We start from the raw sequence: 56,372 nt of genomic DNA on the forward strand, positions 1-56,372 counted from the left end.
AGTTCTACATCGTCCTCGTCATCGGGGGCGCAGCGTTCGTCCTCGCGCGCAACCTCGTGCGCGGCAAGTTCGGCCGGGCGCTCGCGATCGTGCGCGACAACGAGGCCGTGGCATCCTCGATGGGCATCTCCCCATACCGCTACAAGGTCATGGCGTTCACGATCGCATCGATGTTCGGGGGCGTCAGCGGGTTCCTCTACCTCGCCGCGGTGCAGTACACCTCCCCGGAGACGATGGCCTTCCACCACTCGATCGAGCTCCTCGCCGCCATGGTGATCGGTGGCGCCGGCAGCATCATCGGATCCCTCATCGGGGGTGCGTACTACGTCTTCGTGCCCCAGATCACCAACGCCATCGCCGCCGACCTCACCGCCGTCATCCAGGGCGCGATCCTGCTCATCGTGCTCTTCGTGCTCCCCGGCGGCCTGGTCAGCCTTCCCCGCACCATCCGGCGCCTGCTCCGCCGCAACAGCGGCTCGGGATCCTCGGGCGCCGATCACACCCCTCCCCCGCGCGAGCCCGCTCCGGCCGGCACGTCGGGACAACCCGGAAACACAGAGAGGCACGGCAACACATGAACATCTCCAGGAAGCACAGCCGAGCGGTCGGCATCGTGGCCGCCGCCAGCGCGCTCGCACTCGTCGTCGCGGGATGCAGCGCCCGCGACGACGGTGGCGACGGCGACGGCGACGGCGCCGCATCGAGCCCCGGCATCACCGACGACTCGATCACGCTCGGCATCACCACGCCGCTGAGCGGCGCGACGGCCGGCCCGGGCACCTGCACGGTCGCAGGCGTCACGGCGTACTTCGGCGCGGTGAACGCCGCCGGAGGCGTCGAGTTCGGCGACGGCGTCACCCGTACGGTCGAGATCGAGACCTACGACGACGCCTACGACCCGCAGCAGTCCCTCGCGAACTTCCAGCAGATGGTCGCCGACGACGTCTTCGCCGTCACGGCCGGGCTCGGAACCCCCACCAACCGGGCGTTCCGCGAGGCCGCGATCGACGAAGAGGTACCCCAGGTGCTCGTCATGACCGGCGACCCGCTCTTCAGCGACCGCGAGGAGAGCCCGTGGCAGCTCGGCTTCGTGCCGATCTATCAGAACGAGGGCGCCGCCTTCGGCGAGCTGCTGGCCACCTCGACCGAGGAGCACAAGGTCGCCATCCTCTCCCAGAACGACGACTACGGCGAGGGCTACGTCGAGGGCTTCAAGGAGGCCATCGAAGGTGCCGACAACATCGAGATCGTCGGGGAGCTCACCTATGAGGCCACCGACACCTCGGTGGACGCGCAGCTCACCGAGCTCGCCGGCACGGGTGCCGACGTCTTCTTCAACGCGATGTCGATCACCCCGCTCGTGATCTCGTCGCTGCAGAAGACGCAGGAGCTCGGCTGGCTGCCCAGCTGGTTCCTCCCCTCCAACACCTCGAGCCCCACCGCGATCCTGCAGCCGGGCAACGCCACGGCCTTCCCCGGCGTCTACTCGGTGTCGTTCTCCAAGGCGCCCGCCTCGCCGGCGTTCGCCGAGGACGAGGACGTGCAGACGTTCCTGTCCGACCTGGCCGAGTACGCCGACTACCCCGACATGCCCGCGTTCCCGCACTGCATGTGGAGCTACATGGTGGGGGCGACGCTCGAGCAGGCGTTCCAGAACATGACCGAGCCGACGCGGGAGAACTTCCTCGCGGCGCTCAACGACATCTCGGACTTCCAGGCGCCGCTGATGCTCGACGGCACGTACGTCGACACCACGGTCGACGGTCAGCCCGCCGTGTCCACGGTCATCGTGCAGAAGTACAACGGCACCGGCTACTCGAACGCCGAGACCTTCGAATGATCCGGTAGGCGACACACGTCGAATCCCCCGTCCGCAGCACGCGGGCGGGGGATTCGACGTATGCGCGCGACACGCGGCCGGCGGCGGCGCGCGAAGAGGACCCCCGCGTCGCGCGCGTCAGTCGAGCTGACGCAGCAGGGCGACGATCCCCTGCAGGTGCTGGCGGGTCGCGGCCTCGGCGCGATCCGGATCCCGCGCGACCACGGCGTCGATGATGGCGACGTGCTCGGGCGCCGACTGCACGGCGCGTCCGGGGTGGTAGGCGAGGCGGAACTGGTGGCGCGCGGACTGCGCGCGCAGCCGCTCGAGGAGCCGGGTGGCGGTGTCGTGTCCGCTGATCTCACGGATGCGCCGGTCCATATCCTGATTCAGGCGTGCGTACTCGACGAGATTCCCCGTCGCGACAGCCGACTCGATCTGACCACCGAGGAGCCGCAGCTCGGCGGCCTCGTCCTCGGTCACCCGCTCCGCGGCCTTCCGCGCGCACAACGACTCCAGACCCACGCGCACCTCGACGATCTCGATCGCCTCGGCCACGCTGATCGCGCGCACCCTCGCGCCCCGGTTCGGGAGCCGCTCGACGAGCCCCTCCCCCGCGAGATTGAGCAGGGCGGTGCGCACGCCCGCGCGGCTCGCCTCGAAGCGCTCGCTGATGTCGGCCTCGATAAGACGCTGATGCGGGGCGAACTCACCGCCCAGGATGGCGTCGCGGATCTGCTGCGTCAGGTCGGGGCGTGAATGAACCTCCGACTCCATGGTGGCGGGCCCGGAAACCACGTGCCGACCTCCTGATCACTCGAGGACGGCACCCTCGCCGCCCGGCCTTTTCCGACAGTACCGCACGCCTCGATTTTGGCGACGACATTTGCGCCAATCCGGGTTAGCATCGTGGTCACAACGTCGCAATGCCTCCTCCGTCGCACGGGCCGCCCCGGCTCGGCCGCGGCGGGCGTGAGCGGATGGACGAGCGCACCGCCGCATTCTCAACGGCGCACAAGCGCAAGCGAACACAGAGAAGTGGAGTCGATATGTCTGTAGTCGAGACGTCCGCGGGTGTGCGGACGGGGTTGTTCATCGGGGGCGTGGAGCGTCATACCGGTGAGGTGTTGAGTGTGGTGGATCCGGCGAGGCCGGGTGTGGTGGTCGGTGAGGCCGCGTCGGCGTCGGCGGGGGATGTCGCGGACGCGGTCGCGGCGGCGAACGCGGCGTTCCCGGCGTGGTCGGGGTTGTCGGCGGCGGAGCGGGCCGGGTTGATGGCCGACGCGATCGCGGGGATCGGGGATGATCGGGACGCGGACGCGGAGATCTTGTCGTTGGAGAACGGGAAGGTGCGGTTGGAGGCGTGGGTGGACGCGCTGGTGTTCGAGATCCGGTGGAACCTCGCGTTGATGCTCGCCGACGAGGTCGAGGCGTCCAAGACGCTGCCGGTGGTCCCCGGACACATCCCCGTCTCCACCGAGGTGTCCTACCAGCCGTTGGGTGCGGTGACGATCATCGTGCCGTTCAACTGGCCCATCGCGATCCTGGGAGCGGCGCTGCCCCACGCGCTGCTGGCGGGGAACACCGCGATCGTCAAGCCGCCGCCCTCGGCGCCGCTGGCGACCACCCGGCTGGTGCAGCGGGTGGCGGAGAAACTACCCGCCGGGGTGCTGAACATCGTCACCGGCAAGGACGAGAACATGTCCGGCCTGATCCAGAACACCGACATCGCGAAGGTCTGCTTCACCGGGTCCGTCGGCGGCGGCAAGCGCATCGCCGAGATGGCCGCCCGCTCCCTCACCCGCGTCACCCTGGAACTGGGCGGCAACGACGCGGCGGTGTTCCTGGAAGACGCGATCCTCGATGACACCCACCTGGACCGCCTCTACGCCGCGATCTACGACAGCACCGGACAGATCTGCATGAACGCCAAACGCGTCTTCGTGCACCGCTCCCGCCTGGACGAACTCGTCACCGGCCTGGAAAACCGCCTGAAAAACGTCGTCCTCGGACACGGCCTGGACCAGGCCACCACCATGGGACCCCTCCACCAGGGCGCGCAGAAAGCATTCGTGGAAGAGATCATCCAAGAAGCCAAAGACGCCGGCGCCGACGTCCGCGAATACGGCACCCTCCCCACCGGAGACCTCGCCGGCGGCAACTTCCTCCGCCCCGCGATCGTCATCGACCCCGACCCGGGCCTGCGCGTGGTCACCCAGGAACAATTCGGACCCGTCATCCCCATCATCCCCTTCGACACCGAAGACGAAGCCATCCGCCTCGCCAACGACACCTGGGGCGGACTGTGCGGATCGGTCTGGACCGCCGACCCCGACACCGCCCACCGCGTCGGCTCCCAACTGATCTGCGGATACGTCTGGATCAACGACCACGGCGCCACCCGCCTCGACCTCCGCGCCCCCTTCGGCGGCATGAAGCAATCCGGCTACGGCCGCGAACAAGGAATCGAAGGCATCCGCGCCTTCCAAGACACCCGCTCCATCGCCACCATCGACCCCCAAGCCCTCGCAAACATGGCCCACTAACACCACGACCGTGAGGCCCGCACCTGGCGCAGGTGCGGGCCTCACGCACGTCCGGGGCCGGGATCCGAGCGCTCCGCCAGCCGCCGGGTGTCCCCTCTCACGCCGGGGGGAAGTACGGTCGTGGTGGAGCGACAACCGCCCCAGGATCAGGAACCCCCGATGAGCACCCCCTCCCCCGCCCCTGCCGCGCGACGCGGCCGCCGGAATCGTCCCGACCCCGATGGCCCACGCGCCACGTTCCGGCAGCTGCTGCCCTTCCTGTTCGAGCACAAGAAGGTGCTCGTCGTCGTCGCGGTCCTCAGCGTGCTGGGTGCCGGCGCGACCCTCGTCCAGCCCCTCCTCGTGGGTCAGGTCATCTCGCGCGTGCAGGAGGGCCTGGACCTCGGCATCCTCATCTGGCTGCTCATCGGCTTCGTCGTCGTCTCCTCGGTGATCTCCGGCTACCAGCATTACCTGCTGCAGCGCACGGGCACCGCGGTGGTGTACTCCAGCCGCCGCAAGCTGATCGCCCGCATCCTCCACCTCCCGGTCAGCGAATTCGACGCGCGCCGCACCGGCGACCTCGTCTCCCGCGTGGGCACCGACACCACGCTGCTCTACGCGGTGCTCACACAGGGGCTCGCGGATGCCGTGGGCAACGCCCTGATCCTCGTCGGCGCCCTGCTCGCCATGTTGTTCATCGACCCGCTCCTGCTCGGTCTGATCCTGCTCGTGATCGGCGGCTCGGTCGTCGTGGTGGTGCTGCTGAGCGGGCGCATCCGCACGGCGTCGACGCAGCAGCAGATCAAGGTCGGCGAGCTCGCCAGCGGCGTCGAGCGCGCGGTCGGCTCCATCCGCACGGTGCGCGCGGCGGGCGCGACCGACCGCGAGGTCGCCTCCGTCACGAGGATGGCGAGCGAGGCCTACGACGTCGGCGTGCGCATCGCCAAGGTCTCCGCGCTCGTCGTCCCCGTCGCCGGCATCGCGATGCAGCTCTCGCTCCTCACCGTCCTCGGGGTCGGCGGCTTCCGCGTCGCGGCGGGCGCCATCTCGATCGCGCAGCTGGTGACCTTCGTGATGTTCCTCTTCCTGCTGATCGCTCCGCTGGCGACCACCTTCGGCGCCATCACGAGCGTCAACCAGGCCCTGGGGGCGCTCGGCCGCATCCAGGAGGTGCTCGACCTGCCGACCGAGGACGCCGGCGACGGCGTCCCCCGCGAACGGGTCGGGACGGATGCCGTGGCCGTCGCGGACACCGTGCCCGCGATCGCCTTCCGCGACGTGCGCTTCCGCTACCCCGATGCCGTCATCGCCGCGCGGGAGAAGGCCGCCGCGGAGGCGCGCTCGCTGCTCGAGGAGGCGCACGTCGAACCGCGGGTCTCGGACGGGGCGCCCGAGCCGGAGCCCGCGCGCGAGGTGCTGCGCGGGGTGAGCTTCGCCGTCCCGCGGGGCGCTCGCGTGGCACTCGTCGGCCCGAGCGGTGCGGGCAAGAGCACGATCCTCTCGCTCATCGAGCGCTTCTACGACCCCACGGACGGCTCCATCCTCGTCGACGGCGTCGATGTGCGCGACATCGCACGCACGGATCTGCGTGCCCGCTTCGGCTACGTGGAGCAGGATGCCCCCACCCTCGCCGGCACGATCGCGGACAACCTGCGGCTCGCGTCACCCGAGGCATCCGACGCCGACTGCGAGCGCGTGCTGCGGGAGGTCAACCTCGGCGACGTGCTCGAGCGCAACGAGCTGGGGATCGACGCCCCCGTCGGCGAGGACGGCGTCATGCTCTCCGGCGGCGAGCGGCAGCGGCTCGCGATCGCACGAGCGATCCTGGCGGCGCCTCCCGTGCTGCTGCTGGACGAGTCGACGTCGTCGTTGGACGGCGTCAACGAACAGCGCATGAGGGAGGCCATCGATGCGGTCGCCCGGGGCCGCACGCTGCTCGTGATCGCCCACCGACTGTCGACGGTCGTCGACAGCGACCTGATCGTCGTGCTCGAGCGGGGGCGAGTCGTCGGCACGGGAACGCACGCCGAGCTGGTGGAATCGACACCGCTGTACCGGGAGCTCGCCCGGCACCAGTTGCTCGTCTAGCGGCGGCGTCCACCCACCTCGCGTGCGGGGCGCCCCGCCCGCACGCGAGGGCGTACTAGCCGGCCTGCTTCAGGCGGTACCGCAGCGCGGCGAGCTCGGCGTACAGCGCAGGCGGCACCCTGCCGTCGAAGGTCGCGTAGAACTCCTCCGTCAGATCGGCCTCGATCTGCCACGTCTGCGGCGAGACCGAGAACAGCTCCTCGAGATCGGCCTCGGGCACGTCGATCCCCGAGAGGTTCAGGTCCTCGGTCCGGGGCAGCCGCCCGATCGGGCTGTCGACGGCGCCGACCTCGCCGTTCAGACGCCGCACGATCCACTCGATGACCCGTGCGTTGTCGCCGAATCCCGGCCACAGGAAGCGGCCGTCGTCCCCACGACGGAACCAGTTCACCTGGAAGACGCGCGGAGCCCGGTCGAAGCGGAGCTTCTGACCCACTGCCAGCCAGTGCCCGAAGTAGTCCGCCATGTTGTAGCCGCAGAAGGGCAGCATCGCGAACGGGTCCCGGCGCAGCTCACCCAGCGTCCCCTCGGCGGCGGCGGTGCGCTCTGAGGAGATGTTGGAGCCCATGAAGACGCCGTGCGTCCAGTCGGTGGCCTCGACCACGAGGGGCACGTTCGTCGCACGGCGACCCCCGAAGAGGATGGCGTCGAGGGGCACGCCCTCCGCGGCATCCCAGTCCTCGGCGATCTGCGGGCACTGCCCGGCGCTGACGGTGAAACGGGAGTTGGGGTGCGCCGCCGGCCGCCCGGAGTCCGGCATCCACGGGTTGCCCTCCCAGTCGGTCAGGTTCGCGGGCGCCTCGTCCGTGAGACCCTCCCACCAGACGTCTCCGTCCGGCCGCAGGGCGACGTTGGTGAAGATCGTGTTGCCCCACAGCGTCTCGACGGCCGTGACATTCGTCGACTCGCCGGTACCGGGAGCGACGCCGAAGAAGCCGGCCTCGGGGTTGATCGCCCAGAGGCGGCCGTCCTCCCCCGGCCGCAGCCACGCGATGTCGTCTCCCAGCGTCTCCACGCGCCATCCCGGGATGGTCGGGCGCAGCATCGCGAGGTTCGTCTTGCCGCACGCGGACGGGAACGCCGCGGCGACGTGGTACCTGCGGCCCTGCGGATCGATCACCCGGATGAGCAGCATGTGCTCGGCGAGCCATCCCTCGTCGCGTCCGATGACGGAGGCGATCCGCAGCGCGAAGCACTTCTTGGCGAGGATCGCGTTGCCGCCGTACCCCGATCCGTACGACCACACCTCGAGCGTGTCGGGGAAGTGGACGATGTACTTCTCCTCGTTGCAGGGCCAGGCATCGCTCTTCTCGCCAGGCGCCAGGGGGGCTCCCACCGAGTGCACCGTCTTGACCCACGGCTTTCCGGCGGCGATCTGGCGCGTGACCTCGGCGCCCACTCGCGTCATGATGCCGATGGAGACCACGGCGTAGGGGCTGTCGGTGAGCTGGACGCCGATGTGGGAGAGGGGGCCGCCCACGGCGCCCATCGAGAACGGCACGACGTACATCGTGCGCCCGCGCATGCTGCCGGCGAAGATCTCGGTCATCGTGCCGCGGATCTCCTCAGGGGCCACCCAGTTGTTCGTCGGCCCGGCATCCTCCTCGCGCTCCGACGCGATGTACGTGCGCCCCTCGGTTCGCGCGACGTCTCCCGGGTGCGAGCGCGCCAGGTAGGAGCCCGGGCGCCACTCCGGATTGAGTTTGATGAGCGTGCCGTCGTCGACCATCTGCCGCAGCAGTGCATCGTTCTCCGCGGCGGATCCGTCGATCCAGTGGATGCGGTCGGGCTGGGTCAGCGCGGCGATCTCGTCGACCCACGCGAGGAGCTCCTGGAGACCGGGCTCGCCGGCCGGGCGGCGGCCGAACGCGGCCATCGATCGCGCGGGGGTGGAAGGGGTGCGGCTGGTGAAGGTCTCGGCGAGGGCCATCTGTCGCTCCATTACAGGTCGGGTTTCCTCCATTTCACCGACGTTCCCGTGCGATTTGTCCGGAATTTGCGCGAAAGAATTGTGATTCCTTCGCTATCCTCAATTCATGGCGACCGGCATCGAACTCTCCACCCTGGGTCATCGGGTCCGTCACCACCGCCTGGGGGCGGGACTGACGCTCGACGAGCTCGGCGCGCGCGTCGGCGTCGCGGGCAGTCAGCTGAGCCTCATCGAGAACGGCAAGCGCGAGCCGAAGCTCTCCCTGCTGCAGGCGATCGCCGACGCCACCGAGACCGACGTGTCCGATCTCATCTCGGGCGAGCCGCCGAACCGACGCGCCGCGCTGGAGATCGAGCTCGAGCGCGCCCAGGCGAGCCCGGTGTTCCGCCGGCTGGGCATCGCACCCGTCCGGGTCACCAAGGGCATCTCTGACGAGACGATCGAGTCGCTGCTGGGCCTGCACCACGAGCTCCAGCGCAGGGAGAGGGAGGCGATCGCGACCCCCGAGGAGGCGCGCCGCGCCAACACGGAGCTACGGCTGCGGATGCGCGACCGCCACAACTACCTCGCCGATATCGAGCGGCTCGCCGAGAAGCAGCTGCGCGCCGCGGGACACACGTCGGGCGCGCTCACGCACCGCACGGTGAGCATCATGGCGGACAAGCTCGGCTTCGAGCTGATCTACGCGGGCGACCTGCCCTCCTCCACGCGCTCGATCACCGACCTCGAGAACGGGCGCATCTATCTGCCCCCGGCATCCATTCCCGGCGGCCACGGCCTGCGCTCCATGGCGCTGCAGGCGATGGCGCATCGTCTGCTCGGGCACACCAGGCCCACCGACTACGCCGACTTCCTGCAGCAGCGACTCGAGATCAACTACTTCGCCGCGTGCTGCCTCATGCCCGAGACGAACGCCGTCGCGTTCCTGCAGCAGGCGAAGAAGGATCGCAACCTCGCCGTCGAGGACTTCCGCGACGCGTTCGGCGTCACCCACGAGGCCGCAGGCATGCGGATGACCAACCTCGTCACGCAGCACCTCGGCATCGCCCTGCACTTCCTGCGGGTCGATCACAACGGCTCGCTGCAGCGCGTCTACGAGAACGACGGCCTCCCCCTGCCGATGGATGTCACGGGCTCCGTCGAGGGTCAGATCGTGTGCCGCAAGTTCTCGGCGCGCAGCGCCTTCTCGCAGCAGAATCGCACGACCGAGCACTACCAGTACACGGACACGCCCGCCGGCACCTACTGGTGCTCGACGCAGACGGGCACGACCCCCGACGGAGAGTTCTCGATCACGGTCGGAGTGCCCTTCGACGATGCGCGATGGTTCCGGGGGCGGGAGAGCTCGGCGCGCGCCGTATCGACGTGCCCGGACGAGGCGTGCTGCCGCCGACCCGCGGCGGACCTCGCGCACCGGTGGGACGGCAAGGCGTGGCCGTCCGCACGGGTGCACACGCAGATGTTCTCACCCCTGCCCCGCGGGGCGTTCCCCGGGGTGGACGACTCCGAGGTGTACGCGTTCCTCGAGCGTCACGCCGAGGGCTGAGGCCCCTCACCCGCGACGATCTCCGCCCCCGCATGAGCCAGCTCCGCGAGGGCGCGCTCGCTGGCCTCCGCGGAGACCCCCGCGACGAGGGCGGTGAGGATCCGCACCCGACGGCCGTGCTCGATCGCATCGAGGGCGGAGGCGCGAACGCAGTGATCGGTCGCGATCCCGACGACGTCGACGTCGAGGACGTGGTGCTCCTCCAGCAGCTCCGAGACACGGCGCCCGTCATCCGTCGTGCCCTCGTAGAGGGAGTAGGCGGGCACGCCCTGCCCCTTCTTGACGTGATGGGTCACGGCCGACGTGTCCAGGCCCGGGTCGTACTCGGCGCCCGCCGTTCCGGAGACGCAGTGGATCGGCCACGTGTCCACGAAGTCCGGTTCGGGGTGGAAGTGGCCGCCGTTGTCGCTCTCGGCATCGTGCCAGTCCCGGGACGCCACGATGAGCGCATACTCGTCCGCATGCTCCGCGAGGTGGGCGCTGATCCGCTCCGCGACCGCGTCTCCGCCCTCCACGGCGAGCGCGCCTCCCTCGGTGAAGTCGTTCTGAACGTCGACGATGAACAGGGCCTTGGTCATGATCCGAGGGTACGCGGCGCCGCGGCATCCGTCAGCGGCCGTCCGCACGAGCACAGGGGTTCGCCCGAGAACAGGAGCTCACAGCCGGGATCGGCCTGTCTCGAGCGAATCGCCTGTTCTCGGGCGAGCCGCCGCCTCGTCCACCTCGCGCCGCGCGAGCCTGCTCGGCCACCAGATCGCCCGGCCGATGTCGTGGGCGAGGGCCGGCACGAGCAGCGAGCGCACGATGAAGGTGTCCAGGAGCACGCCGAAGGCCACGATGAACGCGATCTGGGCGAGGAAGAGGATCGGGATCACCCCGAGAGCGGCGAACGTCGCGGCGAGGACCAGACCCGCCGACGTGATGACGCCGCCGGTCGCCACCAGGCCTCGCAGGATGCCGGGGCGGGTGCCGTGCCGCAGCGACTCCTCGCGCACCCTCGTCATGAGGAAGATGTTGTAGTCGATGCCGAGCGCCACGAGGAACACGAAGCCGTAGAGCGGCACCGCGGGGTCTGCCCCGGGGAACCCGAAGACGTGCTCGAACACGAGCGCGCTCACCCCGAGCGCCGCCCCGAACGAGACGATGACCGTCGCGACGAGCAGCACGGGAGCCAGCACAGATCGCAGCAGGAGCATGAGGATCACGAGGATCACCACCAGGACGACGGGGATGATCAGGGTGCGGTCGCGGATGGATGTCGCATTGGTGTCGAGCGCGACCGCGGTCACGCCGCCGACCTGCGCCACACCCTCCCCCAGCTCCGCGTCGAACGCGGTGCGCAGATCCTCCACCGCCGCCTCGGCGGCGAGGGAGTCGGCCGCATCCGAGAGAGTGACCTGCAGCAGCACGTCCCCGTCGGAGACAGTCGGCGCGGGCTCCGGAGTGCCGGGCGGCCCGACCGCCGTGAAGACGGCCTCGCCGTCCCGCACCGTGACCGCCGCCTGCCCGGTCGGCGAGTCCCCCGACGCGATAGCGACGTCGTCGGCGCCGTCGACTCCCTCCACGACGTCGACCGCCGCGGCGACGTCGCCCTCGGGAACGACGACGTAGGCGGGGCTGCCCGATCCGCCCGGGAAGTGCTCGGAGAGGACCTCCTGGCCGTCCCTGGCCTGGGAGTACCCCAGCACGAGGTCGCTGGAGGCGACCCCGTCGGCCTCCAGCTGCAGCACGCCGACCGTCGCGGCGAGCAGGCCCACCGTGCACACGATCCAGATGCTGCGGGCACGGCGCGCGACGAAGCGTGCCGTCGCGGGCCAGACGCCCCGGCCCGCGACCGGGTCGCCGGCGATCGTCCCGGGCTTGGGCACGAACGGCCAGAAGGCCGCCCGGCCGAACACCGCCAGCAGCGCGGGCAGGAAGGTCAGGGCGGAGAGCATCGCGAAGGCGATCCCGATGGAGGCGATCGGGCCGAGCGCCTTGTTGCTGGCGAGATCCGAGAGCAGGAGGCAGAGCAGGCCCGCGATGACGGTGCCGCCGGAGGCGAGGATCGGCTCGAATGCTCCTCGCCAGGCGGTCACCGCGGCATCCCACCGCGGCTGGCCGCCGGCGAGCGCCTCGCGGAACCGTGCCACGTAGAGCAGGGCGTAGTCGGTCGCCGCACCGATGACGAGGATGAACAGGATGCCCTGCACCTGGCCGTTGAGCACGAAGATCCCCGCGAAGGCGAGCCACCACACCGTCAGCAGGGCCACGCACAGCGCGAAGACCGAGGAGGCGAGCACGAGCAGGGGGAGCAGCGGCGAACGGTAGACGACGACGAGGATGACGAAGACGGCGCCGAGAGCGACCGCCAGCAGAAGCCCGTCGATGCCGAGGAATCCCTCGGTCAGATCGGCCGTGAAGCCCGCGGGTCCCGTCACCCATCCATCCAGCGGTGCGGGCAGGCCGGCAACGAGGTCGCGCAGCTCCGTCACGCTCTCGCGCAGTTCGGCGTCCGCATCGATCGGCACGAATATCTGCAGCGCCTGGCCGTCCTCCGACGGGACGGGCGGGGAGGCATCCCCCGTCACGCCGTCGACCCGGGCGAGGTCCTCGGCGAGCGCGGCGACATCGGCCGTCTGCTCGGAGGTCAGCTCGCCCTCCCCCGTCACGACGACGAGCGCGGGCACCGAATCCGCGCCGAGGAACCCCGGCAGCCGCTCCTGGACGGCCGTCGCATCGGCGCTCGCGGGCAGGAACGACGACTGGTCGTTGGTGGAGACCTCGTCGACCTTGCCGAAGTAGGGCCCGCCGATGGAGCCGCCGACGAGCCAGACGAGGATCAGCAGCACGGGTAGGCCGATGCGCAGAAGCCGGGGCGGCCGGGAGATGGATTTCACGATCGCTAGCTTAGCTAGCTAAATCTTCCCCGAGCGAGGGCTCACCATCTCTCGATGATCAGGGGGATCCAGCCGATGACGAACGCCGCAAGTCCCACGCCGAGCATGAGGAGCCCGAGGCGGACGAGGAATCGCACGGCGTGGGAGCTGGCCTCGATGCGCATCTTGTTCCGCCAGCCGCGCCGGTAGTGGATGTCGGCCATGTCGCGGGAGCCGATGTGCCGGACGTCCGCGGCGCCGAGCGGGGCCTCGTTGACGTTGCCGTCGTCGTCGAACCAGCGTACGACCGGTCCGTGATCGGTCTGCTCGACGACGGCACGCACCGCGACCCAGTCACCATCGGCGAGCCGCGCGATGAGGGCGACGAGGAGGAGGCCCACTCCGAGCCCCGCACCGATCCAGGTGAAGATCTCGGCAATGAGTCCCACCGTGTCGCCCACGATCTACAGATTAGCGGCGCGCATGCGCGGCGACGTCCCCGGCTAACCTGTTCGCGTGGCAGCAGGACACGGACACGCGGGAGGCGGTGGCCACGGGCACGGGCCCGGCGGCACAGCCGGGCACGACCACACCGCCGGAGCGTCGCGTACGCGCCTGCAGGTCGCCTTGGCACTCACCGCGGCGGTGCTCGTCGTCGAGGTCATCGGCGCGGTGATGACCCGTAGCCTCGCCCTCTTCGTCGATGCCGCGCACATGCTCACCGACGTCGCCGGCCTCGCGACGGCGGTCGTGGCCTCGCGTCTGGCCGATCTGCCGACCTCCGACCGTCTGACGTGGGGATGGGCTCGCGCGGAGGTGCTCGGTGCCCTCGCCCAAGCCGCCCTGCTGCTCGGAGTGGGCGTCTTCGCCCTCGTGGAAGGGGTCCGGCGGCTGTTCTCGCCCCCGGAGGTGCTCGCGGGGCCGCTCGTGGTCTTCGGAGCGATCGGCCTCGTCGCCAATGTCGTCGCCCTCCTGGTGCTCGCGGGTGGGCGACGATCGAACCTCAACATGAGGGCGGCGTTCCTCGAGGTCGTCAACGACGCGCTGGGGTCGGTGGGCGTGATCGTCTCCGCCCTGTGCATCGCACTGTTCGGCTGGCAGCGGGCGGACGCGATCGTCGGCATCCTCATCGCCGGGCTGATCATCCCCCGCACCCTCGTCCTGTTGCGCGCGGCAGGCAGCGTGCTGATGGAGCAGACTCCCCCGGGTCTCGATCTGGCGGCCGTCCGGTCCCACATCCTCGCGCTCCCGCACGTGCGGGAGGTCCACGACCTGCACGCCTCGCGCGTGGCATCGAACCTCCCCGTGCTGAGCGCGCATGTCGTCGTGGACGAGGAGTGCTTCACCGACGGCCACACGGCCGCGCTCCTGAACGACCTGCAGGAATGCGTCGCGGAGCACTTCGTCGTCTCGATCGAGCACTCCACCTTCCAGTTCGAGCCGCCCTCGCATCCAGACGAGGGCTCACGGCACGTGTGACACGGCCGGAGCATAGACTCGCATCTATGGATGCTGCGGCGCGACTGGCGGTGATGGCCGACCCCACCCGTGCGCGGATCGTCGCGCTCCTGCGCGGTGCGCCGGACGGGCGGGCACTCGTCGGCCACCTGGCGCGCGACCTGGGCCTTCGCCAGCCGACGATCAGCCACCACATGCGGGTCCTCCGCGAGGCGGGCGTCGTCGAGCGCGAGCCTGTGGGCCGCGAGGCGTGGTACTCCCTGACGCCCGGCGACGCCGAGCAGCTGGCCGACATCGTCGCGGCGCCGGCGGCGGCACCCCCGACGCCCCCGGTGGACCTCGACCGCATCGCCGACGACCTCGGCGCGCGCTATCGCGGCGTGCTCGGGCGCGACACGATCCGCCGCCACGTGCAGGAGAGCCACGATCTGCTCAGCGCCACGACGGGGGTGCGGATGCTCGCCTCCCGCACGAGCGCGTTCGCGGCATCCCGGCTCGAGGCCGCGCTCACCCACGACGCCGTCCCCGCCGCGTGCGAGGTGCTCTTCGTCTGTACGCAGAACGCCGGCAGGTCTCAGATGGCCGCCGCCCTGCTGCGCCACCTCACCGGGCCGGACGTCGTGATCAGGTCCGCGGGCTCCGAGCCCCGCGGCGAGATCCGGTCGACCATCGTGAGCGCGCTCGACGAGATCGGGGTCGGAATCGGCGGCGAGTTCCCCAAGCCGCTGACGGACGACGTCGTGCGCGCCGCCGACGTCGTGGTCACGATGGGATGCGGCGACGCCTGCCCCGTCTACCCGGGCATCCGCTACGTCGACTGGGATATCGCGGATCCCGCCGGGCTGCCGCTCGCGGACGTGCGACGGATCCGCGACGAGATCGAGCTCCGGGTGCGCGAGCTCGCCGCGGATCTGCGACCCGCGTGAGCGTTCACCCGGCGTTCACCATCGATACATAGACCGCGGTCTATCATTAGGTGACCGTGAGGAGCATCATGACCGACAAGCCCACCGTTCTCTTCGTCTGCGTCCACAACGCCGGACGCTCGCAGATGGCCGCCGGATACCTGCGCGCGCTCGCCGGCGACGACGTCGAGGTGCTCTCGGCCGGCTCGGCGCCGAAGGACCGGATCAACCCGATCGCCGTGGAGGCGATGGCGGAGGAAGGCATCGACATCGCGGGGCACGCCCCGAAGGTGCTGACGGTCGAGGCAGTCGAGGTATCGGATGTCGTGATCACGATGGGATGCGGCGACGCCTGCCCGATCTTCCCCGGCAAGCGCTACGAGGACTGGGAGCTGGACGACCCGGCGGGACAGGGCATCGAGTCCGTCCGCCCGATCCGCGACGAGATCCGCCGCCGCATCGAAGCGCTGATCGGCGAGCTGCTCCCCGAGACGCCCCGCGCATGAGCACGAGGAGACCGTCGAGCGTGTGGTGTTCGAGTCGTATGCCGCCCTGGGGCGCACCGCGACCGTGTCGACCCACCTGCCCGCGCTCGCCGAGATCGGGATCGACGTGGGGCAGGACTTCCCCAAGCCGCTGACCGACGACGTCGTGCGCGCCGCGGATGCCGTGGTCACGATGGGGTGCGGGGATGCCTGCCCCATCTACCCGGGCAAGCGCTACCTGGACTGGCCGCTCGCCGACCCGGCTGGTCTCGACCTCGACGGGGTGCGCGCCGTTCGCGACGACATCCGGGACCGGGTCGAGCACCTGCTCGCGGAGCTCACGAGCGCTCCCCCGCGCTGAGCGCGGGCGTCGGAGGGCGCACGTACCGTGTCGGTATGACGCGGCACTTCCCCTCCGACGCGCCGTGCGCGCTGTGCGGCGACGCGGGCCGTGAGCGACGCGGCGGTCGGATCCGGTGCGCGCGCTGCGGATGGCGCGTGGGAGACGCTCCGGATGCCGACCTCGAGCGCCCGCGCGTCGATGTCCTGTACTACCTGCGCTACGCCGACCGGATCAAGATCGGCACGTCGGGCGACCCGCGTCGGCGCCTCGCCGCGATCCGCCACGACGAACTGCTCGCGTTCGAGCGGGGCGGCCGCGAGCTCGAGCGTGCGCGCCATGCGCAGTTCGCGACTTCCCGGCTCGGCGGGGAGTGGTTCGCGGACGACGTCGCGCTCATGAGGCACGTCCGCGCGCTCGAGAGCGCCGACCCCTGGCGCTCCTACGATCGCTGGGTCGCGGCATCCCTCGTCGCTCTCTGCTGATGCGACGTCCTCCCACCCGGGGCGGCGTCGATCGGACGTCAGTCCCAGTCGAGGTAGTCCTCGATGGCCCATGAGGTGGCACCCACGTGGGTCGCCGGGAAGAGGTGGCCTCCGCCCTCGACGCGCACGACGCTGACCCGGTCCGGCGCCGCCACCTGCAGCGCGTCGCCGTTGGCGGCCGGCGCGACCGGGTCTTCCGTTCCCTGGATGACCAGCACCGGAATCGCGGGCGCGAGCGGGGGCAGCTGCGCCGCGCCGCGCGCGGAACGCTGCATCTGTGCGACCGCGTCGTCGCGCAGGTGCTCGGGAGCCTCCACCGCCCCCGGCGACGAGGCGGGCTCGTCGACGCCGAGCAGCAGTACTCCATTGACGCGGTCGGCATGCTCGAGGGCGACGATGCGCGCGACCGCGCCGCCGAACTCGTGACCGCCGATCCAGGCGTCCGCGATGCCGAGCTCGTCGAGGACGTCGACGACGTCCTGCGCCAGCTGGCTCATCGTCACGGATGCGGACGGGTCGGAGGGGACGCGGCGGGTGCCGAGCCGGATGACGCGGAAGTCCTCCTCCGAGACCGAATGGGCGAGCGCGCCCAGATAGTCGATTCCCAGGCCGAGACCGGCGATCAGCACCAGGGCGGGCCCGTCACCCTCGACGGCGAAGGGGATCGCCCGGCCGTCGGCGTCGAAGATCTGGGTGTCGGTCATTGCTCGGGTCCTCTCTGGGGACGGTCATCGTTCGTCGCCGGCGCCCTGCCGGCACGGCCTTCGGGGCTCAGACGTTGAAGCGGAACTCCACCACGTCGCCGTCCTGCATGACGTAGTCCTTGCCCTCCAGGCGTGCCTTGCCCTTGGCCCGGGCATCGAGAACCGACCCCGCCTCGATCAGGTCGTCGAACGAGATGACCTCGGCCTTGATGAAGCCCTTCTCGAAGTCGGTGTGGATGACTCCCGCCGCCTGCGGCGCCTTCCAGCCCTTGCCGATCGTCCAGGCGCGGGACTCCTTCGGACCGGCCGTGAGGTAGGTCTGCAGTCCGAGCGTGTCGAAGCCGATGCGCGCGAGCTGGTCGAGGCCGGACTCCTCCTGCCCCGTCGAGGCGAGCAGCTCCGCCGCGTCCTCGGGGTCGAGGTCGATGAGCTCCGATTCGATCTTGGCGTCGAGGAAGACGGCCTTGGCCGGGGCGACGAGCTCTTCCAGGCTCGCCTTCGCCGCGGCATCCGTCAGGATCGCCTCGTCGACGTTGAAGACGTAGATGTACGGCTTCGCGGTCAGCAGCCCGAGCTCCCTGATCGGCGAGAGGTCCAGGTCGGAGTGCGAGAGCAGCACGCCCCGCTCCAGCGCGTCCCGCGCTGCCGTCGCGGCCTCGAGCACGCTCGGATCGCTCTTCTTCCCCCTGACCTCCTTCTCGATGCGCGGGATCGCGCGCTCGAGGGTCTGCAGGTCGGCCAGCTGCAGCTCGGCGTTGATCGTCTCGAGGTCGTTCTTGGGGTTCACCCCGCCCTCGACGTGCACGACGTCGTCGTCAGTGAAGCCGCGGACGACCTGCGCGATCGCGTCGGCCTCGCGGATGTTGGCGAGGAACTGGTTGCCCAGGCCCTCGCCCTCGCTCGCGCCGCGCACGATGCCCGCGATGTCGACGAACGACACCGTCGCGGGCAGGATGCGCTCGCTGCCGAAGATCTCGGCCAGCTGCGTGAGGCGCGGGTCGGGCAGGCTCACGACCCCGACGTTCGGCTCGATCGTCGCGAACGGATAGTTCGCGGCGAGCACGTCGTTCTTCGTCAGTGCGTTGAAGAGGGTGGACTTGCCGACGTTGGGCAGGCCGACGATGCCGATAGTGAGAGCCACGGGCATCGAGTCTACGGCGGTGCGCCGGTGGATTCCTCCGGGGGCCGGCCTCAGCCGCCGACGACGGCCCGGAACGCGTGCGTCACGTAGGGCATCTCGATCGAGCCGTCGCCGGCGCGCAACGGGTGCGCGGCCACGTGGGCGACGACCTCTCGTTCGATGCGGGCGCGCTCGTCGGGCGCCGCCGTGATGACGTAGCTGCGCGAGCGCACCATCTCGAGGACGGTCGCGGGCGACATCCGCCGCGACCACGTCCACTCGCGTCGCTCCAGCGTGGCGAACGGGTCGGCGACCCGCGGACCGCCCTCCGCGATCAGCCGCTCGGCGTTGCTGCCGTGCACGATCTCGGTGAGGCGCGCGACCCAGGGCACGTGCTCGTCTCGGACGTTCCAGACGAGCCCGAGCACACCGCCGGGCCGCAGCACGCGACCGGCCTCGGCCGATCCGGCATCGGGGTCGACCCAGTGCCATGCCTGGCCGAGCAGGACGGCGTCGACGGATGCGTCGGGCAGCGGCATCCGTTCCGCCGTGCCCTCGACGGTCCGCACGCCGGGGACTCCCGCGCGCAGCTGCTCGAGCATCACGGGGTCGGGATCGACCGCGACGACGTCGGCCCCGAGCGCCGCCAGCTCCCGTGTCAGCTTGCCCGTGCCGGCTCCGACGTCGGCGACGCGGATGCCGGGGTCGATCGCCACGGGAGCGAGCATCCACGCCACCGCCGCGGCGGGATACCCCGGCCGGCCCGTGTCGTAGGCCGCGGCGGCCCGCCCGAACGACCTCGCCAGCCCCTGCCCGTCATCCATGGCCCGAGCCTATGTCGACCGCGCCGTCCGCGGCGCGCCTGCCGCCGGCCCGGACCGGGCCTTGCGAGGCTGAGCGCGTGTCCCTGGATTTCACCGCGATCGACTTCGAGACGGCGAATTCCAGCACCGCGTCGGCCTGCGCCGTCGGGATGGTGCGCGTCCGGGGAGGGCGCGTCGTCGCCCGCGCGGGATGGCTCATCCAGCCGCCGCCCGGCCACGACGCGTTCGCCCCCGTCAACATCGGCATCCACGGCATCCGGGCCGAGGACGTCGTCGGGGCGAAGGGGTGGAGCGCCCAGCTGGACGACCTCTGCGCCTTCGCGGGCGCCGACGTGCTCGTGGCCCACAACGCCGGCTTCGACATGAACGTCATCCGACGGGCCTGCGAGGCCACCGGCGACGCGTGCCCGCCCTATCGCTACCTGTGCTCCCTGCAGCTGGCGCGCCGCTCCTACGAGCTGGACTCCTACCGCCTCCCCCGCGTCGCGGCGGCCGCGGGCTTCGCCGATTTCGCCCACCACGACGCGCGGGCCGACGCGGAGGCGTGCGCGCACATCGTCGTGGATGCCGCGCGTCGGCACGGCGCGCGGGACGTGCCGACGCTGGTCGCCGTCGCGGGCGTGCGGATCTCCGCGCTCGCCGCCGCCGCGGCCGCACGGGTGGCCTGACCCCCGCGCGGCGCGCGCACCCGCCGGTGTCCGAGCCCGGTGCCACGATGGGGCCATGGATGCCGTGACCATCGCCGCCCTCGCCGTCGCCGCCCTGCTCGGCGCCCTCATCGGGTGGGTCGTGCGCGGCTCCCGCGGAGCGGCCGAGCTGGGCGCCGCCCGTGCGCGCGCGGATGGCGCGGAGTCGCTCGTCGCGGGGCTGCGCGATCAGCTGGCGCAGGAGCGGGCCTCTCAGGCCGAACGCGCGGAGCGCGAGCGCCGCGAGCACGCGGTGCTCGAGGCGCTGGCCCCCGTGCGGGAGACGCTGCACACGATGCAGCGTCAGGTCGCCGACCTCGAACGGGAGCGCACGGCGCAGTACGGGGCCATCTCGACTCAGCTGCGCCTCTCCCTGGAGACCGACGAGCAGCTGCGCCGCACGACGGAATCGCTCGCGGGTGCCCTGCGCGACAACGGCACGCGCGGAGTGTGGGGCGAGGCGGCGCTGCGCAACATCGTGGAAGCGGCGGGGCTCACACGGCACGTCGACTTCACGACGCAGGCCTCGATCAGTTCCGACGCCGGCGCCGGGCGCCCCGACATGGTGATCCGCCTCCCCGGCGGTGCCGCCATCCCCGTCGACGCGAAGGTCCCCCTCGATGCGTATCTCGAGGCGGCCGCCGTCCCGCTCACCGCGACGGGCGAGGACGCAGAGCGGCGCCTGAGTCTGCTGCAGCGGCACGTCAGGGCCGTGCGCGCGCACATCGACGCACTCGCGCGCAAGGCGTACTGGAGCGGTCTCGAGACGGCGCCGGAGTTCGTCGTCTGCTTCCTGCCGAACGAGTCGCTCCTGGCCACGGCGCTGGATGCCGACCCGGCGCTGCTGGACTACGCGTTCGGCAAGAGGGTGGCGCTGGCATCCCCCGTGAACCTCTGGGCGGTGCTGAAGACGGTCTCCTTCGCCTGGACGCAGCAGGACGTCTCCGCCGAGGCCAAGCAGCTCTTCGATCTGGGCACCACGCTCTACGCACGCCTCGGCACCCTCGCCGGCCACGCCGAGACGCTGCGCCGATCGCTCGAGCGAGCCGTCGAGAGCTACAACGCCTTCGCGGGGTCGTTCGAGAGCCGCGTCCTCGCGACCGCGCGGCGCTTCCCCGGGATCGATGACACGAAGCTGCTCCCCGAGGCGGCTCCGCTCGCGGCGACCACGCGTGCGATCACGGCGCCGGAGCTGTCGCCCCCGGCCCACGACGCGCGAGGCGACGAGGCGCTCCCGCGCGACAGTGCACTCCAGAGCGACAGTGCACTCCAGAGCGACAGTGCACTCCAGAGCGACAGTGCACTCCAGAGCGACGGGGACCTCGCCGCCGTGCGAGCCCGCCTCGCCGAGTGAGTCTTGCGATCAGACGCCGCCGCCGGGAATGAGGCTCATGAGGGCGACGACGGTCCCCGCGACGAAGACGAAGGCCCCGACCAGCCACCACGGGCTGACCTCGTGGCCCTCTTCCCGGCGCACGCGCAGGAGGACGTCCTCCCGTCGAGCGGGATCGACGGCGTTCTGCACGACGGCGATCGCGCCGGTCCTGGGTTCCTGAGCAGTGCTCATGCGTTCCGTCCCGTGTCTGCTGTGTACTGGGGTCCACCGTCGACGCTGACTGGCGGCTCCATTCTCGCAGATGACCGCGCGAGGGTCAGGTAACGATCAGGTCGCGGCGTCCTCGCGCCCCGCCCGCGACCGGCGGCTCACAGCCACTTGGACGTGAGGTGCTCGGAGGTGATGCGCCGAAGCGTGCCCGACGCGCCCCGCAGCACGATGCTCTCCGTGTAGACGTAGTCGCCCTCGCGCCGCACCCCCGCGACGAGCTGGCCGTCGGTGACCCCCGTCGCGACGAAGATCGTATTCCTGCCCTTCACCATGTCGTCGGCCTCGTAGACGTGGCCGTCGAGGGCGAGGCCGGCATCCAGCCCCTTCTGCTTCTCGTCGTCGTCCCGCGCCCAGAGCCGCCCCTGGATATGACCTCCGAGCGCCTTGATGGCACACGCGGTGACGATGCCCTCGGGGCTTCCTCCGATGCCGACGCACATGTCGGTGCGGGCGTTGTGGCGGGCGGCGTTGATGCCGCCCGCGACGTCGCCGTCCGTCATGAGGCGCGTGCCCGCGCCCGCCTCGCGGATCTCGGCGATGAGCTTCTCGTGACGGGGGCGGTTGAGCACCGAGACGACGATCTCGTCGACGGGCTTGCCCAGGGCCTTCGCGAGCAGGCGGATGTTCTCCCCGATGGGCAGGCGGATGTCGACGACGCCGACGCCGGCCGGTCCGGTGACGAGCTTGTCCATGTAGAACACCGTCGACGCGTCGAGCATCGACCCGCGGTCGGAGACGGCGATGACCGAGAGGGCGTTGTTGCGACCCGCGGCCGTGAGAGACGTGCCGTCGATGGGATCGACCGCCACATCGCACTGCGGCCCCCGGCCCGTGCCGACCTTCTCTCCGTTGAAGAGCATGGGCGCGTTGTCCTTCTCGCCCTCGCCGATGACGATGACGCCGTCGAAGTTGACGGTCGTGAGGAAGGCGCGCATCGCGTCGACGGCGGCGCCGTCGGCGGCCTCCTTGGCGCCCCGACCGATGAAGGGCACCGAACGGATCGCGGCGGCCTCGGTGGCGCGGACGAGCTCGAGTGCGAGGTTGCGGTCGGGATGGAGAGGGCTCATGTCCCCCGTGATGCTCACCATGCGGGCCAGCCTAGCCAGCCGGGCGAGGCGGGCATCGGGATTCTGGACGCCTGGAGACGAAGGAATCGCGTTTCTTAACGACCCGTCATGCGGGAGCCGTGCGAATGGCCCGGGCCCCACCCGCCGCCGGCCGCGCGCTTCGCTAGAGTGGCACGCGGCACGAGACCCGATACGAAGGAGCTGCCATGCCCGTCGCAACCCCCGAGCAGTACGCCGACATGCTGGACCGCGCGAAGGCGGGCGGCTTCGCCTACCCGGCGATCAACGTCTCGAGCTCCCAGACGGTCAACGCCGTCCTGCAGGGTCTCACCGAGGCGGGGTCCGACGGCATCCTCCAGGTGACCACGGGCGGCGCCGACTACTTCGCCGGCCACACCGTCAAGGCGCGCGCGGCGGGCGCGCTCGCCTTCGCGAAGTTCGCGACGGAGGTCGCCAAGAACTACCCGATCACCGTCGCGCTGCACACCGACCACTGCCCGAAGGAGGCCCTTCCCGGCTTCGTGATGCCCCTCATCGAGGCATCGGAGGAAGAGGTAAAGGCCGGGCGCAACCCGATCTTCCAGTCGCACATGTGGGATGGCTCGGCCGTGCCGCTGGATGAGAACATCCGGATCGCGAAGGAGCTCCTGCCCCGCCTGAAGAACATCAACGCCATCCTCGAGGTCGAGATCGGGGTCGTCGGCGGCGAGGAGGACGGCGTCGCGCACGAGGGCTCGAACGAGGCGCTCTACACGACGGTGGCCGACGTGACGAAGGCCGTCGAGGCCCTCGGACTCGGCGAGCAGGGCCGCTACATCTCCGCGCTGACGTTCGGCAACGTCCACGGCGTCTACAAGCCGGGCAATGTGAAGCTGCGTCCGGAGCTGCTCGGCGAGATCCAGGAGGGCATCGCGGCGCGCTTCGGCACCGGTCCGAAGCCCCTCGACCTGGTCTTCCACGGCGGCAGCGGTTCCACCGACGAGGAGATCGCGCTCGCCGTGGCGAACGGCGTGGTCAAGATGAACATCGACACCGACACGCAGTACGCCTTCACGCGCTCGGTCGCGGGCTACATGTTCCAGAACTACGACGGCGTGCTCAAGATCGACGGCGAGATGGGCAACAAGAAGGCTTACGACCCGCGCGCGTGGGGCAAGGTGGCCGAGTCGGCGATGGCCGCCCGTGTCGTCGCGGCGACGCGGCAGCTCGGCTCCGCCGGCAAGTCGCAGGGCTGACCCGCATAGCCCCCCGAAACGGTCACGGATGCCCCGACCCGGCGCTCTTTCGAGGGCAGGGTCGGGGCATCCGTCGTTCTAGGCGGGGCTGCGGAAGCCGTCGAGCAGTCCGGGCGCGTCATCGGGGGCTGCGACCACGACGATCTCGTCCCCGGGACGCACGACACCCCCGCGCACGACGCGCAGGTAGGGGCCGAGGCGACGCTCTGCGGCGAACCGCTTGACCCAGCCCCGCTCGGCGGCACCGCCGACCCACCGCGAGAACGTCTGGCAGGGAGTCCGCGGCATCGTCACGGCAACCTCGACGCGCTCGCCGATGCGCCACACCTCGCCGATGCGCGCCGCGTTGACGTCGATCCCCTCGGTGCGCAGGTTCTCCCCGAAGTACCCGGGCGGCACCTCGCGTCCGAGCTGCTTCTCCCAGAACTCGGCGTCCTCCTGCGCGTAGGCGTAGAGCGCCTTGTCGAGCCCGCCGTGGTGCTTGCGGTTGACCTGCACGTCACCCCGCAGGCCGAACGGGCCGACCTTCGCCCCGCGCGCGAGGGGACGCTTGTCGATCGCGGTCACCCCCGCGCTGCCGGCCTCGGGCAGCAGCTGATGGACGACGCAGACGGCGAGGAGGCTCGGCATCCGGCCATGATACGGGCGCCCGCCGGCGAGGCTAGGCGCCGACGACGGCGGCCAGCGCGCCCCGCACCGCGGGGTCGTTCAGGAGCGGGATCAGCATGAGCGTGCTCGCGATCATGTTGAACACGATGCCGGCGACGAGCGGGATCCAGAACGTCAGTCGCGCCGCGCGCAGGCTGCGCCACGACACCCACGCCGTGGCGATCCAGCCGAGGCCCAGCACGAGCGCGGCGGCGATCCCCCACCCGCGTCCGGCCGCCGGATCCGACAGCTCCGCCTGCGCGCCCATGATCTCCAGGAGCATGTCGGCGTAGGCGGGGAAGTCCGTCAGCGCGGGGATGGAGGTGAGCACCTGGAAGAGGCCGTATCCGAGCAGGGCGAAGGTCGCGATCCGGTCGATCGTGCGACGACGGGGGTGCGCGGCGGGCGCTCGAGCCGGGGTCGCCGGGGCCGGGGGCGCCGAGGGGGGATCCGCCTCGGCGGGCGCCTGTCCCGATTGGAGCGCCCAGGTCGCGTCCGGCTGCCGGATGCGCGCCCGCTGTTCCTCAGGGCTCGCGTATTCGCCGAACTGCGGACGGGGTCGTGCGTCGCGGTCGGGATCGCTCATGCGCGGCCCCGGCCTCCGAGACCCCGGCTGTCGCGCTGTCCGCTCGGCGACTGGCGCAGCTCCTTGGGCAGCGAGAACATCAGGTCCTCCTCCGCCGTGCGCACTTCCTCCACGTCCCGGTAGCCGGCACCCGCCAGGTCGGCGAGCACCTCCTTCACGAGCACCTCGGGAACGGAGGCGCCGCTGGTGACACCGACCGTCTCGACGCCCTCCAGCCACTCCTGCTTGACCTCGTCGGCGTAGTCGACGCGGTAGGCGGCCTTGGCGCCGTGCTCCAGGGCGACCTCGACCAGACGCACGCTGTTGGAGGAGTTGGCGGACCCGACGACGATGACGAGGTCGGCGTCGCGCGCGACCTTCTTGATCGCGACCTGCCGGTTCTGCGTCGCGTAGCAGATGTCGTCGGAGGGCGGATCGCTCAGCTGGGGGAAGCGCTCCCGCAGCCGACGCACGGTCTCCATCGTCTCGTCGACGGACAGCGTGGTCTGCGAGAGCCACACGACCTTCGACGGGTCGCGCACCTCGACCGCATCGGCATCCTCGGGCGAGTTGACGACCGTGACGTGGTCGGGCGCTTCGCCCGCGGTGCCCTCGACCTCCTCGTGCCCGTCGTGGCCGATCAGCAGGATCTCGAAGTCGTCGCGCGCGAACCGCACCGCCTCGCGATGCACCTTGGTCACGAGCGGGCACGTGGCGTCGATGGCCTGCAGGCCCCGGTCGGATGCCGCGGAGACGACCGCGGGAGAGACGCCGTGCGCGCTGAAGACCACGTGCGCGCCCTCCGGAACCTCGTCGACCTCCTCCACGAAGACCGCCCCCTTGCTCTCGAGCTCGGTCACGACGTGGATGTTGTGCACGATCTGCTTGCGCACGTAGACGGGTGCCCCGTAGCGCTCGAGCGCCTTCTCGACGGCGACGACGGCTCTGTCCACACCCGCGCAGTATCCACGGGGAGCGGCCAGCAGCACCCGCTTCTGTCCGGGCACCGGGATATCCTGAAGCCGGCCCGAACGCCCCGGAACGCGGGGAACGGGCATGTGGACGGTCGGGGTAGTCACCCTGACGATTGTACGGGCGTGCCCCCGCGCACGGGCCGAGTGCCGCCCCGCACGCCCCGACGAGGATGAGATGACGACGTTCCAGCCCGCCGTCGCAGACGGCGAACAGCCCCCCGCCGACTCCGTGCACCCGCGCGAGTCGAGCCCGCAGGCCCCCACGTCGGTCTCACGGCTGAACGAGACCATCCGCGGCTTCGTGGAGAAATGGGGCTCGGTCTGGGTCGAGGGCGAGATCACCTCCTGGAACGTACGCGGCGGGAACGTGTTCGGCCGTCTCAAGGACCGCGGGACCGACGCGACGCTGTCGTTCCGCCTGTGGTCGAGCACACGCTCGCGCCTGACCGAGGACATGGCGGTCGGCGACCATATCGTGACCTGCATCAAGCCGGACTACTTCGTCCGCTCGGGCGATTTCTCCTTCACCGTGTCCGCGATGCGGCACGTCGGCCTCGGCGAGCAGCTCGAGAAGCTCGAACGACTTCGCGCGGCGCTGCGCGCGGAAGGCCTGTTCGATCAGGCCCGCAAGAGGCCGCTGCCGTTCCTGCCCCACGTCATCGGGCTGATCACCGGCGAGCGCTCGGACGCCGAGAAGGACGTGCACCGCAACGCCGAGCTGCGGTGGCCGCAGGTCCGCTTCCGCACGATCCACGCCGCCGTCCAGGGCGATCGCTGCGTCCCCGAGACGATCGGCGCGCTCCGGCGGCTCGACGCCGACGCCGACGTCGACGTCATCATCATCGCGCGCGGCGGCGGCGACCCGCAGACACTCCTCGGCTTCAGCGACGAGCGGCTGCTGCGGGCCGTTGCCGCGGCATCCACCCCGGTCGTCAGCGCGATCGGGCACGAGAACGACCACCCCCTGCTCGACGACGTCGCCGACCTGCGCGCGTCGACGCCGACGGATGCCGCCAAGCGCGTCGTGCCCGACGTCTCCGAGCAGCGGGCCATGGTCGCCCAGCTGCGGGCCCGCCTGGGCTCCCGGCTGCAGCAGCGGGTGGCCCACGACATCGCGCAGCTGGAGCAACTGCGCTCGCGGCCCGTGCTGCGCGCGCCCGAGCGCGGGCTCGACGAACGCGCCGCGCAGGTCGCGCAGGCGATCGGGCGGGGACGCGCCGCCGTGGATCGCCTCATGGCGCACGCCGACCGCCGGTCCGCCGAGCTGCGCGCCACCCTGCGCGCGCTGAGCCCGCAGCACACGCTCGACCGCGGATACGCGATCGTCCAGATGAACGACCGCATCGTGCGCGATCCCCGCGACGCCCCGGAGGGCGCGGAGGGATTCGTGCGCGTCGCGAACGGTCAGTTCGCCGTGCGCTCGCTCGGCGGCACGGCACCGTGAGGCGGCAGAGCGCGCGCACGCGCGTGAGAGGATGGGAATCATGACGGAGCAGGCCGACACCGCCACGCTCTCGTTCGAGCAGGCACGTGACGAGCTGCAGCGAGTGGTCGCGCAGCTCGAGCAGGGATCCCCCACTCTCGAGGAGTCCCTGCAGCTGTGGGAGCGCGGCGAGGCGCTCGCTCAGCGATGCGAGGAATGGCTCCTCGGCGCCAAGCGCCGGCTGGATGCCGCGCGCGGTACCGACGCGTCCGAGCGATCGGGGGCCTGACATGGCCCGCGTCGTCGCCGAGCTCGGCAGGCCCGAGACCCCCGAGGAGACCGCCGCGCGCAAGGCGGAGTCGTCGGCGCGCTACCACTCCAGCCAGACCTTCCGCAATCTCATCGCGGCGCTTCTGGTCACGGTGGGGATGGTCGCCGTGATGGTCTTCGTCGTGCCGCGCGGGGAGCTGCCCGAGCGCGCCAGTATCGATCCGGCCCCCATCGCCGAGCAGGCCTCCGAGACCTATCAACGCCCCGTCCTGGTTCCCGCCGCGCCGCAGGAGTGGCGCGTGAACGCCGCCTCCGTCAGCTCCGAGTCCGCCGGCACCTCGACGTGGGACGTCGTCTACGCGCCGGGCGAGCAGGGGTTCCTGCGCTTCTCGCAGGCCTTCGACGCGGAGGAGACCTGGGCCCGCGGTGAGCTGCGCGGCACGGCCCCCGCCGACGAGATCGACCTGGGGGGCGTGATGTGGCAGGTCTTCGAGCCCCGGGATCCGGCGCAGACAGGGAACATCTCGTACGCGCTCGGCACACAGGCCGGGCCGGACTACGTCCTCGTCTACGGATCGACGCCCGCCGAGCTCACCGAGCAGCTGGCGGCGACACTGGCCACCCAGATCATCGATCTCCAGGAGGAGCGCCCATGAACGACCGCCCCACCCCCGCGAAGGTCTGGACCGAGATGAAGCGCGGCAACGCGCGCTTCGTCGCGGGGGAGCCGCGCCACCCGCGGCAGGACGTCGAACGCCGCAACGAGCTGGCCACGGCGCAGAAGCCCCGAGCGGCGCTGTTCGGATGCTCCGACTCGCGCCTGGCAGCGGAGATCATCTTCGACAAGGGGCTCGGCGACCTGTTCGTCGTGCGCAATGCCGGTCAAGTGATCACGGAATCCGTCGTCGGCAGCCTCGAGTACGCCGTCGCCGTGCTCGATGTCTCCCTCATCGTCGTCCTCGCCCACGACGCGTGCGGCGCCGTGGGCGCGGCGATCGAGAGCACCCGCTCGGATGCACCCGAGCTGCCCGCCCTCATCTGGCGCCAGATCGCGCCGATCGTTCCGGCCGCCCGCTCCGTCCTGGCGGCGGGCGCGGCTGATGGCGTCACGCCCGAGACGGTGGATGCCGAAGAGGTCGGTCGTGCGCACCTGCGCAACACCGTCGCGGAGCTGCTGCGCGCCTCCGAACTGATCAGCGAGGCCGTCGCCGACGGGCGCGTCGCCATCGTGGGCGCCAACTACCGCCTCGCCGAGGGCACGGCGATCCCCGAGGTGGTCGTCGGCCGGACCGACGATGCCGCGGCCTGATCCCACCCGGACAAGAACCACTCACAGGAGGACAACGACGTGACCGACACCGCCTACCGCATCGAGCACGACACCATGGGCGAGGTGCGCGTTCCCGCATCCGCCCTCTACGGCGCTCAGACCCAGCGGGCCGTCGAGAACTTCCCGATCTCGGGCGACAGCCTCGACCCCGCGCAGATCGTCGCCCTCGCTCGCATCAAGAAGGCGGCCGCGCTCGCCAACAAGGAGCTCGGCACGCTCGAGGGCGACATCGCCGACGCCATCGCCGCCGCCGCCGACCGGGTGATCTCGGGCGAGCACGCCGACCAGTTCCCGATCGACGTCTACCAGACCGGCAGCGGCACCTCGTCGAACATGAACATGAACGAGGTGCTCGCCACCCTGGCTTCCGCGAGCCTCGGACGACCCGTCCACCCGAACGACCACGTCAACGCGTCGCAGTCCTCGAACGACGTCTTCCCCACCTCCGTGCACGTCGCCGTCACGCAGGAGCTCATCGACGACCTCATCCCCGCCCTGGACCACCTCGCGGTCGCCCTCGAGGAGAAGGCCGAGTTGTGGAAGGACGCCGTCAAGTCCGGGCGAACCCACCTCATGGACGCCACGCCGGTCACGCTGGGACAGGAGTTCGGCGGGTACGCGCGCCAGATGCGCCTCGGCATCGAGCGCGTCCACGCCGTGATCCCGCGCGTCGCCGAGGTGCCCCTCGGCGGCACGGCCGTCGGTACGGGCATCAACACGCCCCTGGGGTTCCCGCAGAAGGTGCTCGAGCTGCTGGTGGCCGAGACGGAGCTGCCGATCACCGAGGCGAAGGACCACTTCGAGGCGCAGGCCAACCGCGATGCGCTCGTCGAGGCATCCGGAGCGCTGCGGACGGTGGCGGTCTCGCTGACGAAGATCAACAACGACCTGCGATGGATGGGCTCCGGCCCCAACACGGGCCTCGGCGAGCTCCACATCCCCGACCTCCAGCCGGGTTCGTCGATCATGCCCGGCAAGGTCAACCCCGTCGTCCCCGAGGCGACGCTCATGGTGTGCGCGCGGATCATCGGCAACGACGCGACGATCGCGTGGTCCGGCGCCTCGGGGTCGTTCGAGCTGAACGTGGCGATCCCCGTCATGGGAACGGCGCTGCTGGAATCCATCCGGCTCCTGTCCAACACCGTGCGCGTGCTCGCCGACAAGACGATCCGCGGGCTCGAGGCCAACCTCGAGCGCGCGGCTGCCTTCGCGGGCATGTCGCCGTCGATCGTGACGCCGCTGAACAAGCTGATCGGATACGAGGCGGCGGCGAAGATCGCCAAGCACAGCGTCGCGAAGGGCATCACCATCCGTGAGGCCGTCATCGACCTCGGCTACATCGAGCGCGGCGAGCTCACCGAGCAGCAGCTCGACGAGAAGCTCGACCTGCTCTCGATGACGCACGCGGGCTGATCCGCACCCGGAACGCGGCGCGGCGAGCGCGAGAGCGCGTGGTGGCCGGATAATGTGACCATGACGCGCGAGCGGCGACCCATTCCCGCAAGGGCACTGATCCTGGGCGCCATCCTCTCCGTCGCGGCTCTGGGGTTCGCGATCGTGGGCGGGGTGACGTTCCTCGTTCAGCGGGATCGCACGCTCATCGAGATCGACGACCGCCTGGGGGCTCTCGTCGAGTCACTGGGGGAGGTGGCCGATCTGTCCGTGATCGTGGAGAGCGACGCCGCTGCGGAGGCGGCCCGCCGAGGCGACGACTTCGCCGACGTCGGAGAGTACCTCCGGGCCGCCGTGTCGCGCCTCGTGCCCGCCCGCACGGAGGCGTCCCTGGCCGTGGTCGACGGCGACGTCGCCTTCCGCACGGCGGGCGGCTTCAGCGACGCCCTCGTCGCCGATCCCGACTTCGTCGCGGACGCCGTCGCGCGCACCCTCACGACCGACCCGCGCGGCGCCGTCATCGAGAACGCCTCGGTGGACGGCGTGGACGTGCGCTACCTCGCGGTGCCGGTGGAGGTGCGCGGCGACGACAGCCAGGGCGTGTACATCCGCGCCGTGAACGTCACGCGCGAGCTGGCGCCGGTCACGGCATCCTTCCTGACCTATACCGTCGCCGCCCTCGCGACCCTGACCGCCATGGGCGTCGTCGGCTGGTTCGTCGCGGGGCGCATCCTCTCCCCCATCCGCCGCATGCGCGAGACCGCCGACTCGATCACCCCGACCGATCTGCGCGCCCGCCTCCCCGCGGAGGGCAACGACGACCTGTCCGACCTCAGCCGCACCGTCAACTCGATGCTCGACCGACTCGAGGGGTCGATCGACAGCCAGCGTCAGCTGCTGGACGACGTGCGGCACGAGCTCAAGACCCCGATCACGATCGTGCGCGGCCACCTCGAGATGATGGACGTCTCGAATCCGAGCGACGTCGCGGGGACCCGCGACATCGGAATCGCGGAGCTGGACCGCATGACGCGCCTCGTGGAGGACATCGACCTGCTCTCCTCCGCAGAGGGCGACCAGTTCGATTTCTCCCCCGTCGAGCTCGGCGACCTCACGGAGCGGATGGGGGACCTCGTCGAGGGAATCCCCGGGCACACCTGGCACCTCACGCGATCGGCGCGCGGCCTCATCGAGGCCGACCGCGACCGCCTGCTGCAGGCCTGGCTGCAACTGGCCGACAACGCCTCCAAGTACACTCCGCAGGGCTCGCCGATCGAGATCGGAAGCGACATCGACCCGCTCACGGCGCGACTCTGGGTGCGCGATCACGGCCCCGGCATCCCGCCCGCGGCGCGCCGCCGCATCTTCCATCGGTTCGCCCGCGCCGACCATCGCACGGTAGGCGGGTCGGGCCTCGGCCTCGCGATCGTCGACGCGATCGCCAAGGCGCACCAGGGCACCTGCGTCGTCACGGACACCCCCGGGGGCGGCGCCACCTTCACGATCCACGTGCCCGTCTCGCAGAGCGTGGGGCAATCGCTCCCCTCGCCCGTTCGCGCCGGCGACGTCGTGCTCCAGAGAGAGGCCACCGGATGACGCACATCCTCATCGCCGAAGACGAGCCGCGGATCTCGTCGTTCGTCGCGCGCGGACTCGAGTCCGCCGGCTACACCGCGACCATCGTCGAGAACGGGCACGAGGCCCTCGAGTACGCGCTCGACCGCGATGTGGACCTCGTGCTGCTCGACGTGGGCCTGCCGGGGATGGACGGCTTCGAGATCCTCCGGCATCTGCGCGGCCAGGGATCGACCGTGCCCGTCATCATGCTGACCGCGCGCAGCAGCACCCGCGACACCGTGCAGGGGCTGGATGCCGGGGCCAACGACTACGTCGCGAAACCCTTCAAGTTCGACGAGCTGCTCGCACGCGTGCGCTCTCGCCTGCGCGAGACGGTCTCGGCGGGCGCCCCGGGCATCGTCCACGGCGACATCAGCCTCGACCCCCTCACGCGCCGGGCTCTCGTCGGCGGCAAGGAGCTCGACCTCTCGGCCCGCGAGTTCGCCCTGGCCGAGCAGTTCCTGCGCCATCCCGGGCAGGTGCTGAGCCGGGAGCAGCTGCTCTCGAGCGTGTGGGGCCTGGACTTCGACCCGGGCTCGAACGTCGTGGACGTGTACGTCCGCTACCTCCGCAGCAAGTTCGGCGCCGACCGGATCTCCACCGTGCGCGGCGCGGGCTACCGCTGGCAGTGAGCCCGCCGACCGCGTGACGCGGGGCGCGCGCCCTCGGGGCACGAAGAAGCCCCCGGCGCTGGGGGGACACCGGGGGCTGGGAGACGTTCGAGCTGGGGGCCTCGCGTCTCTTCGTCAATCCCGCCACGAAGGGAGGGGGGCGGGATTGCGTCTTCCGACACACCGCCGAACTGGGACATCGGCGGTGACCGGACCCGCTCGCGCGGGCGTGTGTGAAGTTCTTATCCTCTAGGATGCCCCCGCGGAATGAGAGGGGGCTCGGAAGGGGATGAGACTTCTCTCACACGGGCGGTCCCGCCGCCCCCGCATCACGAGAGCTCCCCCACCTCCAGCAGCTCCGTCACGAGGGCGGCGATGGCGGAGCGCTCGGAGCGCGTGAGCGTGATGTGGCCGAAGAGTCCGTGTCCCTTGAGCGATTCGATGACGGACGCGACGCCGTCGTGGCGGCCCACCCGCAGGTTGTCGCGCTGACCCACGTCGTGGGTCAGCACGACGCGCGAGTTCTGGCCCATCCGGCTGAGCACGGTCAGGAGCACGTTGCGCTCGAGTGACTGCGCCTCGTCGACGATCACGAACGCATCGTGGAGCGACCGGCCGCGGATGTGGGTCAGCGGGAGCACCTCGAGAAGCCCCCGCTCGACGACCTCCTCGAGCACGTTCCCCGACACCACGGAGCCGAGGGTGTCGAAGACCGCCTGACCCCAGGGGTTCATCTTCTCCGCCTGGTCGCCGGGGAGGTAGCCGAGCTCCTGCCCGCCGACGGCGAAGAGCGGGCGGAAGACGATGATCTTGCGCTGCTGCTGCCGCTCGAGCACGGCCTCGAGCCCGGCGCACAGGGCGAGGGCCGACTTCCCGGTTCCGGCGCGACCGCCGAGCGAGACGATGCCCACGTCGGGATCCAGGAGCAGGTCGATCGCGATGCGCTGTTCGGCAGATCGCCCGTGCAGGCCGAAGACGTCGCGGTCGCCGCGAACGAGGCGGAAGTCCTTCTCGCCCGTGACGCGGCCGAGGGCGGATCCGCGCTCGGAGTGGATGATCAGGCCCGTGTTGACGGGCAGCCCCGCGACGGCGTCGTGGGATCCGACCTCGCTCTCGTAGAGATCGCTCATCTCGTCCCCCGAGAGGTCGACGCCGGCGATACCGGTCCATCCCGAATCCACGGCCTGCTCGGCGAGGTACTCCTCGGCGTGCAGGCCGAGGGAGGCGGCCTTCACCCGCATCGGCAGATCCTTGGAGACGACCGTGACCTCCTGTCCGTCGCGGGCCAGGTGCATCGCCACGGCCAGGATGCGCGTGTCGTTGTCGTTCAGCCGCATTCCCGAGGGCAGCACCTGCGGGTCGGTGTTGTTCAGCTCGACACGCAGCGTGCCGTCGTGCCCGGCCGGCACGGGGAAGTCGAGGCGCCCGTGCTCGACACGCAGCTCGTCGAGATGACGCAGCGCCTGACGGGCGAAGTAGCCGATCTCGGGATCGTGGCGCTTGCCCTCCAGCTCGGTGATGACGACGACGGGGATGACGACGCTGTGCTCCGCGAAGCGGAAGAACGCCCGCGGATCGGACAGGAGCACCGACGTGTCGAGCACGTATGTGCGCAATGCCTGATCGGCCGATGCCCCGTCTTCTTCGCGCGGCGAGCGACGCGCGTCGATGATCGTGTCTTGCTGGTGCGATGCCGCTGTGGTCACAACCTGCTCCCGACCCGGGCGTATCCCCGGTGCCTGCGCGTCGACCACTGGAGTTGCGAGTCGCACAGATGTGGCCGACCCGACCGGGCGCCTTGCCCGATGTGACGAAGGTACGACCGCGTCGCGCACCGACGCCATCCGACACGCCCCCCGCGAGGTTACGGACGCGTTAATTCGCAGTGCACGACGGTCACCGCCCGAATCGGCGCTCGCGCGAGCCGAAATCCCGGATCGCGCGCAGGAAATCGACCTCGCGCAGGTCGGGCCCGAGCGCCTCGACGAAGTAGAACTCGCTGTGCGCGCTCTGCCACAGCAGGAAGTCCGAGAGCCGCTGCTCCCCCGAGGTGCGGATCACGAGGTCGGGGTCGGGCTGCCCGCCCGTGTACAGGTGCTCCCCGATCTGCTCGGGCGTGAGGCTCGCGGCCAGCTCCTCCAGCGAGCCACCGGTACCGCCGTGCGCGGCGATGATGCTGCGCACGGCGTCGACGATCTCGCTGCGGCCCCCATATCCCACGGCCAGGTTCACGTGCAGACCCGTGTTGGCCCTCGAGCGCTCCTGCGCCTCGCGGAGGACGCGGGACAGATCGTCGGGGAGGCCCTCCGCACGCCCCACGTGCTGCACGCGCCAGTCGCGCTCCCGCGAGATCTCGTCCGCCAGCTCGGCGATGATCTCCAGCAGATCCTGGAGCTCGCGGGTGTCGCGCTTGGCGAGGTTGTCGTGGGAGAGCAGGTAGAGCGAGACGACCCGCACGCCCACGTCGTCGCACCAGGTCAGGAACTCGCGCATCTTGGCGGCGCCGGCGCGGTGGCCGTGCGCGGCGGTGTCGTACCCGAGCTGGCGGGCCCAGCGTCGGTTGCCGTCGATCATCATCGCGACATGGCGGGGCACCTGCTCGGCGTGGATCTCGCGGCGCAGCCGGCCGATGTAGAGCCGATAGAGGGGACCCCGGCCCTCATCACGTCGGCGACTCATCACGTGCCTACGCTACTCGCCGCCACGGGCGGATGCGCGCGCCGCCACCAGCGCGGCACGCGGTGCCGCATATCGCGGCATCCGGTTCCGCTATGTGCGCCGCGCGGCATGCGGCCGCGCCTACGCTGGAACCGTGAGTCGTCGCTCGCGCTCCCGCGCCCCCGAGGTCCCCGTCCTTCCGCTGATGCAGGCCGCCGACGTCGATGCCGCGGTCGAGACGCGGCCGACGTGGCGCGGGTGGATCCACGCCGGCACGTTCCCCGTGGCCATCGCCGCCGGGATCGTCCTCATCGCGCTCGCCCAGGGCGCGCCCGCCAAGTGGGCGTCGGCGGTCTTCGCGGCCACGTCGCTGCTGCTGTTCGGCAACTCCGCGCTGTATCACCGCTTCGACTGGTCTGCGCGCACCAAGGCCGTGCTCAAGCGCATCGACCATGCCAACATCCTGCTCCTGATCGCGGGCACCTACACCCCGATCGCTGTGCTCGCGCTCCCGCCCGACAAGGGCGCCCTGCTGCTGTCCATCGTGTGGGGCGGGGCGGTGCTGGGCATCCTTTTCCGGGTGTTCTGGATCGGGGCTCCGCGCTGGCTGTACGTCGCACTGTACCTCGCCCTCGGGTGGGCCGCCGTGATGTACATGGCCGATCTGTTCGAGGCCAACGCCGCCATGATGATCCTCGTGATCGCCGGAGGGCTGCTGTACACGGCGGGGGCCGTCGTCTACGCCGTCAAGCGGCCCAACCCCTGGCCCGGCCACTTCGGCTTCCACGAGATCTTCCACGTGTGCACGGTGCTGGCTTTCCTCTGCCACTGGAGCGCCGCGCTGCTCATCGCGCTCGACCCGGTCTACAACCCCTGATCGCCGCGGCGTCCCGCCTCTCCGGGTTCCTCCCCGTCAGGTTTGTCGCCCTCCGCGCGGCCGCCGACCGCGTGCGCGTCATCCCGCGCGGCCGGCTCGCCTCCGCGGGCCTCGGCGTCCAGACGCTCGTCGATCTCCTGGCGATAGCGCGTGCGGCGGATGCGGCGCTGCATGTCCCAGACGAGCACGATCACCGCGACGACGAGCACGACCATGATGGCGAAGCCGGTGAATCCGGGGGTCACGAGTTCGTCGGGGGGCTCGAGCGGTGCGGGCGACGGCGTCGCCGCGAGGCCGACGACGGACAGCGTGAGAGTGTGCCCGATGTCCGTCGCGAAATGCATCCGTCGTGTCCTCTTCCGCGCCGCGAAGCGCCTAGCCTGGAATCTCCAGCCTAATCCGTCCCCCGAAGGTGCTCATGAGCGTGCAGGCCCGCCTCGACGAGCGATACGGTCGCGGTCGCGCCACCGGCCGCCGCGGCGCCCTCATCGCGGGCGTCGTCGCCATCGTGCTCGCCGTCGCCGGCACGGCGTGGTTCGCGATCGCCACGACGCTCGACGACGTCCGCGCCGACGGCGTGTCTTTCACAGTCGTGGACGAGCACACGGTCGAGGTGCGCTTCCAGGTCTCCGGACCGGCCGACCGCGAGATCGCCTGTGCCGTCGAGGCGCTCGACGAGGAGTTCGGCGTGGTCGGCTGGCGGGTCGTCGTGTACGAGGCGACGGGCGAGGGCACCCGTGTCATGTCGGAGCGGGTGCCCACCGTCGCGGCGGCCACGACGGGTTTGGTGAACTCCTGCTGGGTCACCTAAACTTTCGACACCCACGACGCCCTGGCACGACGCCGGGGCGTTTTGGCATGTCGGACGGGAATGCCCCGCGGCCGAGCCGCGTCACCCACGAACGAAGGAGAATCCGTGTCTCAGGATGCCCAGGTCACCTTCCTCACCCAGGATGCCTACGACCGACTCGCCACCGAGCTCGAGCACCTCTCGACCACGGGCCGCGAGGAGATCGCCGCGCGCATCGAAGCCGCCCGCGAGGAGGGCGACCTGCGGGAGAACGGCGGATACCACGCGGCCAAGGACGAACAGGGACGGCAGGAGGCGCGCATCCGCACGCTCCAGCACCTGCTCGCCACGGCGGAGGTGGGCGATGCCCCCGAGTCCAACGGCATCGTCGCGCCCGGCACCGTCGTGACCGCGAAGGTGGCGGGACGGGAGCTGCGCTTCCTTCTCGCCAATCGCGAGCTCGCGGCGGACTCGGCCCTCTCGGTGTACAGCGAGGCGAGCCCGCTCGGCGCGGCGATCCTCGGCCTCAAGGAGGGCGACACGACCGCGTACGCCGCCCCCAACGGCCGGGAGATGCCGGTCGAGATCGTCTCCGTGGAGACCTACGCGGGCGACTGAGTCCGCTCGCCCTCCCGGATGCGTGGGGGGCGCACGGCGTGCTCAGTCGGGAACGACGACCGGCCGGAAGCCCGCCTTCTCGAGGGTCTGGAGCGTGAGCGCCTTGTGGTCCTCGCCGCGTGTCTCGACACTGATCTGGAGGATGACCTCGCTGATCTGCAGCCCCTGACCGTGGCGGGTGTGCATCACCTCGGTGACGTTGGCGCCCGCCTGCGCGACGAGCTCGGAGACCTGGGAGAGCTGCCCCGGGCGGTCCGGCAGCGGGATGCGGAGGGTCATGTACCGACCCGACGCGGCCAGACCGTGCGCGATCACCCGCTGCATCAGGAGCGGGTCGATGTTGCCGCCGGAGAGCACCGGGATGGTCGGTCCGGTGGCGGACACCTTGCCGGCCAGGATCGCGGCGACCCCCACGGCACCGGCGGGCTCCACGACGACCTTGGCCCGCTCGAGGAGTACCAGCAGGGCGCGGGCGATGTCGTCGTCGCTCACCGTGACCACCTCGTCCACGAGGTCGCGGATGATCCCGAACGGCACGTCTCCGGGGCGCGAGACCAGGATGCCGTCGGCGATCGTGGGTCGAGTGAGGACGTCCACCGGATGCCCCGCCTCGAGCGAGGGAGGGTAGGCCGCGGCGTTCTCCGCCTGCACCCCGATGATGCGCACGGCGCGGCCGGTCGCGGCCGCCCGCGCACGCACGGCCCCCGCGACGCCCGCGAGCAGCCCGCCGCCGCCGATGCCGACGATGATGGTCTCGACCTCGGGCAGATCGTCCATCAGCTCGAGGCCGAGGGTGCCCTGGCCCACGACGATGTCGCGATGGTCGAAGGGGTGGATCAGCACGGCGCCCGTGCGCTCGGCGAACTCGGCCGCGAGGCGCAGGGGTGTCTCGACCGTGGCGCCCTCGAGCACGACCTCGGCGCCGTAGCCGCGCGTCGCGAGCAGTTTGGGCACGGGCACGCCCAGCGGCATGAAGATCGTGGCGGCGATGCCCAGCTCCTGCGCCGCGAGCGCGACGCCCTGCGCGTGGTTGCCGGCCGAGGCCGCGACGACGCCCCGCGCGCGCTCCTGTTCCGTCAGGCGGGAGAGCCGGTAGGTCGCGCCGCGGATCTTGAACGAGCCCGTCCGCTGCAGGTTCTCGAGCTTGAGGTGCACCGGGACCCCGAGCATCTCCGTCAGCGAATGCGAGAGCTCCAGCGGAGTGTGGCTGATGACGCCGCGCAGGCTGCGCGCGGCATCCTCGAATTCGGACAGGGTGGGTACGTCGGTGAGGAGTTTCTCTGGCGCGGTCATCGGCGGGTCTTCCTGTTGCGGGGCACGGTGCTCCAGATGAGGTCGGCCGAGACGGGCGAGGTGTCGACCCCGACGCGTCTGCGGGCGATGGAGACCGCGAAGACATTGACGAACGCCGCCAGCGGAACCGCGAAGAGGGCTCCCGGGATGCCGGCGATCATCGCCCCTCCCGCGACGACGAGGACGACCGCGAGGGGGTGCACCTTCACGGCGGAGCCCATCAGGATCGGCTGCAGCACGTGGCTCTCGATCTGCTGCACGCCGAGGACCACGACGAGCATCCAGAAGGCGATCCACGGCCCGTTGTAGACCAGGGCCAGGAACACCGCGAGCGCGCCCGTCACGATCGCGCCGATGAACGGCACGAACGCGCCGAGGAAGACCAGCACCGCGATGGGGATCGCCAAGGGCACGCCGAGCAGCAGCGCGCCGAGCCCGATGCCGACGGCGTCGATCGTGGCGACGAGCAGCTGGGTGCGCGCATAGGTCACCACCGTGGCCCAGCCGGCGTGCGCGGCTTCGTCCACGGCGGGGCGAGCGGCCCGCGGGAACAGCCGCAGCGTCCAGCGCCAGATCCCGCCGCCGTCGGCGAGGGTCGTGATGAGGATGAACAGGGCCAGCAGCGCACCCGTCGCGACGTGACCGAGCGTCGTGCCGAACGCAAGCGCGCCCGAGAGGAGCAGCTCCGCCTGCTCCTGGATGAGCTGCCAGCCCTCCACGAGCCATCCGTCGATCTGCGTGGCCGTGAGGTGCAGCGGCCCGTCGATCAGGAACTCCCGCAGCTGCACGACGGCGTCCGCCGTGCGCTCCTGGACGCTCGCCCACTGGCGCGAGACCTGCCAGATCACGAGCCAGAACAGCCCCGTCACGACGGTGATGGTGCCGAGCAGCGACAACACGATCGCGAGCCACCGGGGAAAGCGGTGCCGCAGCATCCACGTGAAGGCCGGCCACAGCAGCGCCGTGATGAGGATCGCCACGAGCAGCGGGATGACGAGGAGCTTCAGCTGGATGACGAGCCAGACCGCCACCGCCGCAGCGCCCGCGATGACGAGGAACCGCCAGGCGTAGGCCGTCGCGATCCGCAGTCCGCGCGGCACGGAGCCGGTCGTCTCGGTGGACACCGTCCGCTCGCGCAGCACGTCGGCCAGACGTCTGCGGGGAGGATCGGGGCTCTCGCTCACCCGGCAAGTCTAGAAGCAGCGCCGAGCCGGGTGCCGCACCGCGCCCGGGGCGCGCGGCGCCGCCGCTAGGCTGGCGCGGATGAGCCCGACCCTCCCCCGCACGCTCAGCCCGGCCGCGCCCGCTCGCCCCGGGCGAAGGGCCGCGCGCGGCAGGACGATGCCGGCATGACGGTGCCGGCATGAGACGGGGCGCCGCCGCCGCGATCGTCGCGAGCGGGGTCGTCCTGGTCGCCTCCGTCGCGGTCGTCGCGTGGGTCGTCCTCGGCCGAGGACCCTCCGCCGACGACGCCGCCGACCGCTACGTCGCCGCGCTCGGCGCGGGGGATCTCGACGCGCTGCGCGACCTCGAGGCCGTCGACGCCGGCACCGCCGCGCTCGCGTTCGAGGCCGCGACCTCTCGCGTGGAGGACGCCGAGATCACCGGCATCCGTACGGAGGGCGATCACGCGGTCGTGGAGGCCACCGGCCGGATCGCAGACACCGAGCGGCCCCTCGACTTCTCCCTCCGTCGAGAGGAGGGAGAGTGGGTGGTCGAGGACAACCTCGGCCGGCTCGAGGTGACGACGACCCTCGGCGACACCCTGCGGGTCGGGGACGCCGACGTGCCGGCCGGCTCCGTCGGCCTGCTCCCGGCCGGGTACACCGTCTCGCCCGCTCCGGGTGAGGTGCTGGAGGGCTCGCAGGACGTGTCCATCGGCAGCGGGCAGACCGTGGCCGTCGAGATCGCCGCCCGCCTGCGGGACGACGCGGCCGCTCGGGCGCAGCCGCTCCTCGACGCGTACACGGCCTCGTGCACGACGACCGCCGACGCCGTTCCCGCGGCCTGCGGGCTGCGCATCCCGTGGGCGGCAGACCTCGCCACCGCCGACCGGTTCGTCTACCGGGTCGAGCGGATGCCGCAGCTGACGTTCGAGGGTGCGGGGCTCTTCGCCGCCGTCGGCGGCGGCTACGTCGTGACGGTCTCCGGCACCACGCGCGAGGGCGCGGCGGCCACGGTCACCTTCCGCGACGACGACTGGACGCTGCGGGGCTCCTACGACCTCGGCGGCGGCGAACTGGCGCTGCGACCGTTCTGACTCAGAACTGGATGCGGGGGGGCTCCGAGATCGCGGCGCCGTTCTCGACCTCGAAGAACTCGCGCTCGCGGAAGCCGAGCCGCCTCGCGAAAAGGGCGCTGGGGAAGACCTTGATCTTCGTGTTGAGCTCGCGGACCCCGCCGTTGTAGAACCGCCGGGACGCCTGGACCTTGTCCTCGGTGTCGACCACGGCGTGCTGCAGCTGGAGGTAGTTCTGGCTCGCCTGCAGCTGCGGGTACGCCTCCGCGACGGCGAACAGCGACTTCAGCGCGCGCTGCATATGGCCTTCCGCGATGCCCGACTGCGCGGGGCCCTCGGCCGCGAGCGTCTCGGCGCGCGCCTGCGTGACGCTCTCGAACACGCCGCGTTCGTGCGCCGCGTAGCCCTTCACCGTCTCGATGAGGCTCGGCAGCAGATCGGCGCGCCTCTTCAGCTGCACCGTGATGTCACTCCATGCCTCGTCGACGCGCGCGCTCAGCGCCACGAGCGAGTTGTAGGTGGCCCAGAGATAGATGCCGATGATGACGACGAGCGCCACGACGATCAGAATCGGGACGAGCCATTCCCACATGAGTGTCTCCTGCGCGTGCGGACGTAAACCCCTCCATCGTAGTCGCGCGGGTCCCGCGCGACCTGGGACGCCGGTGGGTATCCCCGCGTGCGCTCCGCGTCGCCGGCCCGGTGGGCTACAGTGGAGGGCGCAAGGGGAGTATTCCCGATCGCGGCGGACCCGTCACTACGGACTCGATGTCGAGTCCCGGCCCGCCGGCCCCCCGGGGTGGAAGAGACCTTGACGAGAACCGTCATCGTCTTTTGGAGTACCCGTGAACGTCACGCCCCTTGTCTGGATCATCACGATCGCCGTCACGATCGCCTTCTTCGTCTACGAGTTCTTCGCGCACGTGCGAAAGCCCCACGAGCCCACGATCGGCGAGTCCGCCCGATGGTCGGCCTTCTACATCGCCCTCGCTCTTCTGTTCGGCGTGGGCATCGGCGTCGTCTCGGGCTGGGACTTCGGCGGCGAGTACTTCGCGGGCTATCTCACCGAGAAGGCGCTCTCGATCGACAACCTGTTCGTCTTCCTCCTGGTCATGGCCGGCTTCGCCGTCCCCAAGGCCTACCAGCAGAAGGTGCTGATGATCGGGATCGTGATCGCGCTCATCCTGCGCGGCGCGTTCATCGCGGTCGGCGCGACGCTCATCGAGAACTTCTCCTGGATCTTCTACCTCTTCGGCGCGCTCCTGCTCTTCCTGGCCTGGAGGCAGGCGTTCTCCGACCACGAGGACAACCCCGTCGACGGCCGGTTCATGCGCTTCGTCAGGCGCCACCTGCGCGTCACCGACGAGTACCGCGGCGACCGCCTGACGGTCCGCGAGGGCGGCGTGCTCTTCGTCACCCCGATGATGCTCACGATCATCGCGATCGGCTTCGTCGACCTCATCTTCGCCGTCGACTCCATCCCCGCCATCTACGGACTGACGAACGAGGCGTACATCGTCTTCACCGCGAACGCCTTCGCGCTGATGGGGCTGCGTCAGCTGTTCTTCCTCATCGGCGGACTGCTCGAGCGCCTCGTGTACCTCGCGCAGGGTCTCGCCGTCATCCTCGCCTTCATCGGCGTAAAGCTCGTCTTCCACGCGCTCCACGTCAACGAGCTGCCGTTCGTCAACGGCGGGCGGGCCGTGGAGTGGGCGCCGGAGATCCCGATCTGGTTCTCGCTCCTGTTCATCGGTGCGACGATCGCGGTGGCCACGGCCGCCAGCCTCATCAAGACCCGTCGCGACGCGCGCGGGCTCGATGCCCGGGTCGAGGAGGTGCGCGGCGAGGGCGTCGAGGGAGAGATCCGCTACGACGACGAGGCCGCGCGAGCGACCGATCGCGGTCGCTCGACCGACTGAGCACCGCGCCGCTCCCCCACGCACGATGAACGCCCCTCGCCCGTTGGACGAGGGGCGTTCATCGTGCGGGCCCGAAGTGGCGGCGGGCGGCCGGCTCACGGGCGGGGACGCCGGTTCCTGCGTACCCCCGGTGGGACTCGAACCCACACTGAAGCGATTTTAAGTCGCCTGCCTCTGCCATTGGGCTACGGGGGCATCGCCGCGGGGCGACGGCTCCAGTATCCCGGACGCCGAGCGTCTCAGCGGGATGCGGCCGCCTTCGCCGCGTCCACGGCCTCGGGCTTGTCGGCCTCCTTGCCCGCACCGCGCGGCTCGGCGGGCGGCGTGACGGGCGGCTGCGCGGGCCGCGGACGGGCCGCGAACTCCTCGAACACGTACCGCGGGTTCTGCACCGTCTGCAGGTTGACGAGGTCGCGGCCGAGCAGCAGGTTGTTGCACCAGCCCCCGATCACGCGCAGCTTGCGCTCCCACGTCGGCATCGCGAGCCCGTGGTAGCCGCGGTGGGCGAGCCACGCGAGGGGGCCGGTGAAGCCGATCTTGCCCTTCTGGAACGCACCCCGGCCGAGCCCCAGGCCGGCCACCGCGCCGAGATTCTTGTGCACGTAGTCGCGCGGGGCCTCCCCGCGGAGCACGGCGGTGATGTTCTTGGCCAGCAGCTTTCCCTGACGCACGGCGTGCTGCGCGTTGGGGACGCAGAAGCCACCCACGCCGCCGCCGGTGAGGTCGGGCACGGCCGAGACGTCGCCCGCCGCCCATGCTCCCTCGACGATCTCCTCGTCGGTGCCCACGCGCAGGTCGGGACGGGTGACGATGCGTCCCCGCTCCTCGACCGGGAGGTCGCTGCCGCGCACCACCTGCGGGTTGGCCATGACGCCCGCCGTCCAGATGATGAGGTCGGTGGGGATGACGTCGCCCGTGGAGAGCTCGACGTTGCCGTCGACGGCACCCTTGACCTGCGTGTCGAGGTGCACGAAGGCACCGCGCTGGGCCAGCTCGGCGAGCACCTTCTCGCTCGTGGCGAGCGAGACCTCGGGCATGATGCGGCCCATGGCCTCGATGAGGTGGAAGTGCGTGTCGTCGAACGTCAGCTGGGGGTAGGCCCCGAGAAGCGCCGACGCGAGGGAGCGGAGCTCGGCGAAGACCTCGATGCCGGCGAATCCGCCGCCGACCACCACGACCGTCAGGAGACGGTCGCGCTCGGGGCCGGGGGGCAGCAACGCGGCCTTGTCGAAGTTCGACATCAGGCGGTCGCGGATCGCCACGGCCTCCTCGATCGACTTGAGGCCGATCGCGTTGTCGGCGATGCCGGGGATCGGGAAAGTACGCGAGACGGCACCGGCCGTCACGACGATCTGGTCGTACTCCTGCTGCCACGGCTCGCCCACGGGCGGCGTGATCGTGGCGAGCTTGTGGGCGTGGTCGATGCCCGTGACCTTCGCGGTGATGACCGTCGAGCGCTTCAGGTGGCGACGGAGGGCGACGACGGAGTGCCGAGCCTCGATCGAGCCGGCCGCGACCTCGGGGAGGAAGGGCTGGTAGGTCATGTAGGGCAACGGGTCGACGACCGTGATCTCGGCCTCGCCCTTGCGGAGCGTCTTCTCGAGCTTCCACGCCGTGTAGAAGCCGGCGTAGCCGCCTCCGACCACGAGGATCTTGGGGACGGCGGGCGCGCTGGTGGCAGTGCTGTTGACAGAGCTGGTCACGATGGGGGGGTAACTCCTCAGAGGATCACGGAGTCGAGCGCGGCTGTGTGCGCGCCGATCGGATGCGTCGGACAGCTGCGGTGACGCCGAGCGCGACCAGGATACCAGCCACGGTCCCCGCCACGAGCGGAAGCGTGCCGTACCGAAGGCTATCCGCCGACGGCAGCAGCGCCGAGGCTCGCTCGCTGGGCGGATCGGCGGGGGGCAGCGGCGGGATCTCGGCGGCGGATTCGTCCGTCTGTTCGGGCTGCGGGTCGACGTCGGCGCGCCGGTACAGGCGGATCCATTCGGCGAGGTCGCCCATGGGGTTCGCGCTCACCGGCGCCACCTCGGCCTCCACCGCGGCCTGGGCGTTGACGATCCCGTATCCGTAGAGCGGATCGGGCCGCGCCGAGGCCGCCGGCGCCGGCGTCGCGGTCTGGACGAGGCGATTGACGACGCCCGCGAGGTCGAGCCGGGGATGCGCGGCGCGCACGAGGGCGGCGACCCCGGCGACGATGGGGGCGGCCCCGCTGGTACCGCTCCAGCGCACGATGCGGCCGTCCGCGGACACGCCCAGCAGCTCCTCGCTGGGCGCCGAGACGCCGATCGTGATGCCCTGGGTGGATGCCTCGACGCTCGCGGCACCGGACGGGTCGACACCGCCGACCGTGAGCACGCCGGGGATCGTGGCCGGCGCCCCCACGAGCGTGGTGCCGCTGCCCCGGTTGCCCGCCGCGACGACGATCACGACGTCGTTGTCGAAGGCGTACTGGAAGGCCTCGTCCCACAGGGGGTCCCAGTCGAGGGTGTTCGTCGTGAACGAGAGGTTGATGACCGTGGCGCCCTGGTCGACCGCCCACGTGATCGCGGTCGCGACCTGCTCCACGAAGGGCACCCGGCCGGCCTGCCCGAACCCGAGCGAGATCGAGAGCAGGGACGCCTCGGGGGCCACTCCGATCATCCCGGTGCCGTCGCCCGTGCCGCGACCCGCCGCGAGCGAGGCCACCCACGAGCCGTGGTTGGCATCGACGGCCCCGACCGGGGTGCGGCCGTCGGAACTGCCGGAGCCGGAGACATCCGTTCCGCCCACGACGGCGCCGGCGAACTCGGGCGGTCCTGCGCCGATCCCGGTGTCGATGATCGCGATCGTCTGACCCGCGCCCCGCGTCGTCTGCCACGCCGCACGGATGCCGAGGGAGTCGAGCCAGTACTCGGCCTGGCGGATGGGGTCCGCGGGATCGTCGGGGAAGGCCGGCGCCGCGGTCGTCGGGACGAGGGCGGCGGCGGTCGCGGCGGCGGGGGCCGCCGGTGCGAGGGCGAGCGCCAGGGCCACCAAGGCGGCGAACGACGCGCGCGCGACCCTCATCCGCGGGGTCCGGGCTCGGCGCACACGCAGAGCTCGGGGCTCCACCGCGAGCGGGCCAGGGCGAGGTCGCCGATCGGGTTGACCCCCGGTCCGGCCGCCAGGGCGTGGCCGGCGAGCGCGTGCAGGCACTTCACCCGGGTGGGCATGCCCCCGGCCGAGATCCCGGCGACCTCGGGCACGTCGCCGTAGGGCGCGCGGTCGTCGAGGTACGCGCGGTGGGCGGCGGCGTACGCCGCCCGCATGTCGTCGTCGGCATCGAGATCGTCCTGCAGCTGGGCCATGACGTGCGTGGCCTCGAGCTCGCTCATCGCCGCCGTCGCACCGGGGTGCGTGAGGTAGTAGAACGTGGGGAACGGCGTGCCGTCGGGGAGCCGGGGCGCGGTCGCCACGACGGTGGGGTTGCCGCACGCGCACCGCGCCGCGATGCCGATCACTCCGCGAGCCGGCCTGCCCAGCTGCGCGCGCACGACGGCGAGTTCGGCCTCGGTCGGCGGATCGTAGGGCGGGGTGCTCACCCTTCCAGGCTAACGCCGACGCGGCCCGCGCCGACGCCGGCGCCGCTCAGCCCGCGGGGGTGCCGCCCTCGCGGGGAGCCGAATGCGTCTGGCGCACCGTCGCCGACAGCCCCGCCTGCGTGACCGAGCCCAGCAGCTGCGTCATCCAGTCGGTACGGGTTTCGGTGACCTCCGCGCTGACCGGGGTCTCCTCTGCCGGCAGCAGCGAGGCATCGAGATCGTTGAGGACGAGGTAGACGACCTCCCCCGGGCGCGTGTAGTACAGCCGCTCCCGCGCCTGCGTCGTGATGTAGGCGGGATCGCCCCACCGCTCCTGCTGCGCCTCGAGCTCGGCCACGTCGGCCTCGGCCGCCGTCACGGATGCCTCGAGCGCGGCGATGTTCTGGCGCTGCTGCACGAAGGTGCCCACGGTGGGCACGAGGACGAAGGCGGCGAGGACGACGAGCCCCATCATCACGACCATGAAGCCCGACAGCCGGATGCCGCCCAGCCAGCCGCGCACGTCGACCTGGCGCCGAGGCGCCCGGCCCTCGTCCCGGCGTGCGCCGCGGCGACGTGCCGCCCGGGGCGCACCGGCGGGGCCGGCGGCATCCGGTGTGCGCGGCGCTGCTCCCGGGACGGGTCCCCCGAAAAGCCCGGAGGGGGGAGCCGGCCGTTTCGCCATGACTCCCCCCTCCGGTTCCGTGTGTGCGGTGCTCAGCCCTTGTAGCGCGGGAAGGCGCGGCGACCGGCGAACTCCGCGGCCTCGCCCAGCTCCTCCTCGATGCGCAGAAGCTGATTGTATTTCGCGACGCGCTCGCTGCGTGCGGGCGCGCCGGTCTTGATCTGACCCGCGTTGGTCGCCACGGCGAGGTCGGCGATCGTGGTGTCCTCGGTCTCGCCGGAGCGGTGCGACAGCATCGAGCGATAGCCGTTCTGCGTGGCGAGGGCGATCGCGTCGAGCGTCTCGGAGAGGGTGCCGATCTGGTTGACCTTGACCAGCAGGGCGTTGGCGACGCCCAGGTCGAGGCCGCGCTGCAGACGATCGGGGTTGGTGACGAACAGGTCGTCCCCGACCAGCTGCACCTTCGAGCCGATCGCGTCGGTGAGCGACTTCCACGCGTCCCAGTCGTCTTCGGCGAGGGCGTCCTCGATCGTGACGATCGGGTAGTTCGCGACGAGGTCGGCGAAGTAGTCCGTGAGCTGGTCGGCCGACCATGCCTTGCCCTCGACGGTGTACACGCCGTCCGAGAAGAACTCGGTCGCCGCGACGTCGAGCCCGACCGCGATGTCCTGACCGGGAGTGAAGCCCGCCTTCTCGATCGCCTTCATGAGGAAGTCCAGGCCCTCGCGGTTGCTCGGCAGGTCGGGGGCGAAGCCGCCCTCGTCGCCGAGGCCGGTGGAGAATCCCGCGGCCTTCAGCTCGCCCTTGAGCACGTGGTACACCTCGGTGCCCCAGCGCAGCGACTCCGCGTACGTGTCGGCGCCGATCGGCGCGAGGAAGTACTCCTGGAAGTCGATGCCGTTGTCAGCGTGCTCGCCGCCGTTGATGACGTTGAACAGCGGGACGGGCAGCAGGTGGGCGTTCGGGCCGCCGAGGTAGCGGAACAGGGGCAGGTCGGCCGAGTCGGCGGCGGCCTTGGCCACGGCCAGACTCACGCCGAGGATGGCGTTCGCTCCCGCGCGCTGCTTGTTCTCCGTGCCGTCTGTGGCGATGAGGATCTCGTCGATGACGCGCTGCTCGCTGGCGTCGATGCCCTCGATCGCGGGGCCGAGCTCGTCGATGACGGCCGCGACGGCCTTCTGCACGCCCTTGCCGCCGTAGCGCTTCTTGTCGCCGTCGCGCAGCTCGTACGCCTCGAACGCGCCGGTCGATGCGCCCGAGGGGACGGCGGCGCGCTGGACGATGCCGTCGTCGAGGAGCACCTCCACTTCCACCGTCGGGTTTCCGCGCGAGTCGAGAATCTCGCGGGCGCCTACTGCCTCGATGAGTGCCACGTTGGTTGCTCCTTGGTCGTGGACTGAAGGTGGATGGGAGCGTCGTCGATCCGCGGGCCAGTCTAGCGAGCGCGGATGCCGCGGCCACAGGCCCCGGGCGGCGCGTCAGCCCAGCGGCTTGAGCTCGAGCGTCTCTCGCGTGGTCGCGGTCGAGACCGTCGCGAACGACGCGTATCCGTCGGCGGCCGCGCGCTCCAGGAGCGCCCGCAGGTTCTTCGTCCGCTGCTCGAGCCGCACCCTGGCCCCCTCGGCCACGAGAGCGGCCTTGAGGCCGAGCAGCTGCGGAAGCGGCACGTCGCGGTCGTGGACGAGCACGACGGCGGGCACCGCGGCATCCTCCCCCGCCTCGACGAGGTCGACGATGCGCTCGAAGCCGATCGAGAACCCGACGGCGGGGACGTCGGTGCCGAGGAACCGCCCGATCATGCCGTCGTACCGGCCGCCGCCGCCGAGCGAATAGGCGACGGAGGGGTGCGCCAGCTCGAAGATGGTGCCGGTGTAGTAGCCCATCCCGCGCACGAGGAACGGATCGAAGACGAGCGGCACGGCGCCCTCGTCGCCGAGCGAGCGCGCCTCGGCGACGGCGATGCCGAGCGCCACGAGGTGCGCGACCACGTCGTCCGCAATCCCCTCGGGCAGCTCCCGCCGGATGTGCTCCTCTCCGAAGGGACCCGCCGCGGCGCGCGGACGGCGCAGGAACGCCGCGAACGCGTCGACGGCCGACGCGCTCACACCGCGCTCGCGCAGCTCCGCCGCGACGCCCTCGGGCCCCACCTTGTCGAGCTTGTCGATCGTGATCAGCACGCCGGGACGCTCCTCGGGCGTGAACCCGAAGGCGCCGAGCATGGCATCCAGTGCGCGCCGGTCGTTGATGCGCACCGTGGCGCCCTCGAGCCCCAGGGCCGCGAGCGTGTCGAGCGTCGCCGCGATCAGCTCCGCCTCCGCGCGCGCCGAGGCATCCCCGATGATGTCGATGTCGCACTGCACGAACTGGCGGTAGCGACCCTTCTGAGGCCGCTCGGCGCGCCACACCGGAGCGATCTGGATCGCGCGGAACACGCCGGGCAGCTCGCCGCGGTGACTCGCATAGAAGCGCGCGAGGGGCACCGTGAGGTCGTAGCGCAGGCCGAGATCGGCGAGCGCCGCGGGGTCCTCGGCGGCGGCGCGGATGCCGTCGGCGTCGAGCCCGCGGCGCAGCACGCTGAACGAGATCTTCTCGTTGTCGCCGCCGATGCCCGCGTGCAGCCGGTCGTAGTCCTCGACCACGGGCGTCTCGATCTCGTCGAACCCGTGCGCGCGGTAGCGGTCGCGGATGATCGCGAGGACGCGCTCGCGGCGGGCCTTGTCGGCGGGGAGGAAGTCGCGCATGCCGCGCGGCGGATTCACGGGGGGCACTCCCCCATCCTCCCATCCGCGGCGGGCGACGCCCGCGTCAGTCGGTCTCGACCTCGCGGACCTCGTCCGCGAGGGAGCGCAGCCGCGAGCGCAGGGCCGCCTCCGCATCCCAGCCCTGCCGACGTGCCGCCGCGACGAGGGCCAGCAGCGCCTCGCCGAGCTCGGCCTCGGTGGCCGGGGCATCCGCCGCGGGGTCGACCCGCACCCCGACGCCCTCGGCCTTGCCGAGGACCTTCTGGGCGAGGGCCAGGGCGGGCATGCCGGGGGCGACGCCCTCGAGCACGCTGCGACGGTCGCGCTTCTCCGCCGCCTTCGCTGCGTTCCACAGCTCGATCACCTGCTCGGGCGTGTCGGCGCGGGCGTCGGCGAAGACGTGCGGATGCCGGCGCACCATCTTGCGCGTCAGCCCGTCGGCGACGTCGGCGATGTCGAACGGATCTCCGGCATCGCGGGACGCGATCTCGGCGTGGAACAGCACCTGCCAGAGCACGTCGCCGAGCTCCTCGCGCAGCTCGGACCGCGAACCCCGCTCGACGGCGTCGATCAGCTCGGCGCTCTCCTCAACGAGATAGGGGACGAGGTCCTCATGCGTGATGCGCTGCGACCACACGCAGTCCTCGCGAACGCGGCGCATCGCCTCGGCCGCCTCGGCGAGGGCACGCGCGCGGCGCGCGGCCGCGGCATCCCCCGCCCCTTGCGTGCTCATGCGAGCTGGCCCCGGTCGGGCGAGGACGGCGAGGGCACCTCGACCTCGTCGGCGTCGATGTCGCGGACGCGCCGGAAGTGCCGCGCGCGCATCGCCACGAGCACCGCGGCGATGACCAGCGAGATCACCGAACCGGCGAGCACGCCGAGCGTCGCCTGATCGCGGATCTCGGGAAGGTCGGAGAAGGCGAGCTCGGACAGCAGCAGCGAAACGGTGAACCCGATGCCGCCGAGCGCGCCGGCGGCGAGCAGGTCGGCGAACGAGAGGTGCGGAGCGCGACCCCGGGCGCCGATGCGCAGGGCGATCCACCCGAAGAGGGAGATGCCGATGATCTTGCCGACCGGGAGGGCGACCAGGACGCCCCAGAAGGCGGGCGACAGCTCGGTCGGCGAGACCGCTGGGATGACGACGAGCGCCGCCGAGAACGCGAACAGGGGCAGGACGAGTCCGTTGACCCACGGCTCCAGCGCGTGGCGCACCTGAAGGGCGGGTCGCTGGTACATCGCCAGGCCCAGCGCCACGCCCGCGATCGTGGCGTGGACGCCCGAGAGGTAGGTGAGCGCCCAGGCGATGACCGCGAGCACGACGAGCAGGACGCCGACCCCCGCCTTCGCGCGCGAGTCGAGGAACCGGCTGAGGACTCCGAACGCGATGACGGCGAGCGCCGCGAGAGCCAGGAGCCCGATGTTGACGTCGGTCGTGAACAGGACCGCGATGAAGATGATGCCGACGATGTCGTCGAGGATCGCGAGGGCGAGGAGGAAGATGCGGATGCCGGAGGGCAGCCCCTTACCGAAGACCGCCAGCACGCCGAGGGCGAAGGCGATGTCGGTCGCCGTGGGGATCGGCCACCCGCCCGCGGCGGGGCTGCCCGCGGCGAACACGAGGAAGACGGCGATCGGCACGATGACGCCGCCCGCGGCCGCGATGGCCGGCTGCAGGGCCTTGCGGGCGGAGTTCAGCTCGCCGTTGGTCAGTTCGAACTGCAGCTCGACCGCCACGACGAAGAAGAAGATCGCGAGGAGCCCGTCCTTGATCCAGTGCGCGATGCTCAGTTCGAAGACGCCGGGGATGCCGAGGTAGACGTGCATGAAGTCATCGAGGGCGGGACCCGCCGCCGTATTGGCGATGATGAGGGCGGCCGCGGCGGCGACGAGGAGGATGATCGCCGGGAAGCGGGCGGAGCGAAGCAGGGACACACGTGTCCTTTCGGTCGGGGGTCACGGGTCATCGTGACGGTCGGGGGCGCAGATGGCGCGCACGACGCACCACCGCCGACCAGACTTCCCGGCACTCCTTCACCCAGTCTATCGGTGCCGTGTCGGAGCACCGCGGGTTCCGCTGAGAGGCGCTGCGCGGCGAGCTGCGCGGGGACCGGAGTGGGTCGCGAAGCGGCGCGCTGGGTGACGCCGTGGGTGACGGAGCGAGACACGGCGCCCGCTACCGTTGGAGGTATGTCTTCACCCACCACCGAGGCGATCGATCTCGTCGGCCGGTTCGATGCCGGCCAGGAGCTGCCCGAGCAGATGCGGGCCGACGTCCGCCTGCTCGGCTCCCTCCTGGGGCAGGTGCTGCGCGAGAGCGGCAGCGCCGGCCTCTACGAGGACGTCGAGCGCCTGCGCACCGCCACGATCCAGGCCTACACCGACCCCTCGCCGGAGGCCTTCGAACGGGCCGCGGCGATCGTGGAGGAGTTCTCGATCGAGCGCGCCGACGAGGTCGCCCGTGCCTTCACGTGCTACTTCCACCTCGTCAACCTCGCCGAGGAGCACCAGCGCGTGCGCGTGCTGCGCGAGCGCGACGGACGCCCCGAGAAGGACGCCGCGACGGACTCGGTCGCGGCGGCCTTCGTGCGCCTGGCCGAGGAGGTGGGCGATGAGACCGCGCTCGCGCGGCTGAAGGCACTGCGCTTCCACCCCGTCTTCACGGCGCACCCCACCGAGGCGCGACGGCGGGCGATCTCGACGAGCGTGCGCCGCATCGCGGGCCTCCTCGGCGAGCTCGACGCGTCGCTTCGCGGCGGCGCCGACGAGCGGCGCGCGCGCCGACGCATCCTCGAGGAGATCGACACGCTCTGGCGCACGGCGCCGCTGCGCGCCGAGAAGCCCTCCCCGACCGACGAGGTGCGCGCCGTCATGGCCGTCTTCGACGACACCCTCTACACCGCCGTGCCGCACGTCTACCGCCGCGTGGACGACGCGCTGCAGGGGGTCGCCGCCGGGCGACGCGCTCCGATCGTCACCCCGTTCGTCCGGATCGGATCCTGGGTGGGCGGCGACCGGGACGGCAACCCCTTCGTCACGGCCAAGGTGACCCGCAAGGCGGCGGCAATCGCCTCGGAGCACGTGCTCCGGGGGCTCGAGCGCACGACCGAGCGGGTGGGCCGCGGCCTCACCCTCGACGCCGAGACGACGCCCCCGAGCGACGCGCTCGTCGCACTGTGGCACCGCCTGCGCGCCGCCGACGAGGACGCGGCCGCCGACATCGCCAAGCGCTCCCCCGGCGAGCCGCACCGCCGCATCCTGCTCCTCATCGCCCGCCGCATCGCGGCGACCCGCACGCGCAACGCCGACCTCGCGTATCGCGCCCCCGACGAACTGCTCGCCGACCTTCGCACGGTGCAGGACTCCCTCGCCGCGGCGGGGGCCGGTCGTCACGCGTTCGGCGGCCTGCAGCACCTCATCTGGCAGGTCGAAACGTACGGGTTCCACCTCACCGAGCTCGAGGTCAGGCAGCACTCCCAGGTGCACCGCACCGTCCTCGCCGAACTCGACGAGCTCGACGGACGCGGAGGCGGCGAGCGCAGCGAGCTCGCCGAGGAGGTGCTCGACGTCTTCCGCTCGATCGCCTTCGTCCAGGAGCGGTTCGGACCGCGCGCCGCCGGGCGCTACATCGTCTCGTTCACGCAGTCGGCCGAGGACCTCGCCAATGTGCACCGCCTCGCCCGATATGCCGTGGGCCCCGACGCCGAGCCCCCGGTGCTCGATGTGATCCCGCTGTTCGAGACGTTCGCCGACCTGCGGGCAGCCCCCGGCATCCTCGCCGAGATCGCCCGGCACCCCGAGTTCGCGGCCCGCCTGGAGGAGACCGGACGCCGCCTCGAGGTCATGCTCGGGTACTCCGACTCCTCGAAGGACGTCGGCCCCGTGGCGGCGAACCTGGCGCTCTACGAGGCCCAGGCCGAGATCTCGGCCTGGGCGCGCGAGAGCGGCATCGAGCTGACCCTCTTCCACGGGCGCGGCGGAGCCCTCGGGCGCGGCGGCGGTCCCGCCAACAGCGCGATCCTCGCCCAGCCGCCCCACTCCGTGGACGGACGCTTCAAGCTCACCGAGCAGGGCGAGGTCATCTTCGCCCGCTACGGCGACCCCGCCATCGCGATGCGCCACATCGACCAGGTCGCGGCCGCCACGCTGCTGGCCTCGGCACCGTCGGTCGAGCGCCGCAACGAGGACGCCGCCTCCCGCTACGCCGACGTCGCGCGGACGATGGATGCGGCATCCCGCGAGCGCTTCTTCGCGCTGGTCAAGGCCGAGGGCTTCGCCCCCTGGTTCGCGACGGTGACGCCGATGGAGGAGATCGGCCTGCTCGCCCTCGGGTCGCGTCCGGCGCGGCGCGGGCTCTCGGTCGAGTCCCTCGAGGATCTGCGGGCGATTCCGTGGGTGTTCGCGTGGACCCAGGCGCGCATCAACCTCGCGGGCTGGTTCGGCCTGGGCACGGCGCTCGAGGCCGTCGGCGACGAGGACCTGCTGCGCGAGGCATACGAGCAGTGGCCGCTGCTGCGCACGATGGTCGACAACGTCGCGATGAGCCTCGCGAAGGCCGACGACCGCATCGCGTCGCGCTACCTCGCCCTCGGAGACCGCGACGACCTCGCGCAACTGGTGCGGGAGGAGATGGCGCTCACCCGCGGGTGGGTCATCCGGCTCACCGGCTCGGGAGAGCTGCTGGCGAACCGCCCCGTGCTCGGCCGCGCCGTCAAGATGCGCAGCCCCTACGTCGACGCGCTCTCCCTCCTGCAGCTGCGCGCGCTGCGCGCCCTCCGGGCGACGCCCGAGGGCGAGAAGCCGGCGCCCGAGCAGCAGCGCCTTCTCCTGCTCTCGGTCAGCGGCGTCGCCGCGGGCCTGCAGAACACCGGCTGATCCACGGCATCCTGACCGCCCCGCCGCATGCGACGGGGCGCTCCGGATACGGTGCGGTTCAGGCGGATGCCGCGGGCGCGCCCACGGCCGCGTCGGGCTCGGGGAACAGCGCCGTCAGCAACTGGGCGACCCATTCCAGGAGCGCTTCGTCGCCGACGGGGTCGCCGCCGTCGCGGGGAAGCGGCACGACGAGCGCGTCGCCGCCCTGCAGCAGCTTCGCGGCGGGGTACAGCCGCTGCAGGCGCACGCGCATCGAATCCGGCAGGCGCGCCGGAGCGATTCGCAGATTGGGTCCCATCGCCACGACGTCGGTGAGTCCCGCGCGACCCGCGCGACGACGCAGACGGGCGACCGCGACGAGGCCCTCGACCTCGGCGGGGGGCTCCCCGTAGCGGTCGCGCAGCTCGTCGATGACGAGATCGATCGCGTCCGGAGCCGCGTTCGCGGCGGCCGCCGCCGAGAGCTTCTGGTACGCCTCGAGGCGCAGCCGCTCGCTGTCGATGTACGACTCGGGGATGCGCGCCTGCACGGGCAGCTCGAGGCGCAGTTCGGCAGGTCCCTCGGCCTCTTCGCCGCGGAAGGTCGCGACGGCCTCCCCGATCATCCGCAGATACAGGTCGAACCCGACCCCCGCGATGTGGCCGGCCTGCTCGGCGCCGAGCATGTTGCCCGCGCCGCGCAGCTCGAGGTCCTTGAGCGCGACCTGCATGCCCGAGCCGAGGTCGTTGTTGACCGAGATCGTCTCGAGCCGGTCGGCCGCCGTCTCCGACAGAGGCTTGTTCTCGTCGTAGAGGAAGTAGGCGTATGCCCGCTCCCGCGCGCGACCCACGCGTCCCCGCAGCTGGTGCAGCTGCGAGAGTCCGTACTTGTCGGCGCGATCGATGATGATCGTGTTCGCGTTCGCGATGTCGAGCCCCGTCTCGATGATCGTCGTCGAGACGAGTACGTCGAACTTGCGCTCCCAGAAGTCGTCGACGACCTGCTCGAGCGCGTGCTCGCCCATCTGGCCGTGCGCGACCGCGATGCGCGCCTCCGGCACGAGCTCGGCGAGGTGCGCCGCGACCCGCTGGATCGACTTCACCCGGTTGTGGACGTAGAAGACCTGCCCCTCGCGCAGGAGCTCGCGGCGGATGGCCGCGGCGACCTGCTTGTCGTTGCGGGGCCCGACGTAGGACAGGATCGGATGCCGGTCCTCCGGCGGCGTCGCGAGGGTCGACATCTCGCGGATCCCCGTGACGGCCATCTCGAGCGTGCGCGGAATGGGGGTCGCGCTCATCGCGAGGACGTCGACGTTGGTCTTGAGCTTCTTCAGCGCGTCCTTGTGCTCGACGCCGAAGCGCTGCTCCTCGTCGATGATCATGAGGCCCAGATCCTTGAAGACCACCTGCTCGGTGAGGATGCGGTGGGTGCCGATGACCATGTCGATCGTGCCGTCGGCGAGCCCCTTCACGATCTCGCGCGTCTCCTTGTCGGTCTGGAACCGCGAGAGGGCCCGCACCTTCACAGGGAAGCCCGCGAAGCGCTCGGTGAAGGTCTCGGAGTGCTGCTTGACCAGGAGGGTCGTCGGCACGAGCATCGCGACCTGCTTGCCGTCCTGGATCGCCTTGAAGGCCGCCCGCACGGCGACCTCGGTCTTGCCGAAGCCGACGTCGCCCGACAGCAGCCGGTCCATCGGGATCGG

Annotated in this window: 54 protein-coding genes, 1 tRNA gene and 1 pseudogene (2 of these 56 cut by a window edge); 27 read left to right on the forward strand and 29 right to left on the reverse strand. The window is 71.2% G+C overall.

Annotation, left to right across the window (positions count from 1 at the left end; all coding sequences use genetic code 11):
- Positions 1-578: the 3' portion of a branched-chain amino acid ABC transporter permease gene (locus RYJ27_RS09285; protein WP_330170039.1), read on the forward strand. 493 nt of this gene lie to the left of the window's left edge; 578 of the gene's 1,071 nt are visible here — the last part of the coding sequence; the start codon falls outside the window, past its left edge; it ends in the stop codon at positions 576-578.
- Entirely contained in the window at positions 575-1,840 is a 1,266-nt protein-coding gene (locus RYJ27_RS09290; protein ID WP_330170040.1) for an ABC transporter substrate-binding protein, read from the forward strand. Before RYJ27_RS09285 ends, RYJ27_RS09290 begins: the two co-directional genes overlap by 4 nt.
- A gap of 117 nt (positions 1,841-1,957) precedes the next feature.
- Here RYJ27_RS09290 and RYJ27_RS09295 read toward each other — a convergent pair whose 3' ends face one another.
- On the reverse strand, positions 1,958-2,617 hold the full coding sequence (locus tag RYJ27_RS09295) for a GntR family transcriptional regulator (protein ID WP_330170041.1): 660 nt from the start codon (positions 2,615-2,617) through the stop codon (positions 1,958-1,960).
- A 251-nt stretch (positions 2,618-2,868) separates the two neighbouring features.
- On the opposite strand from RYJ27_RS09295, the gene RYJ27_RS09300 reads away from it, so the two are divergent.
- Positions 2,869-4,365, forward strand: a complete 1,497-nt coding sequence (locus RYJ27_RS09300) for an aldehyde dehydrogenase family protein (protein ID WP_330170042.1) — start codon at positions 2,869-2,871, stop codon at positions 4,363-4,365.
- Between the two features lie 159 nt (positions 4,366-4,524).
- Entirely contained in the window at positions 4,525-6,435 is a 1,911-nt protein-coding gene (locus RYJ27_RS09305; RefSeq protein WP_330170043.1) for an ABC transporter ATP-binding protein, read from the forward strand.
- Between the two features lie 55 nt (positions 6,436-6,490).
- Here the strand turns inward: RYJ27_RS09305 and RYJ27_RS09310 are convergent, their stop codons facing one another.
- The gene (locus tag RYJ27_RS09310; protein ID WP_330170044.1) at positions 6,491-8,365 is read right to left on the reverse strand and encodes a phosphoenolpyruvate carboxykinase (GTP); all 1,875 of its coding nucleotides are present in this window, start codon (positions 8,363-8,365) and stop codon (positions 6,491-6,493) included.
- Between the two features lie 106 nt (positions 8,366-8,471).
- Between RYJ27_RS09310 and RYJ27_RS09315 the strand changes: the two genes are divergently transcribed.
- The gene (locus RYJ27_RS09315; protein ID WP_330170045.1) at positions 8,472-9,911 is read left to right on the forward strand and encodes a helix-turn-helix domain-containing protein; all 1,440 of its coding nucleotides are present in this window, start codon (positions 8,472-8,474) and stop codon (positions 9,909-9,911) included.
- On the opposite strand, the gene RYJ27_RS09320 is transcribed toward RYJ27_RS09315, so the two are convergent.
- From RYJ27_RS09320 to RYJ27_RS09330, 3 genes are all read right to left on the reverse strand, one after another.
- Entirely contained in the window at positions 9,896-10,489 is a 594-nt protein-coding gene (locus tag RYJ27_RS09320) for an isochorismatase family protein (protein ID WP_330170046.1), read from the reverse strand. The two genes, RYJ27_RS09315 and RYJ27_RS09320, sit on opposite strands and share 16 nt — an antisense overlap.
- Positions 10,490-10,567: 78 nt before the next feature.
- Positions 10,568-12,793, reverse strand: coding sequence for an MMPL family transporter (locus RYJ27_RS09325; RefSeq protein WP_422732892.1), 2,226 nt, complete (start codon positions 12,791-12,793; stop codon positions 10,568-10,570).
- A 38-nt stretch (positions 12,794-12,831) separates the two neighbouring features.
- On the reverse strand, positions 12,832-13,230 hold the full coding sequence (locus tag RYJ27_RS09330; protein ID WP_330170048.1) for a hypothetical protein: 399 nt from the start codon (positions 13,228-13,230) through the stop codon (positions 12,832-12,834).
- A 55-nt stretch (positions 13,231-13,285) separates the two neighbouring features.
- Here RYJ27_RS09330 and RYJ27_RS09335 point away from each other — a divergent pair, with 55 nt between their 5' ends.
- The 6 genes and pseudogenes from RYJ27_RS09335 to RYJ27_RS09360 all read left to right on the forward strand — a co-directional run bounded on the left by RYJ27_RS09335 (position 13,286) and on the right by RYJ27_RS09360 (position 16,442).
- Positions 13,286-14,248 (forward strand): cation diffusion facilitator family transporter, encoded by a 963-nt coding sequence (locus tag RYJ27_RS09335; protein ID WP_330170049.1) that lies wholly within the window; start codon positions 13,286-13,288, stop codon positions 14,246-14,248.
- Between the two features lie 26 nt (positions 14,249-14,274).
- The gene (locus tag RYJ27_RS09340; RefSeq protein WP_330170050.1) at positions 14,275-15,153 is read left to right on the forward strand and encodes a metalloregulator ArsR/SmtB family transcription factor; all 879 of its coding nucleotides are present in this window, start codon (positions 14,275-14,277) and stop codon (positions 15,151-15,153) included.
- Between the two features lie 68 nt (positions 15,154-15,221).
- Positions 15,222-15,638, forward strand: coding sequence for an arsenate reductase ArsC (locus RYJ27_RS09345; RefSeq protein WP_330170051.1), 417 nt, complete (start codon positions 15,222-15,224; stop codon positions 15,636-15,638).
- A 16-nt stretch (positions 15,639-15,654) separates the two neighbouring features.
- A pseudogene (locus RYJ27_RS09350) lies at positions 15,655-15,720 on the forward strand (arsenate reductase ArsC); the annotation flags it as partial.
- Entirely contained in the window at positions 15,703-15,978 is a 276-nt protein-coding gene (locus RYJ27_RS09355) for an arsenate reductase/protein-tyrosine-phosphatase family protein (protein ID WP_330172039.1), read from the forward strand. The pseudogene RYJ27_RS09350 and the gene RYJ27_RS09355, both read left to right, overlap by 18 nt.
- Positions 15,979-16,115: 137 nt before the next feature.
- Complete coding sequence (locus RYJ27_RS09360; protein WP_330170052.1) at positions 16,116-16,442, forward strand: GIY-YIG nuclease family protein; 327 nt, start codon at positions 16,116-16,118, stop codon at positions 16,440-16,442.
- A gap of 38 nt (positions 16,443-16,480) precedes the next feature.
- Here RYJ27_RS09360 and RYJ27_RS09365 read toward each other — a convergent pair whose 3' ends face one another.
- From RYJ27_RS09365 to RYJ27_RS09375, 3 genes are all read right to left on the reverse strand, one after another.
- On the reverse strand, positions 16,481-17,146 hold the full coding sequence (locus RYJ27_RS09365; RefSeq protein ID WP_330170053.1) for an alpha/beta fold hydrolase: 666 nt from the start codon (positions 17,144-17,146) through the stop codon (positions 16,481-16,483).
- A 67-nt stretch (positions 17,147-17,213) separates the two neighbouring features.
- Entirely contained in the window at positions 17,214-18,287 is a 1,074-nt protein-coding gene (ychF, locus tag RYJ27_RS09370; protein ID WP_330170054.1) for a redox-regulated ATPase YchF, read from the reverse strand.
- 50 nt (positions 18,288-18,337) lie between these two features.
- Positions 18,338-19,090, reverse strand: coding sequence for a class I SAM-dependent methyltransferase (locus RYJ27_RS09375; protein WP_330170055.1), 753 nt, complete (start codon positions 19,088-19,090; stop codon positions 18,338-18,340).
- A gap of 77 nt (positions 19,091-19,167) precedes the next feature.
- Here RYJ27_RS09375 and RYJ27_RS09380 point away from each other — a divergent pair, with 77 nt between their 5' ends.
- Entirely contained in the window at positions 19,168-19,758 is a 591-nt protein-coding gene (locus RYJ27_RS09380; RefSeq protein ID WP_330170056.1) for a 3'-5' exonuclease, read from the forward strand.
- A 55-nt stretch (positions 19,759-19,813) separates the two neighbouring features.
- Positions 19,814-21,130, forward strand: a complete 1,317-nt coding sequence (locus RYJ27_RS09385; protein ID WP_330170057.1) for a DNA recombination protein RmuC — start codon at positions 19,814-19,816, stop codon at positions 21,128-21,130.
- Positions 21,131-21,139: 9 nt separating this feature from the next.
- Here the strand turns inward: RYJ27_RS09385 and RYJ27_RS09390 are convergent, their stop codons facing one another.
- Complete coding sequence (locus RYJ27_RS09390; RefSeq protein WP_330170058.1) at positions 21,140-21,343, reverse strand: UDP-N-acetylmuramyl pentapeptide phosphotransferase; 204 nt, start codon at positions 21,341-21,343, stop codon at positions 21,140-21,142.
- Positions 21,344-21,480: 137 nt separating this feature from the next.
- Complete coding sequence (gene glpX / locus RYJ27_RS09395) at positions 21,481-22,470, reverse strand: class II fructose-bisphosphatase (protein ID WP_330170059.1); 990 nt, start codon at positions 22,468-22,470, stop codon at positions 21,481-21,483.
- Positions 22,471-22,655: 185 nt separating this feature from the next.
- Here glpX and fbaA point away from each other — a divergent pair, with 185 nt between their 5' ends.
- Positions 22,656-23,684, forward strand: coding sequence for a class II fructose-bisphosphate aldolase (fbaA, locus tag RYJ27_RS09400; protein WP_330170060.1), 1,029 nt, complete (start codon positions 22,656-22,658; stop codon positions 23,682-23,684).
- A gap of 78 nt (positions 23,685-23,762) precedes the next feature.
- On the opposite strand, the gene RYJ27_RS09405 is transcribed toward fbaA, so the two are convergent.
- Genes RYJ27_RS09405 through RYJ27_RS09415 form a run of 3 tightly spaced genes read right to left on the reverse strand, consistent with a single transcriptional unit; the run spans position 23,763 to position 25,955 of the window.
- A complete protein-coding gene (locus tag RYJ27_RS09405; RefSeq protein ID WP_330170061.1) occupies positions 23,763-24,314 on the reverse strand; it encodes an MOSC domain-containing protein in 552 nt (183 codons plus the stop codon).
- Between the two features lie 31 nt (positions 24,315-24,345).
- A complete protein-coding gene (locus RYJ27_RS09410) occupies positions 24,346-24,918 on the reverse strand; it encodes a DUF6264 family protein (RefSeq protein ID WP_330170062.1) in 573 nt (190 codons plus the stop codon).
- On the reverse strand, positions 24,915-25,955 hold the full coding sequence (locus tag RYJ27_RS09415; RefSeq protein ID WP_330172040.1) for a 4-hydroxy-3-methylbut-2-enyl diphosphate reductase: 1,041 nt from the start codon (positions 25,953-25,955) through the stop codon (positions 24,915-24,917). Before RYJ27_RS09415 ends, RYJ27_RS09410 begins: the two co-directional genes overlap by 4 nt.
- 91 nt (positions 25,956-26,046) lie before the next feature.
- On the opposite strand from RYJ27_RS09415, the gene xseA reads away from it, so the two are divergent.
- From xseA to RYJ27_RS09450, 7 genes are read left to right on the forward strand one after another with little or no spacing between them, the layout of a single operon-like run.
- A complete protein-coding gene (gene xseA / locus RYJ27_RS09420; protein ID WP_330170063.1) occupies positions 26,047-27,315 on the forward strand; it encodes an exodeoxyribonuclease VII large subunit in 1,269 nt (422 codons plus the stop codon).
- A gap of 40 nt (positions 27,316-27,355) precedes the next feature.
- Complete coding sequence (locus RYJ27_RS09425) at positions 27,356-27,583, forward strand: exodeoxyribonuclease VII small subunit (RefSeq protein WP_330170064.1); 228 nt, start codon at positions 27,356-27,358, stop codon at positions 27,581-27,583.
- A 1-nt stretch (position 27,584) separates the two neighbouring features.
- The gene (locus RYJ27_RS09430; RefSeq protein ID WP_330170065.1) at positions 27,585-28,220 is read left to right on the forward strand and encodes a DUF4245 family protein; all 636 of its coding nucleotides are present in this window, start codon (positions 27,585-27,587) and stop codon (positions 28,218-28,220) included.
- Positions 28,217-28,873, forward strand: a complete 657-nt coding sequence (locus tag RYJ27_RS09435; RefSeq protein WP_330170066.1) for a carbonic anhydrase — start codon at positions 28,217-28,219, stop codon at positions 28,871-28,873. Before RYJ27_RS09430 ends, RYJ27_RS09435 begins: the two co-directional genes overlap by 4 nt.
- Before the next feature lie 39 nt (positions 28,874-28,912).
- Positions 28,913-30,307 (forward strand): class II fumarate hydratase, encoded by a 1,395-nt coding sequence (locus tag RYJ27_RS09440; RefSeq protein WP_330170067.1) that lies wholly within the window; start codon positions 28,913-28,915, stop codon positions 30,305-30,307.
- A gap of 60 nt (positions 30,308-30,367) precedes the next feature.
- On the forward strand, positions 30,368-31,882 hold the full coding sequence (locus tag RYJ27_RS09445) for a sensor histidine kinase (protein ID WP_330170068.1): 1,515 nt from the start codon (positions 30,368-30,370) through the stop codon (positions 31,880-31,882).
- A complete protein-coding gene (locus RYJ27_RS09450; protein WP_330170069.1) occupies positions 31,879-32,535 on the forward strand; it encodes a response regulator transcription factor in 657 nt (218 codons plus the stop codon). Before RYJ27_RS09445 ends, RYJ27_RS09450 begins: the two co-directional genes overlap by 4 nt.
- Before the next feature lie 308 nt (positions 32,536-32,843).
- Here RYJ27_RS09450 and RYJ27_RS09455 read toward each other — a convergent pair whose 3' ends face one another.
- Positions 32,844-34,220 carry an RNA 5'-3' helicase PhoH2 gene (locus tag RYJ27_RS09455; RefSeq protein ID WP_422732830.1) on the reverse strand — a complete coding sequence of 459 codons (1,377 nt, stop codon included), beginning with the start codon at positions 34,218-34,220 and terminating at the stop codon, positions 32,844-32,846.
- 190 nt (positions 34,221-34,410) lie between these two features.
- Positions 34,411-35,193, reverse strand: coding sequence for an isoprenyl transferase (locus tag RYJ27_RS09460; RefSeq protein WP_330172042.1), 783 nt, complete (start codon positions 35,191-35,193; stop codon positions 34,411-34,413).
- Positions 35,194-35,377: 184 nt separating this feature from the next.
- On the opposite strand from RYJ27_RS09460, the gene trhA reads away from it, so the two are divergent.
- On the forward strand, positions 35,378-36,049 hold the full coding sequence (trhA, locus tag RYJ27_RS09465) for a PAQR family membrane homeostasis protein TrhA (RefSeq protein ID WP_330172043.1): 672 nt from the start codon (positions 35,378-35,380) through the stop codon (positions 36,047-36,049).
- On the opposite strand, the gene RYJ27_RS09470 is transcribed toward trhA, so the two are convergent.
- Complete coding sequence (locus RYJ27_RS09470; protein WP_330170070.1) at positions 36,037-36,393, reverse strand: hypothetical protein; 357 nt, start codon at positions 36,391-36,393, stop codon at positions 36,037-36,039. The genes trhA and RYJ27_RS09470 overlap by 13 nt on opposite strands.
- Before the next feature lie 74 nt (positions 36,394-36,467).
- Here RYJ27_RS09470 and RYJ27_RS09475 point away from each other — a divergent pair, with 74 nt between their 5' ends.
- Complete coding sequence (locus RYJ27_RS09475) at positions 36,468-36,860, forward strand: DUF4307 domain-containing protein (protein ID WP_330170071.1); 393 nt, start codon at positions 36,468-36,470, stop codon at positions 36,858-36,860.
- Between the two features lie 105 nt (positions 36,861-36,965).
- Positions 36,966-37,457: a transcription elongation factor GreA gene (gene greA, locus RYJ27_RS09480; RefSeq protein ID WP_330170072.1), complete on the forward strand. Its 492-nt coding sequence runs from the start codon at positions 36,966-36,968 to the stop codon at positions 37,455-37,457.
- Between the two features lie 42 nt (positions 37,458-37,499).
- Here greA and ilvA read toward each other — a convergent pair whose 3' ends face one another.
- Together ilvA and RYJ27_RS09490 are read right to left on the reverse strand one after the other, a co-directional pair.
- Positions 37,500-38,750, reverse strand: coding sequence for a threonine ammonia-lyase (ilvA, locus tag RYJ27_RS09485; protein ID WP_330170073.1), 1,251 nt, complete (start codon positions 38,748-38,750; stop codon positions 37,500-37,502).
- Positions 38,747-39,934, reverse strand: coding sequence for an AI-2E family transporter (locus tag RYJ27_RS09490; protein ID WP_330170074.1), 1,188 nt, complete (start codon positions 39,932-39,934; stop codon positions 38,747-38,749). The genes ilvA and RYJ27_RS09490 overlap by 4 nt, the downstream gene beginning before the upstream one ends.
- Positions 39,935-40,113: 179 nt before the next feature.
- Between RYJ27_RS09490 and RYJ27_RS09495 the strand changes: the two genes are divergently transcribed.
- Complete coding sequence (locus tag RYJ27_RS09495; RefSeq protein WP_330170075.1) at positions 40,114-41,010, forward strand: hypothetical protein; 897 nt, start codon at positions 40,114-40,116, stop codon at positions 41,008-41,010.
- Position 41,011: 1 nt separating this feature from the next.
- Here RYJ27_RS09495 and RYJ27_RS09500 read toward each other — a convergent pair whose 3' ends face one another.
- On the reverse strand, positions 41,012-41,581 hold the full coding sequence (locus RYJ27_RS09500; protein ID WP_330170076.1) for a LemA family protein: 570 nt from the start codon (positions 41,579-41,581) through the stop codon (positions 41,012-41,014).
- A gap of 253 nt (positions 41,582-41,834) precedes the next feature.
- On the opposite strand from RYJ27_RS09500, the gene RYJ27_RS09505 reads away from it, so the two are divergent.
- Positions 41,835-42,908: a TerC family protein gene (locus RYJ27_RS09505; protein WP_330170077.1), complete on the forward strand. Its 1,074-nt coding sequence runs from the start codon at positions 41,835-41,837 to the stop codon at positions 42,906-42,908.
- A 122-nt stretch (positions 42,909-43,030) separates the two neighbouring features.
- Here the strand turns inward: RYJ27_RS09505 and RYJ27_RS09510 are convergent.
- The 9 genes from RYJ27_RS09510 to nhaA all read right to left on the reverse strand — a co-directional run bounded on the left by RYJ27_RS09510 (position 43,031) and on the right by nhaA (position 51,751).
- Positions 43,031-43,103 (reverse strand) — tRNA-Leu (locus RYJ27_RS09510).
- Between the two features lie 44 nt (positions 43,104-43,147).
- Positions 43,148-44,611, reverse strand: a complete 1,464-nt coding sequence (locus tag RYJ27_RS09515) for an NAD(P)/FAD-dependent oxidoreductase (RefSeq protein WP_330170078.1) — start codon at positions 44,609-44,611, stop codon at positions 43,148-43,150.
- Between the two features lie 25 nt (positions 44,612-44,636).
- Entirely contained in the window at positions 44,637-45,959 is a 1,323-nt protein-coding gene (locus RYJ27_RS09520) for a S8 family serine peptidase (protein WP_330170079.1), read from the reverse strand.
- Positions 45,956-46,474: a DUF501 domain-containing protein gene (locus RYJ27_RS09525; protein ID WP_330170080.1), complete on the reverse strand. Its 519-nt coding sequence runs from the start codon at positions 46,472-46,474 to the stop codon at positions 45,956-45,958. The genes RYJ27_RS09520 and RYJ27_RS09525 overlap by 4 nt, the downstream gene beginning before the upstream one ends.
- A gap of 46 nt (positions 46,475-46,520) precedes the next feature.
- Positions 46,521-47,138: an FtsB family cell division protein gene (locus tag RYJ27_RS09530; RefSeq protein ID WP_330170081.1), complete on the reverse strand. Its 618-nt coding sequence runs from the start codon at positions 47,136-47,138 to the stop codon at positions 46,521-46,523.
- 32 nt (positions 47,139-47,170) lie between these two features.
- Complete coding sequence (gene eno, locus RYJ27_RS09535) at positions 47,171-48,451, reverse strand: phosphopyruvate hydratase (RefSeq protein ID WP_330170082.1); 1,281 nt, start codon at positions 48,449-48,451, stop codon at positions 47,171-47,173.
- 105 nt (positions 48,452-48,556) lie between these two features.
- A complete protein-coding gene (gene hisS, locus RYJ27_RS09540) occupies positions 48,557-49,819 on the reverse strand; it encodes a histidine--tRNA ligase (protein WP_330172044.1) in 1,263 nt (420 codons plus the stop codon).
- Between the two features lie 64 nt (positions 49,820-49,883).
- Positions 49,884-50,552, reverse strand: coding sequence for a nucleoside triphosphate pyrophosphohydrolase (locus RYJ27_RS09545; protein WP_330170083.1), 669 nt, complete (start codon positions 50,550-50,552; stop codon positions 49,884-49,886).
- Positions 50,549-51,751, reverse strand: a complete 1,203-nt coding sequence (gene nhaA / locus RYJ27_RS09550) for a Na+/H+ antiporter NhaA (protein ID WP_330170084.1) — start codon at positions 51,749-51,751, stop codon at positions 50,549-50,551. The genes RYJ27_RS09545 and nhaA overlap by 4 nt, the downstream gene beginning before the upstream one ends.
- A gap of 255 nt (positions 51,752-52,006) precedes the next feature.
- Between nhaA and RYJ27_RS09555 the strand changes: the two genes are divergently transcribed.
- Complete coding sequence (locus RYJ27_RS09555) at positions 52,007-54,691, forward strand: phosphoenolpyruvate carboxylase (protein WP_330170085.1); 2,685 nt, start codon at positions 52,007-52,009, stop codon at positions 54,689-54,691.
- 58 nt (positions 54,692-54,749) lie between these two features.
- Here RYJ27_RS09555 and mfd read toward each other — a convergent pair whose 3' ends face one another.
- Positions 54,750-56,372: the final stretch of a transcription-repair coupling factor gene (gene mfd, locus RYJ27_RS09560; RefSeq protein ID WP_330170086.1), read on the reverse strand. It continues 1,983 nt past the right edge of the window; only the last 1,623 of its 3,606 coding nucleotides appear in the window; the start codon falls outside the window, past its right edge; its stop codon occupies positions 54,750-54,752.

This window comes from Microbacterium limosum (assembly GCF_036324365.1).
Lineage (GTDB): Bacteria > Actinomycetota > Actinomycetes > Actinomycetales > Microbacteriaceae > Microbacterium > Microbacterium limosum.

Bases quoted from the DNA above. Each gene is read 5' to 3' on its own strand.
- RYJ27_RS09290 (WP_330170040.1), top strand. From the start codon at position 575: ATGAACATCTCCAGGAAGCACAGCCGAGCGGTCGGCATCGTGGCCGCC.
- RYJ27_RS09300 (WP_330170042.1), top strand. From the start codon at position 2,869: ATGTCTGTAGTCGAGACGTCCGCGGGTGTGCGGACGGGGTTGTTCATC.
- RYJ27_RS09305 (WP_330170043.1), top strand. From the start codon at position 4,525: ATGAGCACCCCCTCCCCCGCCCCTGCCGCGCGACGCGGCCGCCGGAAT.
- RYJ27_RS09310 (WP_330170044.1), bottom strand. From the start codon at position 8,365: ATGGCCCTCGCCGAGACCTTCACCAGCCGCACCCCTTCCACCCCCGCG.
- RYJ27_RS09315 (WP_330170045.1), top strand. From the start codon at position 8,472: ATGGCGACCGGCATCGAACTCTCCACCCTGGGTCATCGGGTCCGTCAC.
- RYJ27_RS09320 (WP_330170046.1), bottom strand. From the start codon at position 10,489: ATGACCAAGGCCCTGTTCATCGTCGACGTTCAGAACGACTTCACCGAG.
- RYJ27_RS09340 (WP_330170050.1), top strand. From the start codon at position 14,275: ATGGATGCTGCGGCGCGACTGGCGGTGATGGCCGACCCCACCCGTGCG.
- RYJ27_RS09345 (WP_330170051.1), top strand. From the start codon at position 15,222: ATGACCGACAAGCCCACCGTTCTCTTCGTCTGCGTCCACAACGCCGGA.
- RYJ27_RS09365 (WP_330170053.1), bottom strand. From the start codon at position 17,146: ATGACCGACACCCAGATCTTCGACGCCGACGGCCGGGCGATCCCCTTC.
- RYJ27_RS09375 (WP_330170055.1), bottom strand. From the start codon at position 19,090: ATGGATGACGGGCAGGGGCTGGCGAGGTCGTTCGGGCGGGCCGCCGCG.
- RYJ27_RS09385 (WP_330170057.1), top strand. From the start codon at position 19,814: ATGGATGCCGTGACCATCGCCGCCCTCGCCGTCGCCGCCCTGCTCGGC.
- RYJ27_RS09390 (WP_330170058.1), bottom strand. From the start codon at position 21,343: ATGAGCACTGCTCAGGAACCCAGGACCGGCGCGATCGCCGTCGTGCAG.
- glpX (WP_330170059.1), bottom strand. From the start codon at position 22,470: ATGGTGAGCATCACGGGGGACATGAGCCCTCTCCATCCCGACCGCAAC.
- fbaA (WP_330170060.1), top strand. From the start codon at position 22,656: ATGCCCGTCGCAACCCCCGAGCAGTACGCCGACATGCTGGACCGCGCG.
- RYJ27_RS09405 (WP_330170061.1), bottom strand. From the start codon at position 24,314: ATGCCGAGCCTCCTCGCCGTCTGCGTCGTCCATCAGCTGCTGCCCGAG.
- RYJ27_RS09410 (WP_330170062.1), bottom strand. From the start codon at position 24,918: ATGAGCGATCCCGACCGCGACGCACGACCCCGTCCGCAGTTCGGCGAA.
- RYJ27_RS09415 (WP_330172040.1), bottom strand. From the start codon at position 25,955: ATGCCCGTTCCCCGCGTTCCGGGGCGTTCGGGCCGGCTTCAGGATATC.
- xseA (WP_330170063.1), top strand. From the start codon at position 26,047: ATGACGACGTTCCAGCCCGCCGTCGCAGACGGCGAACAGCCCCCCGCC.
- RYJ27_RS09425 (WP_330170064.1), top strand. From the start codon at position 27,356: ATGACGGAGCAGGCCGACACCGCCACGCTCTCGTTCGAGCAGGCACGT.
- RYJ27_RS09430 (WP_330170065.1), top strand. From the start codon at position 27,585: ATGGCCCGCGTCGTCGCCGAGCTCGGCAGGCCCGAGACCCCCGAGGAG.
- RYJ27_RS09435 (WP_330170066.1), top strand. From the start codon at position 28,217: ATGAACGACCGCCCCACCCCCGCGAAGGTCTGGACCGAGATGAAGCGC.
- RYJ27_RS09445 (WP_330170068.1), top strand. From the start codon at position 30,368: ATGACGCGCGAGCGGCGACCCATTCCCGCAAGGGCACTGATCCTGGGC.
- RYJ27_RS09450 (WP_330170069.1), top strand. From the start codon at position 31,879: ATGACGCACATCCTCATCGCCGAAGACGAGCCGCGGATCTCGTCGTTC.
- RYJ27_RS09460 (WP_330172042.1), bottom strand. From the start codon at position 35,193: ATGAGTCGCCGACGTGATGAGGGCCGGGGTCCCCTCTATCGGCTCTAC.
- trhA (WP_330172043.1), top strand. From the start codon at position 35,378: ATGCAGGCCGCCGACGTCGATGCCGCGGTCGAGACGCGGCCGACGTGG.
- RYJ27_RS09470 (WP_330170070.1), bottom strand. From the start codon at position 36,393: ATGCATTTCGCGACGGACATCGGGCACACTCTCACGCTGTCCGTCGTC.
- RYJ27_RS09475 (WP_330170071.1), top strand. From the start codon at position 36,468: ATGAGCGTGCAGGCCCGCCTCGACGAGCGATACGGTCGCGGTCGCGCC.
- ilvA (WP_330170073.1), bottom strand. From the start codon at position 38,750: ATGACCGCGCCAGAGAAACTCCTCACCGACGTACCCACCCTGTCCGAA.
- RYJ27_RS09495 (WP_330170075.1), top strand. From the start codon at position 40,114: ATGAGACGGGGCGCCGCCGCCGCGATCGTCGCGAGCGGGGTCGTCCTG.
- RYJ27_RS09500 (WP_330170076.1), bottom strand. From the start codon at position 41,581: ATGTGGGAATGGCTCGTCCCGATTCTGATCGTCGTGGCGCTCGTCGTC.
- RYJ27_RS09520 (WP_330170079.1), bottom strand. From the start codon at position 45,959: ATGAGGGTCGCGCGCGCGTCGTTCGCCGCCTTGGTGGCCCTGGCGCTC.
- RYJ27_RS09530 (WP_330170081.1), bottom strand. From the start codon at position 47,138: ATGGCGAAACGGCCGGCTCCCCCCTCCGGGCTTTTCGGGGGACCCGTC.
- hisS (WP_330172044.1), bottom strand. From the start codon at position 49,819: ATGCGCGACTTCCTCCCCGCCGACAAGGCCCGCCGCGAGCGCGTCCTC.
- RYJ27_RS09545 (WP_330170083.1), bottom strand. From the start codon at position 50,552: ATGAGCACGCAAGGGGCGGGGGATGCCGCGGCCGCGCGCCGCGCGCGT.
- RYJ27_RS09555 (WP_330170085.1), top strand. From the start codon at position 52,007: ATGTCTTCACCCACCACCGAGGCGATCGATCTCGTCGGCCGGTTCGAT.